Consider the following 55,159-nt stretch of genomic DNA (forward strand, 5'->3'; position numbering starts at 1 on the left):
ATGGGCTCGGCCGGATTCGAACCGGCGATCTCCGCCTTGTAAGGGCGACGTCATAACCCCTAGACCACGAGCCCTGACTGGCATTAGACGATTTGGTTATTAAAGCTTAACGCTACCAAAAGATTAAAACACTGCGAACGAAATTTTATCTAAGCGGGGGTTGCCGAGCCAGGAAAAGGCGCAGGGCTTAAGAGGGCAACTAAGATACCCTGTCCCGAAGGGGTCCGCGGGTTCGAATCCCGCCCCCCGCATGCATAACTGAATTTGGAGCGATAAGAGTAGATAATTTTGCAGCTCGTTGGTTGAAGCAGGATGATACTGATAAAAGCTCGCAGAATCAATAGTTTTATAAATCCTTCATTCAAGCAAGTTCTGCATGGAGTTCAGGGTTGTTATTTCAGATCCAAAGACAGGAAGGGCTTACCAGAAAGTCATTGAGGGTGCAAACGCTAACAGGCTTGTTGGAAAGCAGATAGGAGATATTATCAGTGGAACGATTGTTGAATTGCCACCAGACTACGAGCTAAAGATTACTGGCGGGACAGATAGGGATGGATTTCCAATGAGACCTGATCTACCCGGTTCTGGTAGGAGGAGACTTTTGCTGTCTGGCGGTGTTGGATTCAGACCGAAGGAGAAGGGATTGAGGAGAAGAAAGGGGGTCAGAGGGAAAGTAATATCCAAGGACATTCTGCAGGTGAACACAGTAGTTGTAAAGCACGGTAAAGTTCCTCTTGAAGAGATATTCAAGCAGAAAGAAGAGTGAAATGGGAATTTTAGAGGATAAGAAACGAGCCCGGATTTTTTACAGGTATTTTTCCAAAATTTACGACAGGGTAAATCCGATTTTTTACTCCGACGAGATGAGGAAGAAGGTTGTTGATATGGCTGAACTCGCCGATGGAGATTTTGTCCTTGAAGTTGGTTGTGGCACGGGATTTACGACAACTGAGATTGTTAGAAGGGTGGGAGAGGAGAACGTTGTTGCAGTTGATCTGACACCTGAGCAGATGATGAAGGCTGTTATGAGGTTCGGAAACTCAAACTTCGTGCTCGGCGATGCAGAAAACCTTCCCTTTAAAGACAACTCCTTTGATGCGGCAATCTCAGCAGGTAGCATCGAGTACTGGCCTCACCCTCAGAGGGGCATAGAGGAGATGGCAAGAGTTACTAAGAGTGGTGGTAGAGTTGTTATTCTCGCACCAAGAAAGCCCAGCAACTTACTCGTAAGAAAATTTGCTGAGAGCATAATGCTTTTCCCTTCAACCCAGCAATGCGTCGCTTGGTTCATGAATTCCGGGCTTGAAGATATCCGGTATATTGAAACTGGCCCATACTGGTTCTGGAGCAAGCTGGTTGTAATTATCAGTGGCAGGGTACCGTGAAGATTTTTAACAGTCTTGACCGCTAAGTTACATGGACAGAGTTCTTTACGTTGGACCAGTAATCTTAGACGAGCCAGAGGAATTCTCACTGCAAGAGTTTGCAAGACAGGCCGTGGCAATGGAAGCTGAGAGGCTTTATTACTCGAACGGGAGGGTTTATTTCGTCGAGTATGATACTGTTCATGGTATAATTGACGGCAAGCTTGTCGTCGTCGAACTTATTGGTTACTCGTCCTTCGTGACAGTTGGTGAATATAGAAGCTGGATAGTTTACTTTGGAAATGATGATTTTGCGGATTATACCGACAAGATCAAGGACTTGAGGGGCGATATGACTATAATACCTGTTTTAAGAACGCATGACAGATTCATAAGAAAAATCGAGGAGCAAATAAACGAGGGGAGATTCAGGAGTTTCGTAGAATGAATTCCGTAACAGATTTTGCCAGCACGTCAAACTTCCCAAAGTAAAAGTGATCCGTGTCAATTTTCACCAGTTCTTTTGGATTTGATGCTTCTTCGTATAACTTCAGACTCTCATCAAGGGAAACAAATTGATCCTTTGTTGCGATTATGAAGAGCTTCGGAATATCGGAATCTTCAAAGGTAATTGAGTTTATGGATGGAAGCGGAGAGATGTATACAGCAACATTACAGTAGTCGGATATGTTGGAAGCAACAACGCTTCCGAACGAGTAGCCTACTATGGCAATAAAATCGTGTCTCTCCTTCAGATATCCAAGACACTTTTTCGCATCCTCCACTTCCCCGATCCCACTTCTGAAGGGCTGTTGATAATCAAATCTCATCACGGAGATGTTATTTCTGAGCAACTCTGATGCAATCTTTTCAAGTCTGATATCGAATCTACTCCCTCCCATGAGGGGATGGGGAGGGCAGAGCATCGCGACTTTTTCTCCCCTCACATTGTAGGTTGCATTTATTGAGTCAATAATAATCTCAGCCATTCTTTTTCCTCCTTATGTTCTTGATAGCCTCTTCGGCAGAGTCGCCAATCCTCCCCCCTTCTTCTATCAACTCTTTTAAATTTTTTATGTCCTTCTCACTTCCAATTATGCCGAGCATCATTGCTGCATCCTCTCTAATTCTCTCGTCATCATGGTTAAGCAGTTCGGTTATAACCTTCCTTGCTTCTTCTGCAATTTCCGGCTTCATCTCATGTAAGGCTTCAAGGGCAGCCATTGCACCAAGCCTCACCATGAACTCCCTGTGAGCCATAAGTTTCCCAAGCTCTTCTCCAATATTCCTGTCCTCTGCAACCCTTTTCACTTCCTCAATCTCTCCGTTCATCAGCTTTTCTGCCAGATACTCATAGTAGTCCTCATTTATGGCTGCTTTGATCCACTTTTCTACCTCCTGCACACTCATCGCTCCAGTAAACTTCATACCATCAATAATTGCTGTTGGAACGCTTACTATTCCAAACTTTTCGGCTATTTCGGAGAACAGTTCAGCATCAACCACGTGGTGTTCGATACAGTAACTTTGGGTCATTTTATTGATGGCATTCACCGTTGCTTGGCAATTTGGGCAGAACTGGGAGACGAATGTTACTATCGTTACATCAGCATCCTCCTCATTCTCACATCTCAGACTTTTTTCAGCGACAACTTTCAGGGCGAAGAGGAAAGACTGAAGCTCTGAATGTCGAGGAACGGCGTGAAAGAATATTTTTGACTTATCCAGTTTTATTGCAGGTAGCCTTAGCTTTGGTTCTGGATAATCCAGAAATTCGCATTTAATAAACTCATTAAACTCCGACAGCTTCCTCGCAAATTCATACATCTCTTTGCTTTCGAAAACTGTTAGAATAACCTCCTTTTTAACATTCCTAAGAATTTCCTTTACAAGATTCAAAGGTAACATGTGAACACTTCAAGCACAAGTTTTAAGGATTTTTGCAGGAATCATTTTTGATGGGTGTAAGCAGTCCCGCACTGTGGACGGAATTCTTTGAGAGATACTACAAGGAGGAAATCAACAAGCTCGCCTACAGGATAAAGTCTGGTGGTGACGGTAGATCGGTTTATATTAACTTCGTTAAGGATTTAACGATATTTCAGGAGGGTAAGCTTGGTGAAGAGTTGATCGAGAATCCTGACGAGGTTTTGCAGCATGCTGAAAAGGGGCTGGCAAATGTAACCAACATTTATGGTGTCTCGCTTGAGGGCTGTAAACCCCGTTTTTATGCTCTGCCGACTGCAAGAAAGGTTCTTATCCGGGATTTGAGGGCTCAGCACATCGGAAAGTTCGTTGCCGTTGAGGGAATCATCAGAAAGGTTACAGAAGTCAGACCGAGAATTGTTGAGGCAGCCTTTGCCTGTCTGAACTGCGGAAGCATCAACATGGTTCAGCAGGAAGATTCACAGCTCAGACAACCCTTAGAGTGCAGCAAATGTCACACAAAACGTCTTGTATTTCTCCCGGACAGCAGCATATCTGTTGATAGTCAGAGGCTTAAGGTTCAGGAGTATCCAGAGAATCTGAGGGGTGGAGAGCAACCTCAGACCATTGATGTTATCTTGGAAGGCGATCTTGCTGGTAGCGTGAATCCGGGTGATAGAGTTGTAATCAACGGGATTGTAAGGGCGAAGCCGAGGGGGTTGGGGCAGAGAAAGCTCACCCACATGGATTTGTATCTTGAAGGAAACTCGGTTGAAGTTTTGCATCAGGAGTACGAGGAGTTTGAGATTACGGAGAGGGATAGAGAAAGGATAATGGAACTTGCCACGAGTGATGACATCTACGGTAAGATTGTAAGATCAATAGCCCCTTCGATTTACGGCCACGAGGATGTAAAGCTTGCAATCGCCCTTCAGCTTTTCGGCGGGGTTCCGAAGAAGCTACCAGACGGGACGGAGATCAGAGGGGATATACACATACTGCTTGTAGGTGATCCGGGGGTAGCGAAGTCCCAGTTGCTTAGATATGTCCACAGAATAGCCCCGAGAAGTGTCTACACTACGGGAAAAGGGACGACGACCGCCGGCCTTACTGCAACTGCAGTGAGGGATGAGGTTGATGGTAGGTGGACACTCGAAGCTGGGGCACTGGTTTTGGCTGATAAAGGAGTTGCACTGGTTGATGAAATAGACAAGATGCGGAAAGAAGACAGATCGGCGTTGCATGAGGCACTTGAGCAGCAGACAATCAGCATAGCTAAGGCAGGAATAAACGCCATTCTCAGGGCGAGATGTGCTCTTCTCGGTGCTGCAAATCCAAAGTATGGGAGGTTTGAAAAGTATACTGCGATTGCCGAACAAATCGAGATGTCACCCACTCTGCTATCGAGATTCGATTTGATATTTGTCCTGACAGACGACCCGGATGAGGAGAGAGATAGGAGGCTTGTTGACCACATCCTGCAGTCTCATCAGCTTGGAGAGATGATGGAGAGAATTAGGAACGTCTCGGCAGAATACAGCGAGGAATTTATAAGAGCTAAAGCTGTCAGGATAGAGCCTGAAATAGACCCCGAACTGCTCAGGAAGTATATCGCCTATGCAAGAAAAACTGTCTATCCCGTTCTGACGGATGAGGCAAAGAAGAGGATAGAGGACTTCTACCTATCGCTCAGGTCGAGGGTTAAGGAGAACTCCCCGGTTCCAATTACCGCAAGACAGCTTGAGAGCATAGTCAGGCTTGCAGAGGCATCAGCAAGAGTTAGATTGAGTGACAGGGTAGAGGTAGAGGATGTTGAGAGGGTTATAGAGATAATAGAAAAGAGTCTGATGCAGATTGCGCTTGACCCAGAGACTGGAGAGATAGACATTGATCTTGCCTACAGCGGAACTTCTAAGAGGCAGAGGGACAGGATCATGGTGATAAAGAAAATAATTGAGAATCTTGAACCGAGTTACGAGAAGGGAGTGCCGGAAGAGGAGATTTTGACGGAAGCAGAGAGGGAGGGTATAGAGAGGAGCAGAGCGAAAGAGATACTCTCAAAACTCAAGCAGCATGGCGAAGTTTACACCCCAAGACACGGCCACTACAGGTTAGTTACAAAGGTGTGAGTTAGAGTTATAAATAAAAAGGGTCAAAACTTTGAAGGATGAAAGTTCTAAAGACGGGCATACTACCCCTCGACACACAGCTTGGTGGCGGGATACCTTCGGGTAGCGTTGTGCTCGTCCTCGAAGAACCGGGTGCTGGGGGAGATGTATTATCCTATCACTTTGCTGTTGAAGGTGCTTTGAACGGAGAGAATGTTTTTTATCTGGCAACCGATGATACTGAGGAAGAGGTGAAAGAATATGTAAACCTCTACTTCAACCTTGATGAGGCAGTATGGGAGAACATAACACTTCTCAGCCTCTCATCACCCCTCACAAAGGCAGAAAAGGATGCAAAGGACTTTCTTAAAAAGACTATGTACGATCCGATTGGAGGTCTGAAAACAATTCTTTACCACGAGGATTTCGAGAGAGTTGTTATTAACAACATGACGTATTTCATAACAAACTATCCCATAGAGGATGTGGTCTCCCTTATAGAGGTTTTCTCCAAATACGCTAAAAAGAATCAGTCTGTTTTCATGATGTTGATGACGAAGGGAATGTTCGACTCGAGAACGGAAACTGCAATAAAGCATTACTCGGATGGGGTTATCGAGCTAACGTTGAGGGAAGTCGAAAACGAAGTTCAGAGGAGGCTGAAGGTTATCAAGTTTAAAGGAATCCTCGTTCCCAAGGCGATTTTGAGATATGATCTCACCGATAAAGGCATAAAAATGGAGTCTGTTATGAGGGTGTTATGAGGGTAACCTTCGGAGAACTTGTGGTTAACGATATCTCCAGCTTTAAAGTGGACTATGCGACGTTTATAAGCAGTAAATATGTCGTATCGCTTGATGTTGTCGAATACGCAGCAAAAAAAGCTGTTGAAAACTGGGACAAAGGTAAAAGGATATCAAGGTCACTTCCCATAGAAATTCTGCTTTACTGCGCAGCAACAAGGCAGATAAAGGATGCTCTGAAGCTCGGAATTGCGGAAGGGAGGAATAGGGTTGCTACAGTCATTCTTGACGAAAATAGAATGAGGGAGGTTGAATTTACAGAGACAGAGTTCAGGCCTGAGTATGATCTCAGGGCTGTGATGGACTTTTATGGGATAACGGATGAGGAAATTACAATCACTGGCATTGAAAAACTACCTCTGCTCCTTAGGGAGAGAATAGCGCTCTTCTCAGTTTTTGGAGAAGGGGTCAAATGAAGGGAATTGCCTACGCAGCCGGAACTATTGTGAACGCCCTCGCAACTGGCATAGGTTCGGCCTTCGGCATAGATATGCAGACTGTCGTTAAACTAAAGCCGGGTGAGGGTGATGAGATAAAGGTAGTCGTTAATGGAGTTGAAAGGAAAAGTGTGGTGGCTGAGAGAATTCTGAGGGCTGAGGGGATAAGCGGTGAAGTTGTTGTAGAGAGTGAAATTCCGAGCGGAAGTGGATTGGGGAGCAGCAGTGCCTTTGTCAACGCTTTGCTTGTGGCTGTTAAAAAGCTGAAGGGGGAGATTATTGATGCATACGAAATTTTAAAAACAAATGCAAGGGTATCCTTAGAAGCAGGGATAAGCTATACTGGTGCCTTTGATGACGCGGCAGCATCACTGCTTGGAGGTTTTGTTGTATCGGACAATTACAAGATGAGACTTTACCGCTGGGATAGGATCAGTTCAAGTGCTGCAATACTTATTCCGCACTTCAAACGCGGAAAAGTGAACTGGAAGGAGATAAGGGCAAACTCCACAAAACTTCGTCCAGCACTGGAGGATGCTATAAAGGGGGATTACTGCAGCGCGATGAAGAGGAATACCAGATACTACTGTGAAATGATTGGTTATCCTTTGGAAATTGCGATGGCTGGATGGGATATCGGTGTATGTTGTGGGCTTTCTGGAAATGGTCCCACATTCGTTGCCTTTGGCAGTAAAAGTGAGATGAAGTCACTTGCAGATGTTTGGAAAGAATATGGAGAGGTTTATATAAGGAAAGTCATCGAAAATTCGGTGAGTGATTTCGTAATTCCGAAGAGTTTGTTCATAAAGTTCTAACCATCCTCACCCATTTTCCCCATTCTCCAGCCTCTCTGAATCCGTGGGATTGGTAAAACTTTCTTGCCTTGTAGTTTGTCCTTCCTGCCCAGAGTTCAGCTTTGTTTCGCCCTCTCTCTCGGGAATGCTCAATAGCCCTTTTGAGAAGTGTTGAACCTATTCCCCGTTCACGGAACTCCGGCAGGACAAAAAGCTCGTGAATTTCCCCAACTCTTCTTCTCTCAAAAATGCTGATCCAGTTGGTATCGCATGCAACAAAGCCCACGGCTATGTCATCAATTTCAGCCACAATGAAACCATCTCCATCGCGAGCCATCAGCCACTTAAAATAATTTTTGATTTCCCTTCTTCTCGTGTATGCATACTCCTCAAGACCCTTGTAAGATTTCGTGTAGACTTCAACGAAGCTTTCAAGGTCCTCTTTTGTAACCTTCCTTATTTGCACGAAACAGTTTTTTATATTCGACTTTTAAGACCTACGATTATGCTGATCAAGAGGATCGCTGAAATAGAATCACCAAGCGGGAAGGAGGAAAAACTCAGAGAGTTTGTGAAAACATATCTTGAGGACCTTGGATATGATGTTTTGGAAGGTGATCACTTTATCGCAACCCGATCCAGATCGAGAATGATCGTGGCAACCCATCTCGATACTGTGTCAGTCAAAGCTCCCTTCAGCACCGATGGTGTTTATGCTTACGGCACAGGTGTGTGCGATGCGAAGGCGAGTGTTGCTGCGATACTTGAAGCTGCAGAAAGTGGTTTGGACTTTACACTTGCGTTTTTCTGCGATGAGGAGGAAGGGGGAAAAGGTTCAAAGGAGTTTGCCGAGTTCTGGAGGCAGGGTGAAATGGCTATCGTCATGGAGCCCACCGATCTCAAGATAGCTTCAAAGCACTACGGAAGCTTTGATTTGATTGTAGAGGTTTTAGGAAAAGCGTGCCACGGTTCAATGCCAGAGATGGGTGTAAATGCCATTGAAAGGGCATGCGAGATGATGGTGGATATGAAAAGGAGGTTTAGAGCCACACCACTGAAGATAGAAGGTGGCAGTGAGGAGTATGTGATTCCGTCCAGATGTTACATTAAATTCGACGTTCTCGTTAAACCGGGAACAAAACTTGAGGATTGTATAAAGGAGCTTGAATTTTTGCGAGATTATGGAAATTTTGAGGTGTCTGATGCTCACGAAGGGTTTGAGAGTGGTGGTGTTGTTACAATTCTCGAAAAAGCCATGGAAAAGGTAGGCATGGAGCCAGTACACACCGAGATGCGGTCATGGACCGATGCTCTCAACCTCAAGGACAGGTTCGACGCAGTGGTATGGGGTCCAGGGGAGCTGCACTGCTGCCACACAGAAAGGGAAAAAGTTAAGCTTGAGGATATAAGGAAGGCCAGAGATGTTTTGCTTGCCCTGAATGATTTAATCAAATCTGCTGGAAAATGTCACCATAAATGAGCTGGAGAACCAGTATAATTACGGGATGCTGAATGAGGTAAATCTCCAAGGATTTCTTTCCCAGAATTGCCACCGGGTTCTCGAAGAAACTGTGCTTAGTCCCACGAAACTTGCTGCCAAAGTGCATTCCAAACAGGAAGATTCCAAACCATGGTAACAGGGGGTAGTAATCAAGTGTCCTGAAACCGTAAGGCATCAATCCCATCCAGACAAGGTTGGCAGAACTTACGTTTATTGAGTGAAAGTAAACTCCAAGGAGAAAAGCGGCAATACCTATGGGAAGGTGCAGTTTGGTGTAGTTCAAAAAGATGTAGCCGAGAAGCGTCGAAAGGGCAAAGAAGTGCAGGATTCTGAAGACCACAAACTCATTTGGGACAAAATAGTATGTAACGGCGGTGATTAACAAGGCAAGTGCTGAGAGTTTGAAAGCCTTTCTCAAAACCCTGTTCGGCTTCGGTCTGGCAACAGCCATCGTAAGTCCAGAAATGAAGATGAACATCCCCCCGATAAATCTCGGGAAGTAATACCAGAAGGCTCCTGAAAGCTCTATTTTGCCAAAGTAGTAGGCATCAAAAAAAGAGTGGAAAATGAGCATAAGTATTACAGCTATCCCTCTCGCAAAGTCAATTTCCGGGTATCTCATCTGAAGTATCTCAGGTCCTCATCACTCTTCCACTGCTGCACTGCCATCTCTTGCATCTCCTTTATCTGAGCAATGATTTTCTCCATCTCCTTTGCTCTCTCCTCCAGAGCTTCAACAGATACCTCAAGGTTTAGCATCTTGGAGAGCACATCAAGAACGACCTTCGCACTCTTTGGATCAACCATATAGCCCGAAGTCACACCCATCAAACACGCAGCATCTATACCCTCAAGCTTTGAAACTCCAAGTAGAAGTCCTGAAGCTCCTATTATACCACCACCCGGCTCACCGGGCTCAAACTTTATCCCAAAGCTTTTAAGCTCTTCAACAACATCTTGAGAGTTTGCAGCACCGATAACATATGGCTCCTCAACAAGCTTTCCAATTCCGTATCCACCCAGCGTGTAAATTCTCCTTGCTCCAAATCTCTTTGCGATGTCAATGTAAGCGTTAACGAGTTCAAAGTGACCCTCATTGCTTATGCTCTGAAAATCTCCGACGAGAATAAGTAGATCACTGCTGTCTCCATTCGACTTCCAAGCATAAACTTCATTCACTGGCATCCTGACCGTCCCATCCTCCTGAACCATTACCTGTGGGGGGAAGTAATGAGAGTATATTTCGACCACCTTCTCAGCCCTAAGCTCGTTCACAAGATGATCAGCCACGAGCTTTCCAACATGTCCTATACCCGGGAGTCCTTCAATGAATATCGGATTCTCCAGTCCTACATCCTCCGGGTCTTTTAGGTATCTTACATCAACCTTTTTCAGCATCCAACCACCTCCTGAAACTGAAAAATCCTACCTCCTTTCTCAGCTTCCTTCTGTATTTCCCGTAGGGGTCTTCGATTGAGAATCTGGGTGGGATTGGCATATATGTCTTTGATTTACAAACAGGACAGTATTCTTTAAGCGTGTAGCGTCTACATTTACTGCATTTTCTCATTAAAACTTTCATGCAGCCTCCCTTATGAAATTGCCTTCTCCACCAAGCTTTTTAATCGTCTTCAGCACTCTGTCTGTGGCCTTTTTTAGCACGTTTTCAGCCATCTTGTAATCGTCGGCTTCAACGACAATTCTGTATCTCGGTGCGCCGAGGTATTCTATCTTCATCTCAACCCCATCTGTCACAGCCTTTTTCGCCTCAAGGAGCGCCTTCTTTATCCTCTCAATACCATCTGAGGCTGTGCTTTTTAGTTCAAAGTATCCCCTCACCTTAACTCTTTTCGGTTTGATATTCTCTCTCGCAATCTCTGCCATCTCTTTTGCGAATTCCTCGCCTACAATCGGTGCAAGAACTTCGTAACCCTCATATGCAGCTTCTTCAAAGGCAGAGTAGACGGAATCGTACTCCTTCAAAAGCTTTTTACCAATTTTTTCAAGCTCATCGAATCCAACATTGAGCTTCTCTCCAATAATTTCAAGCCACTTAAAGGATTTCATCTCGTTCTTCCACTGTTGAAGCTTCTCTCTCTTCTGCCTCTCGTTTACGTCTTTTATTGAGAGATCAATATGTCCCCTTTTCGGGTTGATGTCTAGAACCTTGCAGATAACTTTCTGCCCCTTCTTGACATGCTCTCTGATATCTTTAATCCACCCCGATGCGACCTCGCTTATGTGGACCATTCCCTCTCTACCCTCATACTCGTCAAGGGATACGAAGGCTCCAAAGTCGAGAACCCTCTTTACAGTCCCAATAACTATTTCACCCCGTGAAGGATAACCAGTTCTCTTTATTATCAGCCTCTTTTCTTTCATCCTATCCCCCTTTTCTTCTGTGAATTTAAAGATTGCCTATAACTGTTGCAGGAAAAACTGGACCATCCGTGCAAACTCTCATCCCGTTCTCAATAACACACGAACCACAAACACCAATGCCGCACCTCATATACCTTTCAAGTGAGAACTCAGCTTTATGCAAAACACCAGCTTTTTTCAAAACTATGTAAAGAGCTTCCAGCATACCCTCGCCTCCACATGCATAAATTCTTGAGTATTTGCTCAAATCCTCCTTCTTGACAGCCTCAAGGACTGTGCCTTTGATCCCTGCAGTGCCGTCCTCAGTTGTAATTGCCAACTCCTCAAACTCATCGAGCCAAATCAAGTCCTCCTTAGATTTCTCCCCGTAGATCATCCTGACCTCTGCTCCACATTTTTTCAGAAATTCATAGAGGTATTTCATCGGGGCAATTCCAATACCACCAGCGATGATTAATGCTTTGTCGGAGGGGCTGAATGGGTTGCCAAACGCCCCTCTTAAACCGATGCTGAGACCCTCATGAGCCTTTACCAAAGCCTGAGTTGTCTCACCTACAGCTTTAACGGTTACCGAATTTGGTGATGAGAGGCTGAGAGGAATCTCTTCGTAGCCCGGCAGATACAGCATAACAAACTGGCCGGGATACGAAGTTATTCTTAGGTCGAAGTAAAGCGTCGAGACCTTCTTATTGTGTCTCACCACCTTTTTCAATTTCGTGAAGTACACAGTTAAACTCCCACTTAGGTTAATAAGTTTTGTTTGCATTTTTAGAAGAAGCAGAAGAAACAATGGGTTTAAAGGAAGATTTACAGATATTGTCATTCTATTTTTAAAGTTATCTCTTATAATCACAATTATTATCATTATATAATCTCTATAATAGTAGTAAAATTTAAATATCAGATAGTCACGATTATTGATTGAGGTGATGGCGATGGAAGAGAAGAAGGACAGGAAGGAGGTTGAGGAGACCTTTAAGAGGATTAGGCTGTTTGTAGGTTGATAATGTCCTTTAATTTAATTTATCGCTTTTTATCAATTTTAAAAATAGGTGCTACTCCCAGTACATTTGCTTATCCAATACCATTAGCTTCATTTGTTGCATTTTCTCTTTCCGGTTCTGGAGTTGAGAATTTTATAATTTCTTTTGTTTTTTGTTTTTTATTTATTACTTCTATTAACTTGTGGAATCATCTTAATGACCTTGAAGATGACATCAAAGCTGGTAGAAGTTGTGCAGCTTTTATAGCAGACAACAAGAAAGCTGTTTTCAGTGTAGTGGTAATATTTTACACACTTTCGACTTTGTGGATTGTATTATTCACCAAAGATTTAGCTGTTTTATCAGTTTATCTTGTTTGTGCTTTTTTAACATGGATTTATTCGGATAAATTTTTAGTTGGAAAACGGATAAAAAGACTTAAAGAATGGTATGTTACTGAACTGCTGACGTATTTGATAGTTTCTCCCTCTTTCTTTATTGTTTTATGGTCATTTTTTTCCCCTTTGTCAGAGAAAGGTTTTGCGTTTTCTTTAGTGTTATCAATATTTTATTTGTCAGGTATGTTTTTAAAGGATATAAAAGATGCTTCAGCGGATTTAAGTTCTGGTTATAGGACTCTTGCAGTAATCTATGAGCCTGTTTTTCTGCTTAAACTTTCAATTTTTTTAAATATTATTGGAATCTTTCTAATTTTGATATTGTCCCTTTTTGGAACATTTCCTTTAATTTGCGCTTTTTCTTCATCTACCTTGATTATTCTTGTGTATGTCGTGAAAACACTACGTCAAACTAATTGGTCTTTATCAGAAGATATAATAAATGTGCTGAGACTACATCCTCTTACATACATCGTAACTCTCTCATTGCTTGGGGCTCTTGGGGCTATATCCAGTTTATAAATAAAGTGGTCCTTGTAAGGTTTAAGTAAATTTTATTTTCAATTTCGCTCATTAGCTTAATTTTGAGATTGTGAGATGTGTAATTAGGGTAAGACGTAAAAATCGCGTATGATGGTATATAGCTCTTTAGTTGGTGAATTTTTTCTTCATACATTAGGAACATATTATGATCAATAGCATAGAAATTAAAATTTTTATCAACAAAATATTTTTTGAGGATGTTTAGGCCACCTCTTATCGTTTCGGCAAAGAAGATGGCATTATCCATAAAACTATCTAATTCAAACAGAGAGGGATATATCTCTAGTGGATAGCCAAGCAACCCTAACGATGAAGCCCCCATAGTTTCTTTGCTTAGGAAGTATAACGCATATGGACTCGCAGAAAGAAATTTTTTATCTTGAAGGTCATTAGATAAATCTCTTTTAGCTATAGCAATACGTTCAGCCTCTAAGAACTCATTCAGCTTCATTCCATCTATATGTCCTAATGCGATCCCTTTTTTCTCAACTTTAACTTCCTTGCCAATCATAAACTCATGCTTTATAATCTCCTTCGTCTCCTCCAAATTCCTGCCTCTCTCTGGCAAAGTGTCTGTATAGTCGCTCGGTATCCTTTCTCTAAAGCTGAGAACAACGACTCCTCTTCCCACCTTTTTTCCATTTACAGCTATGATCGGATGTCCGTACTTCATACGCAAAGGGAAGATGTTGAATGAGACGGCATCGACACCTGCATCCCTGAAGGGTCGAAGCATCTTGTTTATCGGATAAATCAACTCATTTTGGTAAATTTCGGATGCTCTTTCCAGCACGTATTCTGGATCAGACTTGTATTTTCCATAAAGTCTCCTGAGTCTGATAAGTATTTTTAAAGCCTGCAATCTACTCTTCGGGTAGAGAAGAGGATAGATCAAAATATTGAACCTCCCCTTCTTGGCTCTTCTCATTTTATCAACGACTTCATCTGGAGTCCCTTTGAAAACCTGAAGTTCATATTCTGCATCTGTCAGTAAAACCAAGCAGCCACGAGTCCATATTGATTCGGGAGTTATGTAACCTTCAATGGGCATACAGACTGATTCGCAATCAACCAGACTTGCGAATTTTTCAGAATCATTAATCAGTTCCTCCGTTAAAAAGAATACAGTAAGGGTTGGTTTAAACTCCACCTCCTCCAGCTTAACCTTCAGGTCTTGTATAGCATCTTTGGTCTTTGGATAGGGTGTGTAGAGGAAACTAAACATGCTTCTCGAACTCACTCTTTATTGACTCTATGTCTATTCTGAGCTTGTATATTGAGGCATCCTCTGCAGCCAATATGGCCAGAACAAGTGTTTTAGATATGGGGGATAGAAGCAAGTGCGAGCCAGCCATTCTAAACTCTGCATCTTTAAAATAACCTGACGCTATGTAGTTTATAAGGACCTTAACTTGACTTTCGAGCCAGTCAACGAGAGATAGCACCTGCCTATCCTTGAAGTGGATGTAAATTGGTACACCATCTACCCTGTAAATTCCAACGAAGGGTATGTTCTCGTCTAAGATGATTGGTCTAAGGAGCTCCTCAATTACCTCTTTCATTTAACCCTCCTTCTAATTTTTTCTATATCTTCCTCAGTAATGTATCCCTTATTTGCGAGCCTCCTTAGCTCCTCTTTTGCCTCTTCTGAGATGTTCAGGTTATCGAGATTGGGTTCGAATCCATCACACCTTTTGTCTTCGATAATGATACCTGCTCCCTCCACAATCCTGAAGGGATACACACCATCAGCATGTTTCGACATTCTGTGCTTGACAACTCTGAGTGTTCGGCTGTATGTTTCTCCAGCACCAATGTTCTTTAACTGAATAACTGAATCTGCGAGAAACAGAGACATGTTTGTAAGAGCTGAGGGTTCTCCGATGAAGGGTTCTTCCAATGTTACGACAACAGTTCCACTTTCTTTGAGCATCTTAAAGAAAAAACTGACCTCTGACCGAGACTGGTAATCTGCACTTGCGACAAGAGGGGAGAATGCATCAATTGCTATTCGGAGATCATTGCCTTTGATAAACTTGGTCAAATCGCTGTCGAGAAAGGAGGTATCTTTTATCTGAAATTGGCCTACTTTTAGCTGTCTTGATTTGATATATTCCTCCAAATCCCATCCCATTGATGAGGATATCCTGAGAAACTCATTTTCATCAAGGTCGCTTGAGATGTATATACAATTTTCTTCATTTTCAAGACCCTCAGTCAAATACTGGATGCAAAATATTGTTTTTCCACAACCTGTTGTGCCTACTACTGCATTCACAGTATTTTTGACGAATCCACCGTACATAAGCTCATCCAAGCCAAAGATACCTGTGCGCAGTCTGCCCATGATAATCATATGCTCTCTCACCATTATTATAGTTTTTGATATTCCTAAATAAGTGTTATGTCGCGAATAACGTTGCATCCCGATAACAGGTTACTAATATGGAAAATCTAACGAATAGAGCAAGTACTGAAGATATTAAGAAGGAAAATAGCATTACCTGGCAATCCCGCTCGCTCAAGAACCTCATCATCTTTACCCTTTTAAAAATTTCTTTTAGATGTTTTTAGAGGTGATAGGATTGAAGAGATGTGTAAAAATTATTTTTTAGTATATATCAATACTTTTCATTAAGTGTTTTTACACCTAAGTGATGTACCACAAATTGCCAATTATTTTACTATCTAATTCTAATTTTTTCCCACTTAATAACCCCTCAGCTGTAATCGAGCGGAAAGTTTTTAAACTGTTTGCCTTATTTTGGCACGATGATATCTGAGCTTCCAGAAAATCTGAGAAAAACAGCATTGATACTGATAAAACTGGGTGAGGCTACGGCAGATGAAGTTGCCAAGGTATCCGGTAGAAAAAGGTCCACTGAGAGCTACTACTTGAATTTACTAACGAGTCTGAAGTTGGCTAAGAAAAAAAAGGTCGGTCGAAAAATCTACTTCATGTTTAATGGGTCTGACGTCGGTAGATAAAACTGAAAAGCTAAGGAATTCCTTCTTATTTTGATTACACTATCTGATCCTGTCAGTGTCATCACCCTGTAAAGCTCATGTCTGAGTATATCGAAAAGCTCCTTTATACCATTTTCAATTGCAAGAGCGTAAACGACAGGCCTTCCCACGAGCACAAAGTCCGCTCCCAACGCTAATGCTTTGAATACGTCAACTCCGTATCTGAAACCAGAGTCAACACCTGTTGTAATGATCTTTTCTATGTTGTTTAGGATTTCAAGAGGAGAGATGGCAGAATCCAGAACTCTTCCTCCGTGATTTGAAATTACAATCACATCGCAGACATCTGATAAGGTGTAGTAGTCCACTTCACTCAAAACACCCTTTGCCACAAAGGGGAGTTTAGTGGTCGAGGCAAGATCAACAATTTCTTTTTTGGAAAGGGACCTCGTCCCTCCGTAGCTTAAAATTGATCCTCCGACTTTAACACCAGCTGCCGAGTCTATGTCAATTCCAATACCGATGGCTTTTGACCTCTCAGCCTTTTCGAATTCTGATTCAATCTTTTTCCGGTCTTCAAGGGGCTTAATAATCCAGACAAACTCTTTTTCAAAACTCACTATTTCATCCTGTATCGGGTATCCTATCCATGGAATCACGCCAGAAGCCCAGGACTCTTCGATTATTCTGTTAAAACAGTTGCTGTCAACTGATTTTACCAAACCCGAAAGGGGAGCAGGCATGACGGGCATACTTATCCTTCGCCCTAAGAAGTCGGTTTCAAGAGATGGTTCAACCCCGTGAATGGCGCGTATTCTCAACCCGATGGAGTCAAGAATCCTTCTATTTCTAATAATACTCAGACCTCTCTCAGTCCCGCCCTCAAGAATTCTCAGGTTGATACCTCTCTCTACAAGCTTTGATTTCGCCTCTTCAATAAACTCATCTACTGTTTTTACCATAAAAATCCAGAGGGCTGGAAATATTTATGGTTTTAGGGAACCTCGATAACTAACTTTTTTGGCAGATTCCCAAAAAGTTTAGCAGCGCGTATAAAACTTCATGTCGTAGAGATGGCGTTAAAATCACATCTCAAAGGGAAGAACTTGAACTCACTTTTTATGCCTGAAACCCTATCCCCCCACAAAATCTCCTCCTGGTAAAGTATGCCACGGTATGTCAATCTATTATTATTCAAAATTCAATAAAAAATTAATTTTTAAAATCAAAAGATAATGTTTAAAATTTTTTTTGAAATTATTTTTTATCTTAGAATATCTAACTTAGGCTATTTAATTGAGTATACTTTAATATATCTCTGCAAAGAAATTATTACAAAATTAATGTAACAGACTTTTTTAGGAGTCCCTAAAATTGCCAATTTGGGTATATCGGTTGTTACAAAATTTATGTGAATATTGTGGTTTTGGTGCGTTTAAGGGGGGGTAAGTGCAAAAATAGGTGGGGTTGTTGACGCAACCCTATTTTCGGTAGGAGTTTGTTACAAGTTTATTGTAATGAATATTTTAGAATGTTTAGATAAACAATATTTAAAACAATTAGTTTAATGCTAAAGTTAAAAATTTATAGTTTTTTAATATCTTCTCAATAAGTTTACTAATCTTAACAAAAATTCAATTCTTTAATTTAAAAGACTTAAATAATAATATTAATCAAAAATATTAAGTTAAAATCATGACTATAATAATAAAATCAAAGTACTTATTAACTGAATTGTAGTAGTATAAATGTGTCAGAGGAATTGAAAGAAAAGAGCGGTTTTAAGTACTCAGCTAAGGATATCGAAGTTCTTGATGATCTTGAAGCGGTGAGGAAGAGACCGGGAATGTATATCGGAGGCACAGGGGTTAGAGGACTCCATCATCTGTTGTGGGAGGTTGTGGATAACAGCATTGATGAGGCTCTCGCAGGTTACTGTGATACGATAAAAGTGAGTCTCCACCAAGATGGCTCGGCTAGTGTTGAGGATAACGGACGAGGTATCCCAACAGAAATGCATGAATTGGGTAAGTCGGCACTTGAAATTGTTATGACCAAGCTTCATGCTGGTGGAAAGTTCTCAAGAAAGGTTTACAGGGTTTCAGGTGGGTTACACGGTGTTGGTGTTTCAGTCGTAAACGCTCTGTCAGAGTGGCTTGAAGTGAAGGTGTTGAGAGACGGCAAAATTTACTTTCAGAGATATGAGAGAGGTAGACCGGTTACTGATCTGAGAGTTATTGGAGAAACTGATTTTCACGGGACGATAGTTAGGTTTAAACCCGATGAAGAAATTTTTGAGACGACCGAATTCAAATACGAAATTGTGTCACAGAGGTTAAAAGAACTCGCCTATCTGAATAGAGGTCTAAAAATTATTCTTGAAGATGAGAGGATCAGAAAAGTTAGGATTTTTCATTTTGAGGATGGTATCGTTGGTTTGGTTAAATCGCTGAATAAGAATAGGAATGTACTACATGAACCGATACATATCGAAAATACGAGAAATGGGATAAATCTTGAAGTTGCTATTCAGTTTACAGATTCTGAATTTGAAAATGTTCTGGCTTTTGCGAACAACATTAACACCGCAGAGGGCGGATCGCATGTCATTGGATTCAGGGCAGGTCTAACAAGGGCTGTAAATGAGTATGGGAAGAAAAATATTAGAAGGTTTGAGCCCGTTTCCGGTTCAGATGTCAGAGAGGGCTTGACGGCAGTAATTAGCGTTAAAGTTCCGGAACCGCAGTTCGAGGGGCAGACAAAGACAAAACTCACGAACACTGAAGTCAGAACGGTTGTTGAGTCCGCAGTTTATACTGGGATACTTAGGTGGCTTGAGGAAAATCCTGTTCAAGCTGAAAAGCTGATAAATAAGTTTCTAATAACTAAAAGGGCAAGAGAAGCTGCAAGAAAGGCGAGAGAACTTGTAAAAAGAAGAAATGATCTGACAGCAACCCTCCCCGGAAAACTGGCGGACTGTTCATCAAAAAATCCAGAGGAGAGGGAGCTTTTCATTGTTGAGGGTGAATCTGCTGGTGGATCAGCAAAGCAGGCAAGAGACAGAAGATTTCAGGCAATACTTCCCATCAGGGGTAAAATAATAAATGTAGAGAAAGCCGGAATGTCGAGGATTCTGAAAAACGAGGAGATAAAGGCGATTATATCTGCTATCGGAGCAGGTATGGGCAGGGAGTTTGACATTACAAAGGCAAGATACAGGAGAGTTATAATAATGACAGATGCAGACGTTGACGGTGCCCACATAAGAACACTCTTGCTAACCTTCTTTTACCGCTACATGAGGCCGTTAATCGAGAGTGGATATCTGCATATTGCCCAGCCCCCGCTTTATCTGATAAAGAAGGGTAAAAAAACCTACTATGCATACTCAGATGATGAACTCAAAAGGGTTCTTGAGAGGATTGGCGGAGGTGAAGTTCAGAGGTATAAGGGTCTCGGAGAGATGAACCCACAGCAGTTGTGGGAGACTACAATGAACCCTGAGAACAGGATACTAATTCAGGTTACTCTTGAAGATGCAAAAAGGGCTGATGAGCTTTTCAGGGTTCTTATGGGTGAAGATGTAGAGAGCAGGAGAAACTTTATAATGGCTCATTCAAAGGAGGTTAGGAATCTTGACATTTGAAAGATACAAAAGGCAGATAGAGGTTTTTGGTATTCTCGGGCAGGAGAAACTGATGAAAGCCAAGGTTCTTGTCGTTGGGGCCGGTGGTCTTGGCAGTCCAGTGATTGCCTACTTGGCCGCTGCAGGGGTTGGCAGGATAGGGATTGTAGATGGGGACTACGTTGAAGAGTCAAATCTGCAAAGGCAAGTCATACATGCCGGTAATTTGAAGGAGAATAAGGCTGAATCCGCAGCAAAATTTGTGGAAAAGCTGAATCCGCATGTTGTGGTTGATATCTATCCCTATTCAATCAATCCTAAGAACGCAATTGATCTGATAAAACCCTACGATGTTGTGGTTGGCTGTCCTGATAATTTCAAAACCCGTTACATTGTCAACGATGCCTGCATGCTTCTCGGTAAGCCCTTTGTTCATGCCGCGGTTTATGGGTGGGAGGGAGAGTTATCAGTTTTCACAGGTAAACCATGTTATCGTTGTTATTTGCCAAAAGCTCCGACAGAAATTGGAAGGGCTATAGTTGGCTCGACGGCAGGAGTTTTTGGATCCATTCAGTCTGCAGAGGTCATCAAACTCATAACGGGAAGTGGAGAGGTCATGAGGGGCAGAATAATGAGGGGCGATTTAGCCTCGATGGACTTCTTCAGCTTCGAGATTTCTGGAAATCCTGAATGCCCTGTTTGCAGTGGGAGGCTCAGAGGAATATTTGAAGAAAATTATAGTGGTAGATGTGAGATCAGAAGATATGAGTAAATTATTTCAATTTAAAATGGATTTTATGGGCGAAACTTATATATTCCAAGGTAAGGTAATAAAAAGGTATGACTACAATTAAATTCCTCGGAGGATGCAGAGAAGTGGGAAGATCTGCCGTTATGGTAGATGGTATCGTGCTTGATTACGGTGTAAAGCCGTCTGACCCACCGGAATTTCCTTTAGATGGTTTATCGCCAAAGGCTGTTGTAATATCTCATGGTCACCTCGATCATGTTGGTGTCGCTCCCAATCTGATGTACTACGATCCTGAAGTACTTCTCACTCCCCCCTCTCACGATCTCTCCATGGTTCTCTTAAAGGACTCAATGAACATCATGCAGCCGCCTCCATTCACAAAAAGAGAGTTAAGGCAATTTGAGAGCAATGTGAGGGAGGTGGAGTATGAGGATGGATTGGAGATTGCGGACTATGAAATAGAGTTCTTCAATGCCGGACATATCCCCGGCAGCGCGAGCATTCACATGAGGGGAGACGTGAACATCCTGTACTCCGGAGACGTAAAGCTCGAAGAGACAAGGCTGCTTGAGGGTGCGGACACGGACTACCCTCACACCGACATTCTGATAGTTGAGAGCACGTACTTCGGCACTGAACATCCGGAGAGGAAGGAGCTTGAAAGAGCCTTTGCAGAGAGTGTTGTTGATACTCTCGATATGGGTGGGCATGCGATAATTCCAGCCTTTGCCGTTGGAAGGACTCAAGAAGTTCTGATGATTCTCGAAAACTACGGCATCTCCCCGTATGTTGATGGACTTGGTAAAGAAGTGGCCAAAATTATCTCAAGATATCCCGACTTCATAAAGAGTCCAAAGGCTTTGAAGAGGGCAATCAGGAATGCTACACCCGTGGAGTGGAAGAAAAGGGAGAGGGTGCTTGAAGAACCTTCGGCGGTGGTTACCACTGCAGGAATGCTGAATGGAGGGCCAGCTTTGTTTTACATATCTAAGCTTTACAATGATGAGAAGTCCAAGATAATTCTGACGGGTTATCAGGTTGAAGGTACAAACGGAGATATGGCTCTGAAGCATGGAATGCTCAATCTGGGAACAAGGACTGTGAAGCTGAAGATGGGCGTCGAGCAGTATGACTTCTCAGCTCACGCAGATGACAGGCAGCTAAAGGAATATGTGAAGAGGGTTGTGAAGAAGGGGGCGGATGTTGTCTTCACAATACACGGAGAAGAGACCGAGGCTTTTGCGGAGTGGATAAGAGAGAATCTGGGTGTTGAAGCTTACGCTCCTAAGAATGGAGATATTTTCGTGATATGAGGTTGCTCCTCCTCTCTGATATCCACTCAAGCTTTGAAAATCTCAAAGAAATTCTAACCAGGGAGGATTTTGATGCGATTGTTGTTGCGGGGGACATCACGCACTTTCGCCCGGCAGATGTGTTTAAGGCTGACAGTATCTTAGCCCAGCACACTGATGAATGTTTTGCTGTTCACGGCAACTGCGATCACGAGAAGGTGCTTGAACACCAATACGATGCTATTAGATTCATCCACCGCAGAAGTTTGAGACTGGATGATTTTACAATTCATGGCATTGGTGGCTCAGGAATTACGCCCTTCAACACACCATCGGAGTATACCGATGGAGAAATCAGGGAAATGATTGCCGAGCTGAAGCTCGAAGATGAGGGGAAAAACATACTGCTCACACACTGTCCACCGAAGGGAATACTGGATAAAACATACTCAGGCGCTCATGCGGGTTGTAACGCAATTCGGGAACATGTAAAATCCTTCGATGCAATGCTTTGCGGCCATATCCATGAGGCCCACGGCGTGGATGATAAAATCACACTCACAGTTAATCCGGGACCGGTTATGTGGGGAAGATACGCTCTTTTTGATACTGAAAAGATGGAAGTTGAGCTGCGGAAGATTTAAGCTTTGCATCACCTGAAATATCTAACCTTGCCATCATCGCCAATCTCCTTTTGAAGAGCGCCCTGCTTCAGGAGGTATTCGAGGTGGGCAACTGTCTCTCCGACTGCAAACCATTTCTGGACAACGTGGACATCCTCCCATCTTTCGTATTTAAGGTCCCACGTTATGCTCGGTGCAACCTCCCATGCCGTCTTAGGCCTGTCTAAAGCATTAAAAGCTTCTTTTAACCTTACATCATGGTGTCTTTTTATTTCATCAACTCTTGCTCTCAAATCTTTCCAAAGCCTCCTGTGACCGGGTAGAACCAGATTTACTTCAAGATCGCGAACCTTGTCGAGGCTTTCGAGGTAACTTTTGAGGGAGTTTTCAAGAAAAGGCCACCATGTAATATTTGGAGTAATGTCAAGCAGCACGTGATCTCCAGAGAAGAAGAGCTTTTTATCTTCATCATAGAGACACATGTGAGCTGGAGAATGACCGGGGGTTTCAATGCATCTGAGTCTGAAATCTCCTATTTCTATCTCATCACCATCCTTCATTTCAGTGAACTCTATTCTATCCATTGTGGTGTATCTTATCCCCGGATGGAGCTTCAGCATTTTCCTTGCCTCTTCTTCTGGGAACCCATTGGCCATGTATTTTTCAACTATCGCCCTCCAGTATTCCGAAGGGTCGTCAAACATCTTGAGAACGATCTCAGACTCTTTTTTACTGAAACAGATTTCACTGGCACCAAGCTCACCCACAAGGCCTATATGATCGGCATGGAGATGTGTAACAAAGATAATTGGGTTTGAGACTTCCAGCCTCTTCAATGCAGAACTTAGAGCTTTGTAACATTCTTCCCTGTTCATACCTGTATCCACAATCAGCGATTCCTTGTCTCCTCTAACAAGATAGGAGTTTGTGTATTTCAGAGGGTTTCGAGGGAGGGGCACCTCCACTCTGTAAATCCCATCAGTTATCTTTTCAATCATTGACCAATGTTGTTAAAGGGGAGTTATAAGGGTAATGGCTCCAATGGAAATGACGGAAAGCGCGAGCAGAACAAAGAATTTATATACTATCTGCATGGATAATTGAAAAAGTAATGGGGGATGTTCATGAAATCTATTGTGGAGGAAGCTCTTGCAAGAGCTGAGAGAGAGAAGAGGGAAAGAATAGAGGGGCGAGGAGTTGAAGATGTTGAAGATGAAATTCTGCAAACACTGCATGAGCTGAGGACTGTTATCAAAGTAATCGGTGTTGGTGGTGGTGGCTGCAACACGATATCGAGGATGTTTGAGGAGGGAATAGAGGGTGCCGAGCTCATTGCGATAAACACTGATGTTCAACACCTATACTACACCAAAGCAAACAAGAGGATATTGATTGGAAAGAGGAGAACGAGAGGATTGGGGGCAGGCAGCCTTCCTCAGGTAGGTGAGGAAGCTGCAAGGGAGAGTGAGGAAGAGATCAAGAAGCTTGTTGAAGGCTCGGACATGGTTTTCGTAACTTGTGGACTTGGAGGAGGAACGGGAACGGGGGCTGCTCCTGTAATCGCCGAAGCTGCTCAGGAGGCTGGTGCACTGACAATATCTGTAGTAACCTTCCCCTTCTCGGCAGAAGGTGCTGTTAGAAGGTCTAACGCTGAAGCTGGCCTTGAGAGGTTGAGAGAAGTAGCAGACACTGTAATCGTAATCCCGAATGACAGGTTACTTGAGGTTGTGCCGAACTATCCGATGCAGCTTGCCTTCAAGGTTGCGGATGAGATTCTGATGAGGGCAGTTAAGGGTATAACCGAGCTCATAACAAAGCCAGCCCTTATAAATCTGGACTTCGCCGATGTCAGAACGGTTATGGAGAAGGGTGGAGTCGCAATGATTGGTCTCGGAGAGGCAAGTGGTGAGGATAAGGCATCTGAATCAGTCAGAAAAGCTTTGAAGAGCCCGTTACTGGATGTGGACGTTTCTGGGGCTAAGGCAGCGCTAGTTAATGTTACAGGCGGACCTGACATGACAATTGAGGAAGCTGAGAGCGTAATCGAAGAAATTTACAGCAAAGTTGACCCAGATGCGAGGATAATCTGGGGTGCGATGATTGATCCGGAGCTTGAGAACACTATGAGAACTCTGATAATCGTAACGGGTGTGAAAAGTCCGCAGATTCTGGGTAGGAAGGGGTATCCCGTAACAAGAAAGTATGGTATAGACTTCGTGCGGTAAAGCTTAATAAACCAGCCGAAGATAAAAGTTGCATGCAGATCAGCGATATTCAGAATAAGCTCAAGGAATACTTCAACGTTCTGAAAATGGCGAGAAAGCCAGACTGGGAAGAGTTCTCAATGACTGCGAAGGTAGCTCTGGCTGTAATGTTTGTCGTCGGGTTTATAGGTTTTGCAATCTACATATTGATGGAGATTCTGCCGGGTGCTCTGAAATGAGCAAGTATTTTGCTATCAAAACAACAGCTAATCAGGAGAGAGTTGTCGCCAATCTTATGGAAATGGCGGCTAAAAAGCACAAACTTGGTGTTTATTCAATTTTAGCCCCAAAGGAGCTGAGAGGTTATGTTATTGTGGAGGCTGAAACCCCTGATGATGTCCTCAAGACAATCAGGGGGTTGCCTCACGTGAGGGGTGTTGTTAAAGGAGAGATAAACTTCACGGAAATTGAACATTTTCTAACGCCGAAGAAAGCTGCAGAGCAGATCAGGGAAGGAGACACAATTGAAGTTATCTCAGGTCCGTTTAAAGGTGAACTTGCCATTGTGAAGCGTGTTGATGAGGCAAAGAATGAAATAACGGTCGAACTTCTTGAGGCTGTCGTTCCGATCCCTGTAACTGTCAAGGCAGATCATGTTAGAGTGATTGACAAAAAGGAGGAGGTGTAGATAAAATGCAAGTAGTTGAAGTTTTGGTTCCCGGTGGTCAGGCTTCTCCGGGTCCACCTCTTGGTCCAGCGATCGGTCCACTCGGACTGAATGTCAAGGAGGTAGTGGATAGAATAAATGAGGCGACGAAGGACTACGAGGGACTGAACGTTCCGGTGAAGATAATAGTCCACGACGACAGGTCATTTGACATAGAGGTAGGAATACCGCCTGTCTCAGCACTGATCAAAAGAGAACTTGGAATTGAGAAGGGTGCAACAAGTCCGGGAAGAGAGTTTGTTGGCAATCTTACAATGGAGCAGCTTTTGAGTATTGCGAGAATCAAGAAGCAGCAGTCCCTCTCGTATACTTTGAAGGAGGTTGTCAAAGAGGTTCTTGGAACGTGCAACTCCATGGGGATCACGGTGGAGGGGAAACATCCAAAAGAGCTAACAAAGGAAATTGATGAAGGCAAAGTGGACATCCCTGAAGAGTAGTTAGCTTATATCCCCACAGGCACAGAAGAGCTCATTAATTGCAGAAAAGAGCTCTTCATAACCCGTTTTTTTAATATTCGACACTTTGATTGCTCTGTAGGGTATTGTGGTGTACTCGATGAACTCCACTATTTTCTCAAGCAGCTCCGCGAGAACACCCTCCTTTTTAAATATCTCATCCACCATCGCGTTAATGTCGGGATCGGCCACATCTACCTTGGTGAAGGCAGTGAGAGTTGGTAAGGAAAGTCTTAAAGAGACAATAACATCCTGCAAAACAGCAGAAAGAAAGCTCTCAGCATCCCGGACGAGTGTTAAATCCATAAGGAAGATGGCAGCGGTAAAAGACCCAGAAAGTTTTTCGACAAATTTTCTACCCTCTTCAGAGAATATGAACACCTCCATCTGACCTGGCGTGTCATACAGAACGTAGTCTGCCTCTTTCTTCAACTTTTCGGCAAATTTAAGCCCAAGTTCCACAGATTTCAGCAATGCTCCATTGACTCCGAGACCATAGTTTACCATAACGTCCTCTACTCTTACGTAGTCCCTTATGTTAGCCTCAGCATCAAAAATAGGATCGCTCGCCGGATCGAGGTTCACACAGCTAACCTTGTAACCCTTCTCCCATAGAAACTCTGAGAAATTTTTGACAAATGTGCTCTTACCACTGCCGGCGCTTCCGATCACAAAAATTTCCATGGTCACCTCCTGAGTATTGCAAACAGCGATCCTACTAAGAACGCAAGGGTCGTGAAGAACAGAGTGCGGAATATTTCAGAGTAAGAGCTTGCTGCTGTTAAACTTTGATTGAGTGAACTAATCCGCGCCTTAAGCTGCACGTTCTCACTTTCAAGAACAGTTATTGTTTCATTTTTACTTTTTAATAGTCCTTTGAGGTTCTCCACGACCTTAGAGCAGTTTTCTGCCATAAGACTGAGTTTACTTACCTGACTCTTAAGGTCTCTGTTCTTCTCAACATACTCCTTTATCCTGTCGTAAAGCTCCACATTGATACTGTTAAGCGTCTCTACGAGATTTTGCAAGTAGCTGTTCCTATTCTCAAGCTGTAAAATCTCCTTTTTCAGGTTGAGAATTTGGTTATCCAACTCCACAAGAGAGTTTTCGGGCTCATTATCCTTTTCTACTTTCACCTGAATCGTCTCCAAGCCTTTGGCACTCTTAATCTCTATGAAATAGGAACCATAGCACGAATGGGTTACCTTTATCGCATACTCTCCTGCCGAGAGGTTTGCGGTGCTCGTCAAAGTGTTCTCAAAATACATACACTCGTCAAGAACAACTTGGGCAGGTTCGGTTAGTGTTAGGTTAATCACGTCCCCCTGAACAGCAGTAGTTGCTGAAAGCAGTGCGATAAGGAAAAGAATCAAGTTCTCACCCCCCTCAACGCGTTCTGCACTATCGTCCAGACTTGAGAGAAGTCTTCAAGCGAAATGAATTTACCGTGCAAGTATATAAACACGTTTCCCCTTTTGACTGCATACTTATAGTCGCTATTGGAGATGCGCAGGATTTCATCGCTCCGTGAAACTTCAAGTGCTGTCCTCATTTCGTCAATTTCAAAGTCATCAACACCAATCGCAATTTTGTTTTCTTCGCTTACAATGGCTACATTCACCAGATACTTCTCTCTCAAAAATTCAGCCAGATTGTCAATACTCACGTTGGATGCTTTGCCCTTGACACCGTAACCCCTTTTTTCGAGAATTCTGTCTGTAACAACAAACCCTACAATCACACCTATTACTGCGAGAACGATCTGCCAGCTAATGGTGACCACCTATCATATTGTTAGCAGAACCATATTTTTAGTTTTTGGACTTTTTTGAACAAACTACAATTGGTTGACACAGGGAGAGGAAAACTAAAGAATCATACTCAGAAACTTCCTCGTCCTCTCATGCTCAGGATCGGAGAAAACCTTTTCTGGAGCCCCCTCTTCAACTATAACTCCGCCATCCATAAAGATGACTCTATCCCCCACTTCTCGCGCAAAACCCATTTCATGCGTTACCACAAGCATCGTCATACCATCTCTGGCGAGGTTTTTCATGACGTCAAGAACCTCCTTAACAAGTTCGGGGTCAAGAGCGGAAGTAACTTCATCGAAGAGCATTACCTCAGGATTCATGGCTAAAGCCCTCGCGATTGCGACTCTCTGCTGCTGACCACCACTTAGCTGGGCTGGATAGTAATCTGCCTTGTCAGCAAGCCCGACCTTTTCAAGCAACTTCATCGCCAGTTCCTCAGCATCTCTTTTATTCATCTTCTTTATTTTGATTGGGGCGAGTGTTATATTCTGCAGAGCCGTTAAATGTGGAAAGAGGTTGAATTGCTGAAAGACGATTCCGATCCGCTGCCTTATCTTGTTGATGTCAACCTTACTGTCGGTAATTTCAATTCCATCCAGAATTATTTTTCCGGAGGTTGGCTCCTCAAGTCTGTTTATACACCTTAGAAGCGTGGATTTGCCACTTCCTGAAGGGCCAATGATCACAACCACTTCTCCCTTTTTAACACTCATATTGATCCCGCGCAGTACGTGAAGGTCGTTGAACCTCTTGTGCAGGTCTATGATTTCAAGCAGTGGCATTGGATTGAGTTTAATATTGAGTTTATTAAAATGTTTGTTCTCTGCTGATTGCGAGCATGTACTAAGGAATACAAAGTTATTTTTAGATGCCGAAAAAGGTAAGTAGTAAATCTAAAAAAGGATTGTAGCAATCATACTTTCGGTTCAGGTGATAACGTGAGAGTGCAGCACGACATTGTCATTGTTGGTGCAGGACTTGCCGGAATGAGGGCCGCAATTGCAGCAGCGGAGAAGAATAGCAGACTATCAATTGCAATTATCGCAAAAACCTATCCGATCAGGTGCCACAGCGTGTGTGCGGAGGGTGGAACAGCTGCTGTACTTAGGGATGGGGATAGCTTCGATTTACATGCCTGGGATACAGTCAAGGGCAGTGATTTTCTCGCAGATCAAGATGCTGTCGAATTCTTCGTCAGAGAATGTCCAAAGGAGATACTGAGACTCGACAACTGGGGTTGTCCTTGGAGCAGAAATGAAGACGGAACAATAGCCCAGAGACCTTTTGGTGGGCATAGCTTTAACAGAGCAACCTTTGCGAAGGACAGGACAGGGTTTCATGAGGTACATACGCTCTACGAAAGGATGCTTAAATACGACAACATCGAAATATATCCGGAATACCTCATCACCAACCTTATAATTGAAGAAAACACAGTTCAGGGAGTCTCAGCAGTTGAACTGAAAACAGGAAACCTTGTATTTTTCGAAGCCAAATCTGTAGTATTCGCAACTGGTGGAGCTGGGAGGCTGTATGGGTTTACCACATACAGCCATCAGGTCACGGGGGATGGCATGGCCATCGCCTACCGCAATGGAATTCCGCTCAAAGACATGGAATTCGTTCAGTTTCATCCTACTGGATTAATTCCTTCCGGAATTCTGATGACCGAGGGGTGCAGGGGTGAGGGGGGATATCTTCTGAACAAAGATGGTGAGAGGTTCATGAAAAAGTATGCCCCTGAGAAGATGGAACTCGGTCCGAGAGATATAGTGTCAAGGGCTATGTGGACAGAAATATTGGAGGGAAGAGGGCTTGAAGGGGATTATGGGCCCTACATAGCTCTTGACCTGAGACACCTTGGCGAGGAGAAGATAGAGGAGAGACTTCCACTAATAAGGGACGCGGCAATAAAGTTTGCTGGAGTTGATCCCGTCGAGGAGCCGATACCGGTCAAGCCGGTCGCTCACTACACGATGGGTGGGATACATACCAACGTCAGATGTGAAACTCCCGTTAAAGGATTCTTTGCCGCTGGGGAATGTGCATGTGTTAGCATTCACGGAGCTAACAGACTTGGAACAAACTCGACTGCTGAATGTCTCGTTTTCGGGAGGGTTGCAGGAGAAAGTGCAGCAGAGTATGCGATGAATGCAAGAGGAGGGAAAATTACTGAAGAGGTTATGATGAAGGAAGAGAGCAGGATTTACGATGAACTACTCGGCAAGAGCGGAGACGAGAGCCCGTATCAAATAAAAAGAGAGCTCAACGAAACTATGGATAAGGATATGTGGATATTCAGGGAAGAGAATGGGCTGAAGGAGGCGGTAAGGAAGATAAAGGAGCTTAAAGAGCGCTACAGGAACGTGGAGATAAACGACAGGTCAAGAGGGTTTAACACAGACCTCATGATGACCATTGAAATTGGATACTTGCTTGACCTCGCGGAGGTTGTAGCAGTTGGCGCTTTAAAAAGGCAGGAAAGCAGAGGAGCACACTACAGGCTCGACTATCCAAAAAGAGATGATGAAAACTGGCTCAAACACACGATGGCTTACTACACACCTGAGGGTCCAAGATTCGAATACATTCCGGTGACTGTGACCAAATGGGAACCTGTTGAGAGGAAATATTGAGGTGGTTTGATGGCTGAGTTCAGAGTTAGGAGGTATGACGGGTTCAGGTCATACTGGCAGAGCTTTGAGGTTCCGGCGAAGAGGGGAATGACAGTCCTTGAAGGTCTGTATTACATAAAGGAAAATCTGGACTCAAGCCTCGCTTTCAGAGCATCTTGCAGAATGGGGATATGCGGAAGTTGTGCCATGAAGATAAATGGAAAACCAAGGCTGGCATGTGAGACCCAGATTTTGTTCCTTGGCAATAAAATTATTGTTGAACCTCTTGAGAATTACAGGGTGATAAAAGACCTTGTGACGGACTTTGAAGGATTCTTTGCGAAGCATAAAGCTGTAAAGCCCTATCTCATCAGGCAGGATGAGAACTACGAGGAACCAAAGGAGCTTTTGCAGACTCCCGAGCAGCTTAATGAATACTACGTCTTTACGCTCTGTATTAAATGTGGTGCGTGCTACTCCGTTTGTCCTGCAGCCTCAACCCTTGACAGCTATCTTGGCCCTGCAGCGATGGCCGCTGCCTACAGATTCTGTGCAGACAGCAGGGATGAGGGACGGAGGGATAGATACGAGGTAGCAAGTTCATCACATGGAGTTTGGAGATGTCATCTCGCGATGGAGTGCAGCGAAGTATGTCCGAAGAACGTGGAACCTGCAAAGGCTGTTCAAATGCTGAGAAGAAGCACAGCCTTCAGCATTCTGAGAAGTATTCTGGGGTGGTAGAATGGGAATTTCAGGATGGTTTAAGCTTGGAGGAAGAAGCATTTTCAGCTGGGCATTCACTTTTCAGCGACTGACGGGTATAGTTCTGCTTATCTACCTCTGCATGCACCTCACCTACCTCACAACCCTACTCGACAAAACTGGAGAAACGTACGAAAGCATGATCGCGCTGACGGTATCCAAGGAGTTTTTGATTTTCGACATACTCCTTGTGCTGTGCGGTGTGTTTCATGGTGTTAACGGGTTCAGGATAATCCTGCATGAATTTGGACTGGCCTACGAGTATCACAAAGCTCTTCTTGCCCTTGCTGTTGTCATTGCCTTGGCCGCATGGCTGTATGCAAGCTATATCATGTACTCTCTGACAGGTGGTTGAGATGAACTCCGCAAAAAGTGTTATAGAGCCGATTGCGTGGATCTTCCAGATGCTGACCGGACTTGCGATGATAGTGCTGGTAACAGTGCATTTCTATGTCACCCACATGATCTCGCATGAAGCTCTTGAGTATGCGGGAGTTATTCAGAGACTCAGCCTGCCGGAGTACAGGGTGATGTATGCAGTTCTGCTTCTGGTTGTATCTTTCCATGCATTCAACGGCCTCAGGGCGATAGCTCTCGATACCAATGCTGGAATGAGAAGTAGAGGTACTATTAACCTTCTGACAACGCTTATGTTCCTCGTTGCCTTCTTCTACGGTCTTTACCTGCTTGTTTCCATTTAAATTTTTGATTGAGGAATTTAATTTAATTTTATATGTTATATACCACAAAGTTGCCAAAAAAAGAAATTGGGATAAACTGTGTTATATGTTGCGGTATCTGCTGATAGCATGTGTAATGGTGGTGTGTGTTAGTGTTGTATCCGCACGCCATGTCAGCAAAAAATATATGTGAAAAACTATTTAGACGTGCTGATTGAGATAGAGGCATATAGAGACAACTCATACTTGAAATCTCTGCACCTAAATTCGAAAGAAAGTAAATTGATTGACACAATTGCACTTGAAAGTGGCAATGGGGTGCAGTACTACGTATTGGAAAGATCCTGATGGAATCAAACACAAAACAGGGCGTTATGTAAGAGGATGCATTTATGATGAGCAGGTTATAAGTATCACAAAGATTGAAACCCATCTAAAAGCCTATGCCGTTAAAGGTAGAGTTGGGGAAGAAACCGAATTAAAATATAGGTTGCAGGGAGAAGAGGGATCAGAGCGTGTAAATTTGAAAAATAAAACGTGTAAAGTTATATCTCAAAGATGGATCAAACTATGTATTTCCCGGTGAGTCATTTACTGACGAAGACGGGTATGCCAAAATCATTAAAACTTTCGAAAATGTAGGCCGATACTATTACTACTGCCTGTTTGATGGATATGGAACTATACAAAAGTCTTAAAACCATCTAGGAAATAAAAGAGTTGGCTGAGGCGATGGTTGGGATATATACAAAGGGACGAAGTATGCAAGAGAGTGGGCTAAAGTCGTAGCAGATGCAGATAAAGCTTTGGAGTCGAATATGGTTCCGGAGAGGTTAAGGAAACTACTAAATACGTATCGTACGTCGATACAGGACTTAAAATTGGTGAGATTGCAGTTAAAATGAAAAGTGAACATACAACTGACAGATTATAAGCCTACGGAAAACTTCAAAAATTGATGCTGATAGATGTAGGGGAGAAAACCTTGAACGCAATTGGTCTTTCATCCCTTGGAGCTTCTTTAATGATGATGCCAGCCAAAATTAATAGTGAAGTAAATTATCGAGACAGGAATTTATATTGCAAAGAGGGTGATGACCATTCAGGGCAAAATAGATGCAGAGATGTGCGAGGGCTATAAAAACACTTACGACCTATATAAGACAATGGAAATATATCCTAAATGTAAACACTTGCTTACCAGTAAAGGTAAACACTTACATCACGAGGGTTATTGGCCATATTTCTGACCTTTTGGAAGTAAAAAATCTTTAGAATGGGTAATCACGAGAGAAAATACAGCCTTCAGATTTAGATAATTTTTATTTTTCTATTTTAACTATAGAAAAGTTTTAGCTCCACTCTTAATAAAACTCACTATGTTCTGAAATACCAACGACACTGAGACTTAAAAAATAAAAAAATTATATAACCTTTTTTCGCCATCTGATGAGTGCCGCTGCTATTACGATCCCAACTACTGCAATTTCAAATCCAAAACTCGGAGTTTCTACACTTATACTCCTTTCTGTTGTAATCTCGGTGATTTTTTCTTGCGTTTTGTTTATATTGGATTTCGTACAATCAACGTCCTCGTTGTTCAAACAGTCTGGGTCGCATATCCCATCCTTGATGGCATCACAATATCCATCCTCATCTCCAGAGTGGCAGTCCTGAGGACATGTGGAGTAGTTCTCAGGAATGCCACAAACCCCATCGCCGCATACGGTTTCTTCAAAGCTCAGACCCATTAGCTCTGTAACTTCTACTTCTCTACCGTCAGGTAAGACACAAACTAAGCAACTCTTACAGTCTTCTCTTTCCACATGCTTGGCCTCGTATCCTTTTATTGCACAGTAGCTGTATTCAAGAGCAACTTCTCCTCTAAAAAAATCCCATCCATTAACTGCTTCACCATTTGGCAGAATGCACTTGCCCACGTCACCTAATGGGGTCGAGTCACTTCTATAGTGGTAACCGAGGGCTTCGCAGTAAACTGCTGCTGGATTTCTAAGTGCTGAAGCACTGCCTGTGAGAACTATAAATAATATCAAGACACACAAAATCCTTCTAATCATGTCCACCACCTGTCTCCATTGATAATATGGATTGAATTTCCCTTATCTCCATGGATTATCTCGTCTTTTCCATCCCCATCAACATCGGCAATGGCAAATCCATCACCCTTCTCAAAATTGATTTTCATGCGTTTTATCAAATTCCCCGAGACATCGTACACTTCTAACCAGTCATCTCTTTCACCTATCACGATCTCATCCACCCCATCACCGTCGAGATCTCCACACCCCAGACCGTTTCGACCTTCATAATCGCTGTAGTGAATAGATTTTAGTGGGTTAGCTATCAATAATTCTTGAACGCCAAGAGTTATGTCAATAATGTGTATTTCGTCTGCCGAATGGTCACCATGAACAAGTTCATCATTCCCGTCACCATCTACATCTCCTGCACAGATCTTGTCTTCATCCTCAAAATTTGAAAGATAAACGTACTGTTTGTCAATGAAAAATTTATCATTCGTGTATCCCATCTTGTAGATCCTTATTTCATGGCTGCTCCTGTCAGCGTAGATTATCTCATCCTTTCCATCCCCATCAAAGTCACCAGTCTCCAAGTCGTCTCCCGGTTTAAACCCAACTTCAAATTCGTAGTTTTTAATGATTGCAGGTTCTATAACTGGAAAACTTGTTTTGATGTAAATTTCAATTTTGCCAGAATTTTTATTTCCGTGGATCAACTCACCATACCCATCTCCATTCAGATCTCCAACAGCCAACTCATCCCATTTTGAGAATTCAAAATCTTGCATATCGGGATAGTATACTATGTGGGGATCTGCGTGACCATAGCCGCCGTAGGTATTGATACCGTAGAAAATGCGAATGACGTCTGCTCTATCCCCGTGAATTATCTCGCCTTTTCCATCTCCATCAAGGTCACCTGCAGCAAGTCCATCACCCTCTTCGAAATCCAGATGTATTGTGTAGTCTGCTGGAAGAGCGTAATAGACTCTATTCTTCAGGTCACTATATTTGAAATCAGAGTAGGGGATATATGCGTAACCATCCACAGCCCAGACACATTCACCTTTCTTCGGACACTGCCATCCTGTATCAACTCCCCAGCTGTTTCTAATTATCCAACATCCCGGCGTGCCGTATTTGTTCATGCAGATCTGACTGTTGTCGTCATATCCGACTATCACAACAGCATGTTCCCAATTATCTGACCCGGCTGAGAGGGGGCCATGGCAAATCAGTGCTCTCTTTATTTCGTCGATATCGTTACTCACCTTTCCTCTATAGATAATTCCGCCAACCCTGTATTCCCAGTCAGTGCATTTATCATTGCAGTTTCCATTGGCTTCTTTGTAGGGGAGACAGGATTCGTCAGGAACACCGTTGTTTATGATATACGACAAAGCTTTATGCGCCCATCCACCATCACAATCTCCACTGGTTGACCAGCACCATATCAAATCGAACTCACAGTCCTGCTCACAGTTTATTAGGAATTGTTCTGAGAGATTAATTGTTGATTTCGCACCCGCATAGAGTATCAAACCAGCTTCAACCGTACCAACAGCAGAGTGTGCCCAACAGGAGCCGCAATTACTACCTTGATCTCTTATTGGTGGCAGAGTTATGTAATCCCTCCAGTCAAATTTGGTTGGTAGCGTATCTAAATCACAGCGGTTGCAGGGAGGACAGATTCCTCCACAGTCAATGCCATCCTCATTTGCACCTTTTACGGAGTCGGCACAGTCACATGCATCTCCGTAGCCATCACCGTCACTATCGAGTTGATCGGGGTTCGGTAAGTTAGGACAGTTATCACATTCATCTCCAACTCCGTCACCATCTGTATCTATATTGGATTTTGACTTATCACAAATATCGCACTCAGCACCTATGCCATCCCCATCTGCATCAATCTGACTGGGGTTGTAGATGTTGGGACAGTTGTCACATGCATCTCCCCAGCCATCATTGTCGGAGTCTGTTTGATCATTGGTAACGAAAGGACAGTTATCACACGCATCTCCCCATTTGTCGCCATCAGAATTTTCTTGTCCAGGATTTTTGGTATAGGGGCAATTGTCTACATCTCCACAAACACCATCTCCATCTTTATCGTTATCTTTATCAAAAGGACATTTATCACACGCATCTCCCCAGCCATCATTGTCGGAGTCCATTTGGTCGTAGTTCGGTTCCAACACGCAATTATCAAAACAGTCAAGAACACCATCCCCGTCAGAATCTTCCTCCCCGGGAGGGCATGCACCATTTATACATTTCCCACACAAGCAATGGTGCTCAGTGTAGGCAACTGTTCCGGAGTTGGCATATGGGCTAAGAACGCAATAATAGCTGGCGAGCTCATCTGTGTCAGCAGGAACAGGATTTCCAGTAGTGTTATCCATGATAAAGTAGTCTGACATCCAGCCTAAGCTCTGACACCTCCACTCTTCTTCAATTTGGCAGTAGTACTCAACCAACGTGGACTCATCCTTGCAGTAGTCCTCGAAGGATAGTAGTTTGTAGTGCAGTGGAGTTACGGATTCGGGTCCGCTTGGACCCAGCTGAGGACTTACAAATACCTTTCCGATATAGGACCAGTATCCCAATCTGCCTTTAACATAAAAGTTCTTTCCGTCGGTATCTATGGAACACTCTGGCTGAAATTCTTCTATTTTCTGTGTTGGTGTGATCACGGGTGTTGTTGTAGTTCGTATAGGTATTGGTGTTGTTGTGGTTGTCACAGTGGTCGTCGTCCGGATTGCAGTGGTAGTGGTTACGGAACATACTTCAAGCTTAATCAAAGAATTGTCACACGAACTGTACCACCCCTCCTCTCTCGTCCCTACTTTATCACAGATTGCAACACATCTATTACACGAATCGTATTTGATTACCTCACCGGTACATGAGTCGTACCACCCCTCAATTCTTGTTCCTACTTTGTCGCAGGTAGGTTGACATTGAGCACTGGTGAGATGTAGTGACAGCAAGACTATTATAAACAGTGTTATCAACCTTACTGCTGCCATAGTATGTTACAAATTTTAAAAATATTTAGTTTTTTCATTATGAAGTTAAATTACTCAATTGTAATTCCATTTTACAATAAGCGATTGTTGGATTCGTTAACATTGTGTATAGTGTTCTCAAACTTGCAATTCAATCTCCATTCTCGCATCTCCACATTCAAAGAACTGACAGCTAATCAGGAAAGTAGGATTAACTCGTTTATCGGTAAGAGGGGATGAAAAATGAGATCTTCTATCAGAAATCATTGATAAGATGGAGAGGAGGGAGACGAAAAAAGCTCTGGCAATGAATGGAATAACACCGGTAAACAAGGCGATAGAAATTCTGAAGATCATAAAGAGATATCTTACGCTGTTAGCGAGGTGAATAAACGATTAGAACTGAGAAAGTTTTTGAGAATACAGGAGGAGGTTAAATTAAGATCGGTCTGAGTGGTGAGATGAAGAAAACCATAAATTTTTAGCCTTTAGCCACACCCAATGGCCTTAACCTCGCCACAAGCCTCGAAATACCAGCCCTGTGAACGACATCCACGACATCATCGCTCAGCTTGTAGGCCTCAGGAGCCTCCTCAGCCAGCAGAGCACCGTGTGTGGCTCTAACGTATATGCCCTTCCTTTCAAGGTTCTGCTTAACCACGTTGCCCCTCAGTCTTCTCTTCGCTGCTGCCCTACTCATTACTCTCCCGCTGCCGTGACAGGTCGAGCCGAAAGTCTCCTCCATCGCTTTTTCAGTTCCCACAAGAACGTAACTCGGAGTGCCCATGCTTCCCGGGATCAGCACGGGCTGACCAAAATTCACGTAGTCGTCGGGAATCTCTCCAGTTCCCGGACCGAAAGCCCTCGTAGCCCCCTTCCTGTGGACACACAACTTTACCTTTTTGCCATTAACCCGGTGCTCCTCGAATTTCGCTATGTTGTGTGCAACATCATATATCAGGCCCATCTCCAGATCCTCCTCATTCATCCCAAAAACCTTCTGGAAGGTTTCGCGAGTCCAGTGGGCGATGATCTGCCTGTTGCACCATGCGTAGTTTGCTGAAGCAGCCATTCCAGCAAAGTAGTCCTGCCCTTCCCTGCTGTTTATCGGCGCACATGCGAGCTGTCTGTCCGGTAGCTTGATTCCATACTTCTTAACAGCCCTGTCAAGCACTTCCAGAAAGTCCGTGCATACCTGATGCCCCAAGCCTCTGCTTCCGCAGTGTATCATTACTGTTACCATTCCTTCTTCCAGTCCGAAAGCCTTTGCTACCTCCTCGTCGAATATCTTGTCCACATACTGCACCTCAAGGAAGTGATTACCGCTACCGAGCGTTCCAAGCTGAGGTCTACCTCTATCTCTCGCCCTCTTGCTCACAACCTCAGGCCTCGCACCATCTAATGCTCCATTCTCCTCACAGTGCTTCAGGTCCTCCTCACTGCCGTATCCGTTCTCCACAGCCCACTTAGCTCCGGCAACGAAAATCTCATCCAGTTCTCTGTCACTAACTCTCAGCCTTCCCTCGCTACCAACTCCTGAGGGTACGGCAACAAACAACTCGTCTATAAGCTGCTTGATCTTCGGTTTTATGTCCTCAACTCTCAGATTAGACCGAAGCAGCCTCACCCCGCAGTTTATGTCAAATCCAACTCCACCGGGTGAGACTACGCCATCGTTAACGTCAAAGCCGGCCACACCCCCAATTGGAAATCCATAACCGACATGCACATCGGGCATCACAAGCGATGCCATGTGTATCCCCGGCATAGTTGCTACGTTTGCAGCCTGCTCTACAGCATCCCGTTCAAGAATCTGCATCAGCTTCCTGCTTATGTAGAAGTAAGCGGGAACCCTCATTCCGGGCTTGTATCCTTTCGGTAATTCCCATTTGTAGTTGGTAACCTTTTTCAAAACGTTCTCCATGCCTTTAAATTATGAGGACGATTTAAAGCATTTTACTTTTCCTTTTATAAAGTTCAACCCACCATGCAGTTGTTATTGGGGCAACAGTAAGCCAACCTACTATTGCCGAGAGAGCGTATCCCACCACGATCCCTGAGATTCCGAAATAGTGGAGGGGTTGAAAGGGTATTCCTACAACCATTCCAGCCAGAATGACGAGGAGCCAGAAAACAATGGTTTCAGCAATTGATATTCTCAGCACCTGAAGTCCCTTTTTTATCCCCGACAAAACGCTCTCTCCATCCAGCACAATCGCATAGGGGATGAAGGTAAAAAGAAAAAACACAACGCTTATCAAGCACAGAAATACAACACCCCACAGGAAAAACGCAATCGCAGATTGTACAAGGCTGTTTATATCCCCAATCTTTATTGCCTTTACGATAAAATAAACCGGAACGAGCCCCGCCAGCACTATAATATCTACCGTGAGGCGGTATATCAGAAAAGGGAAATAGCGTGATTTTGCGTATTTGAATCCTTCTAAAAGTCCTACTTTGCATTCCAAAGCGTCAAAGCAGACTTTAATCCCCCAAGCCCTGAAGAGTGTGTCAAATATGATGAAAAGGAATGATCCTACAAGCAGGAGATAAAATATCAGGTCGAGGTTTTCAAGGTATCTCTCAAAAAGTCGGGTAAAATATTCTCTGTTGACTTCAGCCATATCACCCGAAAGAACCAGTTCAGGAGAGATTTTGAACACAAGGAAGAGGGCAAATGACAAAAAGATTGCAGTGCTAACCAAGCCGGAGATAAGGAATGGAATTCCTGTAACTTTGTGTCTCCTCCACGCCTCCCATCCTGCTCTGATGGTCTCCCATATCATACTCCAAAGAACTCCTTGACATGGGGACGGGTGAGGTAGTAGATAACTATACCGTTTATGACTATGCCGATAATCCCTTGAGGGAGTGAGAACAGAGATGAGACAATCCCAATTGCAAGAAGAATAATGTATATCCACCACGCCCAGCCTGCTCCTTTCCAGAGCCCGTATGAGATCACTATACCCACCACTCCAAGGATAACGAACACAATGCTACCAACTGCCAGCAGCAAAGTAAAGAATGGTGCAGCAGGCTCAAGTTCGCTTACAGGGACAATCTGTCCAAGTATCGCAAAAAGGGCTGCAAGAGCAAAGCACCCTATGGACCCTATGAAGCCCAGTATGGCAAGTATTGTAACTCCCAATGGTCTCATAGACACCTGTTATCAAATCTACTATTTAACTTTTCTGTATGGTTAACCTGTAAGCGTGCTGATAAACTCGTCCATAGCCCTGTTGACTTCATCCGGTCTCTCAAGCATAACGCAATGTCCTGCATTCTTTACAACCACGAGCTTTGAATTCTTTATCAGACTGTTAAGTTCCTTCGATCGGCTTAAAGGAAGCAAAGCATCCTCCTCTCCGGCAATAACAAGGGTAGGTTTGTCTATCCTTTCTGCCACCTTCCTGAGGTCAATAGTCCTTAGAGTTTTGTAGGTGTTCATAGCAGAGTAGGGTGGTGTGTATTTCATTGCCTGCTCCCAGACCCATTTTCTCACTTCTACAGCATTTTTCCCGACAGCAAGTTTAGCTACGTATTTTGCCGATGTCGTATAGGCGATAGAAGCGAAAAACTTTGCAAAGGGGTAACCGAGCTTGTGAAAGGTTCTAATCCTCGTTCCACCACCGATGAGGATGAGGGCGAGAACTTTTTCGGGATGCTCAACGCAGTATTTCATTGATATCATAGTGCCGAAGGAATGACCTACAAGAACGAACTTCTCCAAGCCAATCTCTTCGGCAATTAGATCAAGATCGGAGACAAAGTTCTCGAATCTGTAGTGCTCATATTCAAGCGGTTTTTCCGAGTTTCCGTGCCCTCTATTGTCAATAAATACCATTTTGTATCTTCCTGAGAAGTAGTTCCTCTGATCTTTCCACCAGTTCATATTTGCAGTCCATCCGTGAAGGAAGACGAGGGATGGCTCATCACCCTCCTCTACTTCATAGTAAACATTCACTCCATCATTCCTAACATATGGCATAATTATAGGTGAATTTATTAATTTAAAAAATTTTCGTAGACTAAAGTTTTATATTCATGGCGATGTTCAACAATTTCTTCCATTTCTGATACTTGGCTCTCATATCCTCTTTCCTCTCAAAAACATCATTGAAGGGCATACAGAAGTCTCTGTTCCATTTTCCAATTGCTTTTCCAGCAACAAGATTGGCACCGAATGATGTCCCGGAAAGTATTGCTCCCCTCTCCACAGGAATTCCAGTCACATCTGCTATTCTCTGTAGGAAAAAGTCGTTAGATGACATCTCTCCGTCACATCTTATCCTTCTTAACTCCACTGGAAACTCCTTTTTCATTATATCAACGATCTCCGCAATTCTGAAGGCAAGTGCTTCAAGCAGCGCTTTAACTATGTCTTCTCTCCTCATTGCATTCGACATCCCGTAAAGCAGTCCGGGAGCGGAGATGTAATGCGGGGTGCCCAAGCCCGTGAATGCGGGGATCAGCAACATATCCTCATTTTTTGATTTGAACGCCATTTCGGATGTTTCCCTTACATCATCGTAAATTCCGATCTCCTTCAACAGCTCAACCGCAGAACCGCTGAAGAGTAGCAAACCCTCAAGCATGTATCGCATTTCTCCCTTCAACCTCCAGGCGATTAGGGGTAGAAGACCTCTTGAAGATGCCCACGGCTCCTCCCCAACATTCAGGTCAACAAAAGTTCCCGTTCCGTTCGTGACCTTCAAGTCCCCCTTTTCCCAGCATCCTAAGGCATAAAGCGAAGCGGACTGGTCTGCAATGACCCCAGTGACAGGTACATTCCTGTATTCTCCAAAAATCTCATCGCTCTCCTTTGGTGTCGGTAACATTTCAGTATCAGCACCGACTATCTCAAGAATCGGCTTGCTCCACCTGAGATAAAATGAATCATACAAGCCCGTGGCTGCAGCATTCGAGTAGTCCGTTGCATGCTCACCGGTGAGATTATATATCAGCCAGCTATCTATGGTTCCAGCTTTCAAATCGTAATTGCCTGCCTTCTCACCAAGCTCGTTCAGCATCCAGCAGAGCTTCACACTGGTGTGGTTTGCTCTGAGAGAGAGCCTTGAGAGCGTTATGAACCACTTGGCTCTTCTACTGTTTTTGATTGTCGGGATAATCTCTGAAATGCCCGCAACAATCTTCCCCACAGCCCTTGCAATCTTTATCGTTCTGTCCCTGTTGAGCTGCTCGGCAAGCTTGTCAGCCCTCATATCCTGCCATCCTAAAGCGGGAAAAACAGTTTTGCCAGTTTTGGCATCCCAAAGAACGGCTGTTGCCCTCTGATTGGTTATTGCTATTGCTTCGATGCCGTATTTTTCAATCGCATAGTCTGCTAATTTCAAACATTTCCTCGCCATGTCTTCCGCATCAATCTCAACCCAACCGGGTTGTGGGTTATGCTTTACTATGGGCTCCCTTATGAGGTCTACCAGCTTTGATTCCTCATAAACGGCAAGCTTTATCGTTGTCGTTCCAGCATCAATCACCCCAATCATAATCTCTCCCCGATCAATTCGACAAAATCTATTGCTTTAAGGGCAGTTTTACATGAAGGGCATGCAGTCACGATTTCATACTCGAAATGATCTCTTCTATTCTTTGCCACAACCTCTGCATAATCGGGTGCTATGAACTTGTAAACCCCACCATATCCGCAGCAGTGGGTATCTTTTCCGCTGAATGCCGGCTCATGAATAGCGCATCCCATCTCTTCAAGCAGCTTTCTCGGTTCTTGAGTAACATCAAGTTTCCTCGCCATGATGCAGGGGTCGTGATAGGAAAGGTCACCTCCAACCTTCACGGGCTGAAGAATGCTGATTATGTGTGCAGCTCTGATACCGCTTTCCCTCATTATCGCAACGCAGTGCGGGCAGTTGCTCACAACTCCCTCATATTTAGACACCAGTCTTTTCACCTCATTAATGGCGGATTTGAACTTCTCAAACAGACCGAGTTCGTAGTAGGGCATTCCACAGCAAAGAAGATCATCAACGGCAAAATCAATTTTCAGTTTTTCCAGAACCTCAACAGTCTTAGTAAACAGCCCATTTTCAAGGGTTCTGCATCCGGGGAAGTAAAGAATCTTCCCTTCCCGTTTCTCTGTTTCGGTCTTCCTGAGATTTTTGAACAAGTCCCTCTCAATTCTTTCGGCAGCCTTTCTTGCAATCTCAGTATCGAAACCCGCCCTGATATTTCGGAGATTGTCATTTACGCTTATTTCCATTGGGCATGCACTCTTGCACGCGTCACATGGCAGACAGTGATACACGGCTTCGTAAGTGTAGTCTTGGGAGAAGTAGCCGAGTCTCGCCTTGACGGATGGGGAGACTGTAAGTCTGCGCTCAGCATCGAAAACAGGACAGACGTGAAGGCACATGTTTGGGCAGAGCATGCATCTTGTAATCTCGTCTGCCTTTCCAAGCTTCGGTATGACCTTGGCAAGTCTGAGCTTTGTTTTTATATCTGTATTGGCAATAATTCTTGATATAACCTTCGGATTTATCAATCGAACATCACCCCCCTGTTCAGAATGTTTCTCCTGTCGAGCACACTCTTCAGATCGCGAAGGATCGTGATATACCCCCCAATCTCAGAAGAAAGCCAACCCTTCCTCAATCTGCCAATGCCGTGGTGGTGGGTGATATTCCCCCCATTCTTCAAAGAAGTTTCTATGGCTCGTCTCCATACTTCCCTGTAATACTCCTCAATGTTGACTGGAAAGCCAGCAAAAGTAAAGTAGAAGCAAAGTCCACTCTCGTAAAAATGGGATGCATGGGCTGATGCTGTAATTGTTCCCTCTACACTTCTGATTGCCTTTATCACCTCATGGTAGAGCTTTTCAGCATCACTCCAGAAGCAGGCAACTTCTATCGTGTCGAATATGAATCCTAAGGGGACTATTCGAGATATGTCTGATACATTGAACCTCTTATCCAACCATTTCTCGGCGTAGCCCTCCGTAATGTTTCCCCTTACGATTTTCTTCGCCATATCTGCTTTTGTTCCTGCCCCTTTTCCTTCAAACACCGCTATCAAGCTGAATTTTTCCGTGTCGAAGTATCTTAAGCTCTCTTCGTCGTCAAAAATCCTCATCAGTGCGGGTTTAAGACTCATCAGCGCCTTGGCATCTTTAACAGCTTCTCCCATGGTATTGTATTCGACAGAGAGGGTCAGAGACTCCTCAGGAAGCTCGAATATCTTCATAATAACCTCTGTAACTACGCCGAGCAAGCCTTCACTCCCGACGAACAGTTTTTTTAAATCAGGCCCCGCCCTCCTTGGAGTCACCCTCTCTGTAACAATTTCCCCGTCCGGCAAAACAGCAGTTAAGGACACGATAAGGTCCTCGATGTTACCGTAACCGGTAGAGAACTGCCCGCTTGCAGCGGTTGCGACCCAGCCACCAACGGTTGAGCAGTAAAGACTCTGCGGAGAATGTCGGAGAGTAAAGCCACGATGGTTCAGAATCTTTTCCAATCTTCCTCCCACAACTCCTGCTCCGGCCTTGACCATCATGTTTTCAGCATTTATCTCGATATCCTTCAGGAGAAGGGTTGAGAGAGCGATCCCACCCTCATAGGGTGTTGCGGCATCAATAACCCCACTTGCCCCTCCAAATATGTATACGGGTATACCATACGCATTTGCAGTTCTTAGAACTATTGACACCTCTTCGGTACTCTTTGGAAACGCTACAGCATCCGGAAGCGCTGGAGTTTCCCTTTTCAGCAGTTTGTGCAAATGCAGAGGGTTAAAATCCTTGCAGTAGGCAATCTTGTCTTCTTCGGCAGTTGAAATTTTTATCCCGACGGTTATCAACTCTTCAACTGCCTTTTCTATCATCTCTCCTCCACCGCCCTTAATTTTACAGCAGTTCCGTAAGCGAGCAACTCCGCCGCTCCGGCCATCGTCTGCGATGTCGTGAACCTGACATTCACGACAGCATCAGCACCGAGCCTCTTCGCTTCATTCACCATTCTGTTCAGAGCCTCCATTCTGGCATCTCTGAGCATCTCGGTGTATTCCTCAATTTCACCGCCAACGATATTTTTCAAACCGGCAAGGATGTCCTTTCCGAGATGCTTTGCCCTCACGGTGTTTCCGAACACAACTCCGAGAACCTCTTCAACTTCATAACCCGGAACAAATTCCGTAGTCGTAACAATCATTCTTTCACCTCTTCTACCTTCTTATCCCTCCCACCAAAAAGGATAAGGGCAATTCCGAGAAGTATGAGGACAGTGTCCAGAATGAAGAGGAAAGGTAGGGTGATCTCCAGCACAATTCCGGTGACAACAAAACCCAGTCCCCATTTCACGTGGCTTTCCATACTTTGCATGAGTTGGGAAGGATATAAAGCTATCCTACAATCAACTCCTCAAGCACAGCCGGAATGGTTTTGCCCTCATACAGAACTTGATAGATGTTCTTCAGCAGCGGGAACTGTCCCTCATTGGCTCTGCCCTCCGACTCCAGTTTTCTTAGAAGCTTGTAAGCCATAATAGTCGTTCTGTATCCCTCTATAACGCCTACACCTCTCCTCTTCAGCTCATCAAGTGCCTGCTCGGCTGTGTAACCCTTGCCGAGTAGTTCTCCAAGCATTCCGTTTCTTCCACCTCTGAACGTTGCTATCAGATCGCCGAATCCTGAAAGACCGAAAGCTGTCATCTTGTCACCACCGAGAAGATGAATGAATGATGCTATCTCGTTAATAGCCTTTGTCGCTATAACCCCTTTTGCATTACTCATCTCAACGTTATGAACACTCTCGTATCCCCTTATCCATGCAATCGCTATCGAATAAACATTTTTCAGAGCCGAAGTGATCTCCGTTCCTCTGATGTCCTTCGACACTTCAACGCCGTAGTGTTTCGTCTCAAAGATTCTTTTCATTTCATTAGCCGCTTCAATGCTCACGCTGCTGAAGACAACCTTTGTGGGCATTCTCTTCGCAACCTCTCTTGCAATCGCAGGCCCTGTTATTGCAACAGTCCTGTCCTTCAAATCCTCTCTGATTCTCCATATCGTTTCAGGAATCGTGAGGATATCTCCATCCACTTCGAGCAATCCCTTTGATATTAGAATGAGATACTGCTCTTCCAACATATCCGAAATTCGCTCAAAGACCGGCAAAACACCTTCGGTGCTAACACCGAGCAGTATTACATCAGCATCCTTCAAGGCATCCTCCAGTTCTTCGGGATGGTATATCTCCACCTTCTCCAGCCTTACACCGATTCGCGGATGTTCCTCTCCAGCTTCAATCTTCTTGAGTATTTCAGTATCGAATTCAGTCCCCCAAATCCTTACCTTGTTCCCGTTATCTATCAGCGGAATGGAGAGGGCTGAACCCATCGCTCCCGCTCCAAGAATTGAAATAATCATGTGCTTCCATTCTCACGAAAATTGAAAAGTTTTTCCCCAATCTTTTTATAATCTACAAACAAGGAAACCCTATGCCGGGTATAATCCCACACAGACACTGTGTTGTATGTGGTAAGGCAATCGAACCAGATCAGCAGGTGTGCAGTGAGGAGTGTGAAAAAGTTCTGAACAAGGAGAGAAAGAGGCAGAGAAACTTCATGGTGTTCATGTTCGTCATACTGCTGCTGTTACTGCTATTCATGTGGCTGCCCTACATTTCAAAGTGAGTCGTAAATCTCTCCCGGAACTGGGACTGGATATCGTTCTGTGAGACAGGCAAGACAGTAATCTTCTCCGCCACCAGCTTTTCTGATAGCTTTTAGAAGTCCTTCAAGGCTGAGATATGCCAGGCTGTCCGCACCGAGAAGTTTTCCTATTTCCTCAACGCTGTAATTCGCAGCTATTAGTTCCTCTCTTGTTTTCATATCAATGCCAAAGTAGCATGGAGCGATAATCGGGGGGCTGCCAATTCTCATGTGCACTTCTTTTGCTCCTGCCTTTTTTATCATCTCGATTATCCTTTTTGACGTTGTGCCCCTCACTATGCTGTCGTCAATGAGAACTATCCTTTTATCTCTGACGTTCCCTCTAACGACGTTAACCTTCAGCCTGACTGAAGCTTCTCTGAGGGTTTGAACGGGCATTATGAACGTCCTACCAACGTATCTGTTCTTTATCAGGCTCTCCATGTAGGGTAACTTGGACTCGCTGGCATATCCAATTGCAGCGGTAATTCCGCTATCAGGTACTGCAGAAACGTAATCTGCTTCTACAGGCGACTCTCTGGCAAGAACTTTGCCCATCTCTGTTCTCGCATCATAGACACTAACACCATCTATTATAGAGTCTGGACGGGCGAAGTAAATGTACTCAAAAATGCATGCAGCCATCCTCTTTGGTTCAACTATCTGAACAAATTCAACCTTTCCCTTCTTGATTATAACAGCTTCTCCCGGCTTTATGTCTCTAAGGAACTTACCACCAATAGCATCAACTGCGCAGCTTTCACTGCAGATCACGAATCCATCATCAACTTCGCCAATGCAGAGGGGTTTGAAGCCCACGGGGTCGCGGTAGCCTATAACTACATCGTCAATCATCATCGTCAAGGTATAACTTCCGATCAGGATGTTGTTGAGCATTACGAGCGCATCCACGACATCTTCCGTCTTCAGCAGAAACTTGGACAAAAGTTGAGCTATAACTTCCGTGTCCGAGTCGGTTGTGAAAACCCTCCCCTCATTCTCCAGTTCGTTTCTCAGCTGCGCGTAGTTTACAAGATTGCCATTGTGTGCAACAGCAATCGAACCTGCCTTTGACTGAACGACAAAGGGTTGAGCGTTTTCAACCCTTGACAAACCTGTTGTGGAGTATCTCACATGTCCGATTACCGAATTCCCCGCAAGAGCATCGAAGTCTTCATCACTGAAAACCTCCGTAACCAGCCCCATTCCCTTTTTGTGTTTGAGTCCACTATCAAATGCTGCTATCCCCGCAGATTCCTGTCCTCGATGCTGAAGGGAGAAAAGGGCGTAATAGGCAAGTCTTGGGGATATTTGCGGGTCTACATGATAAACTCCGACAACTCCACACATCTACGTTCGATTCTTTTTCTTATTTACCCAATTGTAGCTTCTCAATCTCTTGCTTTTTCCGAATCCACAAGCAGCACAATAGCCCTTTCTCCTGTGGAAGGAGTGTCTCCCACACCTTCTACATCTAATATGAACCCTTTTCCTTCCCCTTTTACCCATCGCAGCAGTTCCGTCTGACATCAGTCACCACCCGGTGCAGGTGATACAAAAACGACAGTATCTCCTCTTATAACCACACTGCCTACTTTCCTAACAACTTCGCCATTCTGTATCTCCTCAGCATCAAGCAGGACGAGGTTCATATGTATATCGTATCCATCAAGCGTTCCCCTAAACTCTCTCCCTCCTTTCAGCCTTACTATCACAGGAGATTTCAGGGATTTGTTCAGAACATCCAGTGGTCTTGGTGGCATGTTCCTACCTCCAGAAATCTTAAAGTGTGTCTAAAAGACCAGTTATTTAAAAATATCGCTCTTTCGAAAATGTTTTTAATCCAGTCATTGAGAAAAGCTCAGCGCGGGTAGTCTAGCGGTAGGACAACGCCCTTCCGAGGCGTTAGCCCGGGTTCAAATCCCGGCCCGCGCATTTTGACTTGGATGTGGATTATGGTAAGAGACTCAAAATAAAAAATGGACAGTTCGATCATTTTCCACCCGACTCTCTTTTTCTCAGAACCTTGAAGGCTGTATTTGGAATTACAACGTTCTTACCATCCACCTCGAATGTCAGCAGACTCTTCCTTACTCTCCAGTGTTCACTCTCAATTACTTCCTTAAGAGGTGTCAGCTTGACGATTATTGGTGTTCCGAGAAATCTGCCGAGGTATCTTCTCCTAACCTTCCTTGCCTTACTTATCAACTCGTTGACTGTGTGTTTCCTCAACTCCTTGTTCAGCTCTTCATCCAGCACTTTTATTCTTTCCAGATCATCTGAGATTCTGTCGAGCATGAACTTCCAGTCGGGCTCAAGGTCCCACCTTCCGATTATTTTAAGCAAAGCCCTGAAATCTGCATCTGTAGGAGTGGCTAAGGCAACATAGCCATCCTTAACCCTATAGTAGCCGAAGGGGTAGGCTATGTAGTCAACCGTCCCGTATCTTGTCCTTGATTTGCCAAACAGATAGGCCACAACGTAGGGGAAGATGTTAACAATCGCAAGGGCGTCGTTAGTTGCGATATCCACGAACTGTCCTTTACCACTCTTCGATCGCTCAATCAAAGCCAGCAAAGCGCCTATAGCAGCATTCACCCCGGCCATAGTCCATGCCGCCCACATTCCCGCCCTGAGCGGGTATGAGAATTTGTCTGTTAGGTAGGGGTTGCCTATCAGTGAGGGATAACCATTGTAAGCCTGTGCTGTCAAATCTGAATCAGGAATGTTTGCATTTTCCTTTGCTTTTTCGGTGAAGTGTCCGAATGGTGAAACAGCAACGTAAATTATGGCAGGATTTCTAACTGAAAGGTGTCGGTAACCAGCACCGGCAGAATCAAGAAAGCCCGGTTGGAGAGCATCAATCACTACATCGCTTTCTGCCATTGTATCTCTGACCTCATCGTTTATTTCCTCAACTTTCAGTATTTCCTTGTACCTGTTTTCAATGAGATACGGGATTCCCACACCATCTACTTTCACACCATAGGGCGTGATTTCCTTTGCTGAATCATCAAGCTCAATCCTCACGACTTCAGCGCCGAGTTCTGATAGCATCGCTCCTGCAATTGCACCAGCAAAGTTATCTCCACTTAATTCAACCACTTTGACATCACTCAATGCTTCGAGTCTGTCATTGGAAGAGAACAGTTTCAGTATGTCACTCTTCATCCCTTTCACCTCTGAAAACAGGATCATCTTCGCTCCATGTTGGTGGTGGAGATGTCCCCGGCATTTCATCCCAGTATCCTATAACGTCCTCTTCCTCAAGCTTAGCTATTTCTTCATTGCTCAAACCCAGCCATTTCTTTAGAATAAGCCTGTTGTGATACCCCACAGGTCTGCCAAGCCACTTCGTCTCTCCCGGAGTTGAACTCATAGCTATCACGGCTCCGGGGATGTCCAGTTCACCATAGAGTCTATCCTTTATCCTGACAACGCTTCCTCTCTCCCGCCTCCACTTGTCTTGGTAGATGTCCATATCTTCAAGCACGGGAGATGCTGGAAAGCCAAGCTCTCTTGCGTAACCCATAATTTCGTCGAGTGTGTGTGACGAGACCCATCTCTCCACGATCTCATTCAACTCCTTTATCCTCTCTTTTTTCAGCCTGTTGCCATCTTTCAACCCATCTACAACCTTCGCAAGGGCTGAAAACTGCTTTTCGTTCATCACAGCGATGGCCACGAACTTTCCATCAGAGGTTTTGAATATTCCTGAAGGACTTGCGGTGGGATCAATGTTGCCAGTTTTCCCGATTTCTTCACCTGTAATGCTGTAGTAGGTGATATCATAAAGAAACCTCAAAAGGGCTTCTGCCTGTGAGATATCTATGTAGACTCCTTTCCCAGTTCTATCTCTCTCGTGAAGGGCTGCGAGAATTGAGGCAACTGCTATCATTGAAGGCAGGTAATCTCCGAAATAGTCGGGAAGCTTGTAGAACTCGTCAATCTCCTCCCAACCAGTCTTCGTTGCAATGGAGGAAACTCCTTGAGCAGCGATATCGAAGCTTGGAGCTTTGCTTAAAGGTCCATACTGTCCGTATCCAGAGCAGCTAACGTATATTATCCCCGGATTGACCTTACTAACTGTTGAGTAGCCAATCCCCATTGCTTCTGCAAGTCCAGCTCTGAGGTTCTCCACAAAAACATCAGCCCTCTTAACGAGTTCAAAAATCAGTTCTCTCGCCCTCTTGTTTCTGGCATCTGCGGCGATTATATACTTGTTTGCGTTTATTATTCCATAGACAAGGTTGAGCTTTTTGTAGAACCTTCCCCACACAGCAGCAAATCTGAACCTGTCTCCTTCACCGGGAGTCTCAACCTTAACGACTTCAGCTCCGAATTGGGCGAGAATTCTTCCGACATTGGGGCCAAATATGAAGTGGGTCACTTCAACAACCCTTAAGCCCTTCAGAGGAGCCTCCCTTTTCTCACCCTCAAACAGTGACCTGACATAATCAAAGTAGTCCGTCATATGCCAAGATACACCTCCTTAACTCTTTCATCTTCAGCAAGCCTCTCACTCTCGCCCTCCATAACTATCCTGCCGTTCTCAATAATGTAAGCCCTATCGCTTATTTCCAAAACCCTCGTTGCGTTCTGGTCGGAGAGCAGTATGGTTATCCCACTATCATCTCTTAGCGATTTCAGAAGATTGTATAACTCCATAACGACCTTTGGAGCCAAACCTAAACTTGGCTCGTCCACGAGTAGAAGTTTTGGTGACGACATCAGCGCCCTCGCAATGGTAAGCATCTGCTGCTCCCCACCGCTCAGGGTTCTGCCAAGTTGCATCCTTCTCTCGCTCAGTCTCGGAAAGATTGAATAAACAAAGTCAAGAGTCTCTTTTCGCTTTCTCCATGCCTCCTTACTTATCGCGCCCATTAGAAGGTTCTCCTCAACTGTCAGATACGGGAATAATCTTCTTCCCTCTGGTGCTATGGATATTCCTCTCTTTATCACTTCATACGTTGGCAAATCCTCCAGTGAATCGCCATTCATCAGAATTTTGCCTTTTTTTGGCTTAACAACTCCGATGATAGAGTTCAATATTGTGCTTTTTCCAGCCCCATTAGGTCCGATAAGCCCCACTATCTCCCCTTCTTCGACGGTTATGGAGATATCACTTACAGCCAGAATCTTGCCATACCACACTTCCAGTCCTTCAATCCTGAGCATTCACACGACCTCCTCACCTATGTAGGCTTCAACAACTTCAGGCATTCTCACAACTTTCTCAGGGGTATCATCAGCAATCAGTTTTCCGTAATGCATCACCAAAATCCTCTCGACAGACCTCATTATGATTTTAAGCACGTGCTCGATCCAGATGATGGTGAGATCGAATTCTTCTCTTATTCTATTTATCAGCTTTGAAACTCTCTCAGCTTCAGCCGGGTTCAAACCGGCCATAGCTTCATCTATCAGCAGTATTTTTGGTTTGAGAGCGAGAGCTCTTGCCAGTTCCAGCAACCTCAACTCGTAGATTGGCAAGTCTGCAACAAGCACATCTCTCTTTTTCAGCATGTCAAAAATATCGAGGTAGTATGCAGCCTCTCCGTAAGCTTCTACAAGCGAAAGCTTACTCCCTCTCTCACTCCCAAGTACAGCATACATCACATTCATGATCGCTGTCATGTTGGATATCAGCCTTGGATTCTGGAAGGTTCTTGCAATCCCCATCTTAGCCCTTTCGTGCATCTTCTTTTTTGTGATGTCCTCTCCGAGAAATCGTATCTTCCCGCTGTCTGGCAGGTAGAATCCGGAGATAAGATTTACAAGTGTGCTTTTTCCTGCCCCATTGGGCCCAATAAGCCCTATTATTTCCCCCTTCTCAACTTCAAAGCTTACCTCGTTGACAGCAATCACACCACCGAACCTTTTTGTAAGATTTGACACCTCAAGCATGCTAAGCCCTCCTTATTCTGATGCTTGGCACGTATTCCCTGTATCTCCTTTTCCTGTAAAGCCCCCAGAATCCTTCTGGGAGAATGTAGAGGAGGATCAGTAGTATTATGAACAGGACAACAACAGACATCTCCCCGAACTGTGTTCTTGTAACTTCACGCAGTGTGGCTATGAAGTATGCGCTTGCTATCACACCATACACTGCACCCTTACCACCAAGGGTAGTAGTGAGGAGTATCAGGATAAGGAAAGAAGGTTGAAGCCAGACCGGGCCTGTGAACGATCCCTGATAGTGGGCTAAAAACCACCCTGCAACAGCTATCGCTCCACTGGTGAGGGTGAAGGTTATGACTTTTATTTTCGCTACGTCAATACCGTAAGAGAGGGCAACTTCCTCATCTTCGTTGATAACACCCATCATGAACCCGTATCTTGATCTCATTACTCTATCGGTGAAGAAAAGCAGGATCAGAACCATTGCTATTGATACGTAGTAGTAAATCATGATGTCGAGAACAACGTCTCCGGTAAAGATTAGCAGTGGAACACCGGGAATTCCAGTCTCTGCTCCGAAAACATCTGACCTCCAGTAGGTAAGCTCCCACAGTATGAAGGGCAGCAGTAATGTGATCAGGACGAAGTAGATGCCCCTCGATATGATAGTTATCGGACTAAGACCGAGTCCTATAAGCGCACCCATGAAGAAAGATGCCGGAAGTGTGAGAGCTGGGCTGAAGCCGTAGTTTTTGCTGAGAAGGGCTGCGGTGTATCCTCCAACCGCTACGAAAAAGTGCGGGCCGAAGCTAACTCTACCGGTACCGATAATCTGCAAAACCAGAGGTGTGCCTATCATCGCCAGAATGTTGGCGAATATCAGCGCTGAAAGCAGAGCTACTGGTCTTATGCCAAATACCCCGGTTGCAAAGAAGTACATTAGAAGTGGAAGGGCAAGTAGCGTTATTACACCTATAATCGGGTTTCTCCAGTATCTCGGCTCGATTATCCAGTCATACTTTCTGCCAAAGGCGTGTATAATCATTCTCCCTCTTCTTGGCTCAAGTTTAAGGATGGACATAACATCACCATATTGTCTCAGCTCTCGCAAGACCTTCTGGGCGGAAAACGAGAACGGCAACAACGACAACTAATGAAGCAAGCAACATCAGTCTTGGATCCAGTGAGAATCCCACAGCAGCGTGTATAAACCCGATAATGTATGAAGCCATTATTGTCCCTCTGAGATTTCCAAGTCCACCAAGAACGGACACCACGATCGCGTATGTGAAGAGTGGCCAGCCTATGAATGGGTTCAACGCCCAGATTGGTGCGATTAAAAGCATAATAATGGCCGGAGGCAGTGAGGCAAGAATCATGGCAACTATAAACATCCTGTCAAAATTAACACCGACAAGTTGCGAAGCAAAAATGTCTTGGCTTATTGCCCTCATAATCAACCCTGTTTTCGTTTTAGTGAAGATGAGTAGGTAGCAGATTACCATGAGTATCGCAATAACAGATGTTGCTGCAAGCTGTCCCGGAATACTTGCAGGACCAATGCTAATGCTACCTTCAATGATGGTTGTTGGAAGATACACTCCCACAATTTCTGGATAAGCATAATTTACGAGTTCCTCGATGATTATGAATACTGCAATAAGAGCCGCAAGCAGATAATCCTCCATCTCCCAGAACTTCTTTATCACCACCTGATATATCAGAAAGGAAAACAAGGCGACGAGAGCGAAGGAAAGGACTATTGACTCTATAAAGCCAAACCCCACGTCTTTCCAGAACATCCAGGTTCCGTATGCAGCTATAAGGAAAATGGCACCATAGCCGAGATGGAAGATTCTAAGGACACCTGTTATTATTGTAAATCCCAAGGCGATTCCGAGGTAGAGCGAGCCAAAAATAAAAGTGTAGGAAAAAATAAGTGCAGCAACGTCTAACACTCAGACACCTCAGCACATCTCTCTCAATTCTGCAGGAGACTTGTATGCATCCGGATTAACTTGGCTGATAGCCTCCTCCGGGAAGCCTGCCTCCTCAAGAAGTTCTGGTGGAGTTATGTAAACGAGCTTACCGTCACACTGGAACTGTGCAAGCAGCACCGGTCCACCACTGTATGAGTGGAAGAGGGCGGACTTGTAACCGAAGTAATTATACTCGGGGGTTAGCGCAGTGTGGTCTTTAAACTCCATTTCCTCCATAGCCTTTATTATCGCATCAATGTCAAGACTTCCGACTCTCTCAATTGCCTCCTTTACCCTGTACATTTCAGAGTAGTAGTAGTGCACGGACATGTCAACAGACAACTTCTTCTCATGGAGCTTCTTCACGACCTCTCTTGTTTTGGTGGTTACAGGTGGAACATCTTCGGTGTCATACATTATTGTGAATGTGCCAAGCGCTGCCCCTCCGGTAAGGTCCCAGAATACCGCCCACTGGTTGGGTCCTCCGAAATATGATATCGGGATATCCTTTGCTCCTGAAGACGCCCACTGCTTTGATAAGGTTATCGTGTCTGTGTACCAGCTCGATAGGACAAAGATATACTCAGCACCATTTCTTGCAGCCTCCTCCAGCATGGGCAGGAAGTTCTTTTCTCCAACCGCTATGTTGGCCTCGTAGACGACTTCCATCCCGTATTCCTCCTTTACCCACTCTCTCATTGGCTTACTCTCGAACTTTCCGAATTTGGACTCGTAGACACATCCCTTTCTTGCACACTCAGTCCATGCAGCATCTTCAAGAAGCAA

Annotated in this window: 63 protein-coding genes, 3 tRNA genes and 1 pseudogene (1 of these 67 cut by a window edge); 27 read left to right on the plus strand and 40 right to left on the minus strand. The window is 44.2% G+C overall.

Translation table 11 applies throughout. The annotated features are described in order from the left end of the window. Position 1: 1 nt before the first annotated feature. Positions 2-74: transfer RNA gene (locus tag BP688_RS10320), tRNA-Val, on the minus strand. Between the two features lie 79 nt (positions 75-153). Between BP688_RS10320 and BP688_RS10325 the strand changes: the two genes are divergently transcribed. From BP688_RS10325 to BP688_RS10340, 4 genes are all read left to right on the plus strand, one after another. Continuing rightward, positions 154-251: transfer RNA gene (locus tag BP688_RS10325), tRNA-Leu, on the plus strand. A 125-nt stretch (positions 252-376) separates the two neighbouring features. Continuing rightward, complete coding sequence (locus BP688_RS10330) at positions 377-766, plus strand: 30S ribosomal protein S6e (RefSeq protein ID WP_290597511.1); 390 nt, start codon at positions 377-379, stop codon at positions 764-766. A gap of 1 nt (position 767) precedes the next feature. After that, on the plus strand, positions 768-1,385 hold the full coding sequence (locus BP688_RS10335) for a methyltransferase domain-containing protein (protein ID WP_290597512.1): 618 nt from the start codon (positions 768-770) through the stop codon (positions 1,383-1,385). A gap of 31 nt (positions 1,386-1,416) precedes the next feature. After that, positions 1,417-1,812 carry a hypothetical protein gene (locus tag BP688_RS10340; RefSeq protein WP_290597513.1) on the plus strand — a complete coding sequence of 132 codons (396 nt, stop codon included), beginning with the start codon at positions 1,417-1,419 and terminating at the stop codon, positions 1,810-1,812. Here BP688_RS10340 and BP688_RS10345 read toward each other — a convergent pair. Together BP688_RS10345 and BP688_RS10350 are read right to left on the minus strand one after the other, a co-directional pair. Beyond that, positions 1,793-2,353 carry an alpha/beta hydrolase gene (locus BP688_RS10345; protein WP_290597514.1) on the minus strand — a complete coding sequence of 187 codons (561 nt, stop codon included), beginning with the start codon at positions 2,351-2,353 and terminating at the stop codon, positions 1,793-1,795. The genes BP688_RS10340 and BP688_RS10345 overlap by 20 nt on opposite strands. After that, on the minus strand, positions 2,346-3,272 hold the full coding sequence (locus BP688_RS10350; RefSeq protein WP_290597515.1) for a thioredoxin family protein: 927 nt from the start codon (positions 3,270-3,272) through the stop codon (positions 2,346-2,348). The genes BP688_RS10345 and BP688_RS10350 overlap by 8 nt, the downstream gene beginning before the upstream one ends. A gap of 50 nt (positions 3,273-3,322) precedes the next feature. Here BP688_RS10350 and BP688_RS10355 point away from each other — a divergent pair, with 50 nt between their 5' ends. Genes BP688_RS10355 through BP688_RS10370 form a run of 4 tightly spaced genes read left to right on the plus strand, consistent with a single transcriptional unit; the run spans position 3,323 to position 7,453 of the window. Then, complete coding sequence (locus tag BP688_RS10355) at positions 3,323-5,419, plus strand: minichromosome maintenance protein MCM (RefSeq protein WP_290597516.1); 2,097 nt, start codon at positions 3,323-3,325, stop codon at positions 5,417-5,419. A 38-nt stretch (positions 5,420-5,457) separates the two neighbouring features. Continuing rightward, a complete protein-coding gene (locus BP688_RS10360) occupies positions 5,458-6,162 on the plus strand; it encodes an RAD55 family ATPase (protein ID WP_290597517.1) in 705 nt (234 codons plus the stop codon). Beyond that, positions 6,159-6,617 (plus strand): KEOPS complex subunit Cgi121, encoded by a 459-nt coding sequence (gene cgi121, locus BP688_RS10365; RefSeq protein WP_290597518.1) that lies wholly within the window; start codon positions 6,159-6,161, stop codon positions 6,615-6,617. The genes BP688_RS10360 and cgi121 overlap by 4 nt, the downstream gene beginning before the upstream one ends. Beyond that, entirely contained in the window at positions 6,614-7,453 is an 840-nt protein-coding gene (locus BP688_RS10370; protein WP_290597519.1) for a shikimate kinase, read from the plus strand. The genes cgi121 and BP688_RS10370 overlap by 4 nt, the downstream gene beginning before the upstream one ends. Here BP688_RS10370 and BP688_RS10375 read toward each other — a convergent pair. Next, the gene (locus tag BP688_RS10375) at positions 7,440-7,898 is read right to left on the minus strand and encodes a GNAT family N-acetyltransferase (protein WP_290597520.1); all 459 of its coding nucleotides are present in this window, start codon (positions 7,896-7,898) and stop codon (positions 7,440-7,442) included. The genes BP688_RS10370 and BP688_RS10375 overlap by 14 nt on opposite strands. A gap of 39 nt (positions 7,899-7,937) precedes the next feature. Between BP688_RS10375 and BP688_RS10380 the strand changes: the two genes are divergently transcribed. Then, positions 7,938-8,912, plus strand: coding sequence for a M20/M25/M40 family metallo-hydrolase (locus tag BP688_RS10380; RefSeq protein ID WP_290597521.1), 975 nt, complete (start codon positions 7,938-7,940; stop codon positions 8,910-8,912). Here BP688_RS10380 and BP688_RS10385 read toward each other — a convergent pair. From BP688_RS10385 to BP688_RS10405, 5 genes are read right to left on the minus strand one after another with little or no spacing between them, the layout of a single operon-like run. Continuing rightward, positions 8,881-9,555, minus strand: coding sequence for a heparan-alpha-glucosaminide N-acetyltransferase (locus BP688_RS10385; RefSeq protein WP_290597522.1), 675 nt, complete (start codon positions 9,553-9,555; stop codon positions 8,881-8,883). The genes BP688_RS10380 and BP688_RS10385 overlap by 32 nt on opposite strands. After that, on the minus strand, positions 9,552-10,331 hold the full coding sequence (locus BP688_RS10390; protein WP_290597523.1) for a proteasome assembly chaperone family protein: 780 nt from the start codon (positions 10,329-10,331) through the stop codon (positions 9,552-9,554). The genes BP688_RS10385 and BP688_RS10390 overlap by 4 nt, the downstream gene beginning before the upstream one ends. Then, the gene (locus BP688_RS10395) at positions 10,315-10,515 is read right to left on the minus strand and encodes an RNA-protein complex protein Nop10 (RefSeq protein ID WP_290623399.1); all 201 of its coding nucleotides are present in this window, start codon (positions 10,513-10,515) and stop codon (positions 10,315-10,317) included. Before BP688_RS10395 ends, BP688_RS10390 begins: the two co-directional genes overlap by 17 nt. Then, positions 10,512-11,315: a translation initiation factor IF-2 subunit alpha gene (locus BP688_RS10400; protein ID WP_290623401.1), complete on the minus strand. Its 804-nt coding sequence runs from the start codon at positions 11,313-11,315 to the stop codon at positions 10,512-10,514. The genes BP688_RS10395 and BP688_RS10400 overlap by 4 nt, the downstream gene beginning before the upstream one ends. 25 nt (positions 11,316-11,340) lie before the next feature. Beyond that, on the minus strand, positions 11,341-12,042 hold the full coding sequence (locus tag BP688_RS10405; RefSeq protein WP_290597526.1) for a dihydroorotate dehydrogenase electron transfer subunit: 702 nt from the start codon (positions 12,040-12,042) through the stop codon (positions 11,341-11,343). A gap of 279 nt (positions 12,043-12,321) precedes the next feature. On the opposite strand from BP688_RS10405, the gene BP688_RS10410 reads away from it, so the two are divergent. Next, a complete protein-coding gene (locus BP688_RS10410) occupies positions 12,322-13,218 on the plus strand; it encodes a UbiA family prenyltransferase (RefSeq protein WP_290597527.1) in 897 nt (298 codons plus the stop codon). Here BP688_RS10410 and BP688_RS10415 read toward each other — a convergent pair. Genes BP688_RS10415 through BP688_RS10425 form a run of 3 tightly spaced genes read right to left on the minus strand, consistent with a single transcriptional unit; the run spans position 13,202 to position 15,610 of the window. Further along, positions 13,202-14,464, minus strand: coding sequence for a hypothetical protein (locus BP688_RS10415; protein ID WP_290597528.1), 1,263 nt, complete (start codon positions 14,462-14,464; stop codon positions 13,202-13,204). The two genes, BP688_RS10410 and BP688_RS10415, sit on opposite strands and share 17 nt — an antisense overlap. Beyond that, a complete protein-coding gene (locus BP688_RS10420; protein ID WP_290597529.1) occupies positions 14,457-14,801 on the minus strand; it encodes a hypothetical protein in 345 nt (114 codons plus the stop codon). Before BP688_RS10420 ends, BP688_RS10415 begins: the two co-directional genes overlap by 8 nt. Beyond that, positions 14,798-15,610 (minus strand): RAD55 family ATPase, encoded by an 813-nt coding sequence (locus BP688_RS10425; protein WP_290624638.1) that lies wholly within the window; start codon positions 15,608-15,610, stop codon positions 14,798-14,800. Before BP688_RS10425 ends, BP688_RS10420 begins: the two co-directional genes overlap by 4 nt. 401 nt (positions 15,611-16,011) lie before the next feature. On the opposite strand from BP688_RS10425, the gene BP688_RS10430 reads away from it, so the two are divergent. Continuing rightward, positions 16,012-16,227 (plus strand): helix-turn-helix domain-containing protein, encoded by a 216-nt coding sequence (locus BP688_RS10430; RefSeq protein ID WP_290597531.1) that lies wholly within the window; start codon positions 16,012-16,014, stop codon positions 16,225-16,227. Here the strand turns inward: BP688_RS10430 and BP688_RS10435 are convergent. Then, a complete protein-coding gene (locus tag BP688_RS10435) occupies positions 16,191-17,168 on the minus strand; it encodes an alpha-hydroxy acid oxidase (protein ID WP_290597532.1) in 978 nt (325 codons plus the stop codon). The genes BP688_RS10430 and BP688_RS10435 overlap by 37 nt on opposite strands. 788 nt (positions 17,169-17,956) lie before the next feature. Here BP688_RS10435 and gyrB point away from each other — a divergent pair. The 4 genes from gyrB (at position 17,957) to BP688_RS10455 (ending at position 22,518) form a co-directional block, all read left to right on the plus strand. Continuing rightward, positions 17,957-19,852 carry a DNA topoisomerase (ATP-hydrolyzing) subunit B gene (gyrB, locus tag BP688_RS10440; protein WP_290623403.1) on the plus strand — a complete coding sequence of 632 codons (1,896 nt, stop codon included), beginning with the start codon at positions 17,957-17,959 and terminating at the stop codon, positions 19,850-19,852. Next, on the plus strand, positions 19,842-20,603 hold the full coding sequence (locus BP688_RS10445) for a HesA/MoeB/ThiF family protein (protein WP_290597534.1): 762 nt from the start codon (positions 19,842-19,844) through the stop codon (positions 20,601-20,603). The genes gyrB and BP688_RS10445 overlap by 11 nt, the downstream gene beginning before the upstream one ends. A 68-nt stretch (positions 20,604-20,671) precedes the next feature. Further along, the gene (locus BP688_RS10450) at positions 20,672-21,895 is read left to right on the plus strand and encodes an MBL fold metallo-hydrolase (RefSeq protein ID WP_290597535.1); all 1,224 of its coding nucleotides are present in this window, start codon (positions 20,672-20,674) and stop codon (positions 21,893-21,895) included. Next, positions 21,892-22,518, plus strand: a complete 627-nt coding sequence (locus BP688_RS10455; RefSeq protein WP_290597536.1) for a metallophosphoesterase — start codon at positions 21,892-21,894, stop codon at positions 22,516-22,518. Before BP688_RS10450 ends, BP688_RS10455 begins: the two co-directional genes overlap by 4 nt. Positions 22,519-22,526: 8 nt before the next feature. On the opposite strand, the gene BP688_RS10460 is transcribed toward BP688_RS10455, so the two are convergent. After that, positions 22,527-23,495, minus strand: a complete 969-nt coding sequence (locus BP688_RS10460; protein WP_290597537.1) for an MBL fold metallo-hydrolase — start codon at positions 23,493-23,495, stop codon at positions 22,527-22,529. A gap of 126 nt (positions 23,496-23,621) precedes the next feature. Here BP688_RS10460 and ftsZ point away from each other — a divergent pair, with 126 nt between their 5' ends. From ftsZ to BP688_RS10480, 4 genes are read left to right on the plus strand one after another with little or no spacing between them, the layout of a single operon-like run. After that, positions 23,622-24,722: a cell division protein FtsZ gene (gene ftsZ / locus BP688_RS10465; RefSeq protein WP_290623405.1), complete on the plus strand. Its 1,101-nt coding sequence runs from the start codon at positions 23,622-23,624 to the stop codon at positions 24,720-24,722. A gap of 32 nt (positions 24,723-24,754) precedes the next feature. Further along, on the plus strand, positions 24,755-24,940 hold the full coding sequence (locus BP688_RS10470; protein ID WP_290597539.1) for a protein translocase SEC61 complex subunit gamma: 186 nt from the start codon (positions 24,755-24,757) through the stop codon (positions 24,938-24,940). Beyond that, positions 24,937-25,389, plus strand: coding sequence for a transcription elongation factor Spt5 (locus tag BP688_RS10475; RefSeq protein ID WP_290597540.1), 453 nt, complete (start codon positions 24,937-24,939; stop codon positions 25,387-25,389). The genes BP688_RS10470 and BP688_RS10475 overlap by 4 nt, the downstream gene beginning before the upstream one ends. A gap of 5 nt (positions 25,390-25,394) precedes the next feature. Next, complete coding sequence (locus tag BP688_RS10480) at positions 25,395-25,865, plus strand: 50S ribosomal protein L11 (protein ID WP_290597541.1); 471 nt, start codon at positions 25,395-25,397, stop codon at positions 25,863-25,865. Here the strand turns inward: BP688_RS10480 and BP688_RS10485 are convergent, their stop codons facing one another. From BP688_RS10485 to BP688_RS10500, 4 genes are all read right to left on the minus strand, one after another. Next, positions 25,866-26,567: an ATP/GTP-binding protein gene (locus tag BP688_RS10485; protein ID WP_290597542.1), complete on the minus strand. Its 702-nt coding sequence runs from the start codon at positions 26,565-26,567 to the stop codon at positions 25,866-25,868. A gap of 2 nt (positions 26,568-26,569) precedes the next feature. After that, positions 26,570-27,256 carry a hypothetical protein gene (locus tag BP688_RS10490; RefSeq protein ID WP_290623407.1) on the minus strand — a complete coding sequence of 229 codons (687 nt, stop codon included), beginning with the start codon at positions 27,254-27,256 and terminating at the stop codon, positions 26,570-26,572. Then, positions 27,253-27,666 (minus strand): hypothetical protein, encoded by a 414-nt coding sequence (locus tag BP688_RS10495; protein WP_290597543.1) that lies wholly within the window; start codon positions 27,664-27,666, stop codon positions 27,253-27,255. Before BP688_RS10495 ends, BP688_RS10490 begins: the two co-directional genes overlap by 4 nt. Before the next feature lie 84 nt (positions 27,667-27,750). Then, a complete protein-coding gene (locus tag BP688_RS10500; RefSeq protein ID WP_290597544.1) occupies positions 27,751-28,479 on the minus strand; it encodes an amino acid ABC transporter ATP-binding protein in 729 nt (242 codons plus the stop codon). 156 nt (positions 28,480-28,635) lie between these two features. Between BP688_RS10500 and BP688_RS10505 the strand changes: the two genes are divergently transcribed. From BP688_RS10505 to BP688_RS10525, 5 genes are all read left to right on the plus strand, one after another. Next, positions 28,636-30,333 carry a succinate dehydrogenase/fumarate reductase flavoprotein subunit gene (locus BP688_RS10505; protein ID WP_290623409.1) on the plus strand — a complete coding sequence of 566 codons (1,698 nt, stop codon included), beginning with the start codon at positions 28,636-28,638 and terminating at the stop codon, positions 30,331-30,333. Positions 30,334-30,342: 9 nt separating this feature from the next. Then, positions 30,343-31,053 (plus strand): succinate dehydrogenase iron-sulfur subunit, encoded by a 711-nt coding sequence (sdhB, locus tag BP688_RS10510; protein WP_290597546.1) that lies wholly within the window; start codon positions 30,343-30,345, stop codon positions 31,051-31,053. A gap of 1 nt (position 31,054) precedes the next feature. Continuing rightward, positions 31,055-31,429 carry a succinate dehydrogenase/fumarate reductase transmembrane subunit gene (locus tag BP688_RS10515; RefSeq protein WP_290597547.1) on the plus strand — a complete coding sequence of 125 codons (375 nt, stop codon included), beginning with the start codon at positions 31,055-31,057 and terminating at the stop codon, positions 31,427-31,429. Position 31,430: 1 nt separating this feature from the next. Continuing rightward, positions 31,431-31,775, plus strand: coding sequence for a succinate dehydrogenase/fumarate reductase transmembrane subunit (locus BP688_RS10520; RefSeq protein ID WP_290597548.1), 345 nt, complete (start codon positions 31,431-31,433; stop codon positions 31,773-31,775). 280 nt (positions 31,776-32,055) lie between these two features. After that, positions 32,056-32,340 carry a hypothetical protein gene (locus BP688_RS10525; RefSeq protein WP_290597549.1) on the plus strand — a complete coding sequence of 95 codons (285 nt, stop codon included), beginning with the start codon at positions 32,056-32,058 and terminating at the stop codon, positions 32,338-32,340. Between the two features lie 838 nt (positions 32,341-33,178). Here the strand turns inward: BP688_RS10525 and BP688_RS10530 are convergent. Together BP688_RS10530 and BP688_RS10535 are read right to left on the minus strand one after the other, a co-directional pair. Beyond that, positions 33,179-33,832, minus strand: a complete 654-nt coding sequence (locus tag BP688_RS10530; RefSeq protein ID WP_290597550.1) for a DUF333 domain-containing protein — start codon at positions 33,830-33,832, stop codon at positions 33,179-33,181. Next, positions 33,829-36,828, minus strand: coding sequence for a C1 family peptidase (locus BP688_RS10535; RefSeq protein ID WP_290623411.1), 3,000 nt, complete (start codon positions 36,826-36,828; stop codon positions 33,829-33,831). Before BP688_RS10535 ends, BP688_RS10530 begins: the two co-directional genes overlap by 4 nt. Positions 36,829-37,003: 175 nt before the next feature. Between BP688_RS10535 and BP688_RS10540 the strand changes: the two are divergent. Further along, positions 37,004-37,257: pseudogene (locus BP688_RS10540) on the plus strand (IS5/IS1182 family transposase); the annotation flags it as partial. A 31-nt stretch (positions 37,258-37,288) separates the two neighbouring features. Here BP688_RS10540 and BP688_RS10545 read toward each other — a convergent pair. The 10 genes from BP688_RS10545 to BP688_RS10590 are packed head-to-tail and all read right to left on the minus strand — an operon-like array spanning position 37,289 to position 46,209. After that, positions 37,289-38,731: an RtcB family protein gene (locus tag BP688_RS10545; protein ID WP_290623413.1), complete on the minus strand. Its 1,443-nt coding sequence runs from the start codon at positions 38,729-38,731 to the stop codon at positions 37,289-37,291. 22 nt (positions 38,732-38,753) lie between these two features. Next, the gene (locus BP688_RS10550) at positions 38,754-39,596 is read right to left on the minus strand and encodes a DUF7847 domain-containing protein (RefSeq protein WP_290597553.1); all 843 of its coding nucleotides are present in this window, start codon (positions 39,594-39,596) and stop codon (positions 38,754-38,756) included. Further along, a complete protein-coding gene (locus tag BP688_RS10555) occupies positions 39,593-39,970 on the minus strand; it encodes a hypothetical protein (RefSeq protein ID WP_290597554.1) in 378 nt (125 codons plus the stop codon). The genes BP688_RS10550 and BP688_RS10555 overlap by 4 nt, the downstream gene beginning before the upstream one ends. A 42-nt stretch (positions 39,971-40,012) precedes the next feature. Continuing rightward, positions 40,013-40,801, minus strand: a complete 789-nt coding sequence (locus BP688_RS10560; protein ID WP_290597555.1) for an alpha/beta fold hydrolase — start codon at positions 40,799-40,801, stop codon at positions 40,013-40,015. A gap of 40 nt (positions 40,802-40,841) precedes the next feature. Then, a complete protein-coding gene (locus BP688_RS10565; protein ID WP_290597556.1) occupies positions 40,842-42,320 on the minus strand; it encodes an FGGY family carbohydrate kinase in 1,479 nt (492 codons plus the stop codon). Next, positions 42,317-43,330: a (Fe-S)-binding protein gene (locus BP688_RS10570; RefSeq protein WP_290597557.1), complete on the minus strand. Its 1,014-nt coding sequence runs from the start codon at positions 43,328-43,330 to the stop codon at positions 42,317-42,319. Before BP688_RS10570 ends, BP688_RS10565 begins: the two co-directional genes overlap by 4 nt. Continuing rightward, complete coding sequence (locus BP688_RS10575; RefSeq protein WP_290623415.1) at positions 43,327-44,667, minus strand: FAD-binding oxidoreductase; 1,341 nt, start codon at positions 44,665-44,667, stop codon at positions 43,327-43,329. Before BP688_RS10575 ends, BP688_RS10570 begins: the two co-directional genes overlap by 4 nt. Beyond that, a complete protein-coding gene (locus BP688_RS10580; RefSeq protein WP_290623417.1) occupies positions 44,664-44,993 on the minus strand; it encodes a YbjQ family protein in 330 nt (109 codons plus the stop codon). The genes BP688_RS10575 and BP688_RS10580 overlap by 4 nt, the downstream gene beginning before the upstream one ends. Next, positions 44,990-45,154: a hypothetical protein gene (locus BP688_RS10585; protein WP_290623418.1), complete on the minus strand. Its 165-nt coding sequence runs from the start codon at positions 45,152-45,154 to the stop codon at positions 44,990-44,992. The genes BP688_RS10580 and BP688_RS10585 overlap by 4 nt, the downstream gene beginning before the upstream one ends. Positions 45,155-45,183: 29 nt before the next feature. Then, a complete protein-coding gene (locus tag BP688_RS10590) occupies positions 45,184-46,209 on the minus strand; it encodes an NAD(P)H-dependent glycerol-3-phosphate dehydrogenase (protein WP_290597560.1) in 1,026 nt (341 codons plus the stop codon). A gap of 71 nt (positions 46,210-46,280) precedes the next feature. Here BP688_RS10590 and BP688_RS10595 point away from each other — a divergent pair, with 71 nt between their 5' ends. Then, complete coding sequence (locus BP688_RS10595; protein ID WP_290597561.1) at positions 46,281-46,475, plus strand: DUF2116 family Zn-ribbon domain-containing protein; 195 nt, start codon at positions 46,281-46,283, stop codon at positions 46,473-46,475. Here BP688_RS10595 and purF read toward each other — a convergent pair. Genes purF through BP688_RS10610 form a run of 3 tightly spaced genes read right to left on the minus strand, consistent with a single transcriptional unit; the run spans position 46,467 to position 48,256 of the window. Then, entirely contained in the window at positions 46,467-47,843 is a 1,377-nt protein-coding gene (gene purF / locus BP688_RS10600) for an amidophosphoribosyltransferase (RefSeq protein WP_290597562.1), read from the minus strand. The genes BP688_RS10595 and purF overlap by 9 nt on opposite strands. Continuing rightward, entirely contained in the window at positions 47,844-48,023 is a 180-nt protein-coding gene (locus BP688_RS10605; RefSeq protein ID WP_290597563.1) for a 50S ribosomal protein L37e, read from the minus strand. Next, entirely contained in the window at positions 48,023-48,256 is a 234-nt protein-coding gene (locus BP688_RS10610) for an LSm family protein (RefSeq protein ID WP_290597564.1), read from the minus strand. Before BP688_RS10610 ends, BP688_RS10605 begins: the two co-directional genes overlap by 1 nt. A 101-nt stretch (positions 48,257-48,357) precedes the next feature. Here BP688_RS10610 and BP688_RS10615 point away from each other — a divergent pair. Continuing rightward, positions 48,358-48,428, plus strand: a tRNA-Gly gene (locus BP688_RS10615). Positions 48,429-48,485: 57 nt separating this feature from the next. Here BP688_RS10615 and BP688_RS10620 read toward each other — a convergent pair. The 7 genes in view from BP688_RS10620 to BP688_RS10650 are tightly spaced (at most 9 nt apart) and all read right to left on the minus strand, a layout consistent with a single transcriptional unit that may run on beyond the window. Further along, positions 48,486-49,664 (minus strand): CaiB/BaiF CoA-transferase family protein, encoded by a 1,179-nt coding sequence (locus BP688_RS10620; RefSeq protein WP_290623421.1) that lies wholly within the window; start codon positions 49,662-49,664, stop codon positions 48,486-48,488. After that, positions 49,654-50,967 carry a CaiB/BaiF CoA transferase family protein gene (locus tag BP688_RS10625; protein ID WP_290623422.1) on the minus strand — a complete coding sequence of 438 codons (1,314 nt, stop codon included), beginning with the start codon at positions 50,965-50,967 and terminating at the stop codon, positions 49,654-49,656. The genes BP688_RS10620 and BP688_RS10625 overlap by 11 nt, the downstream gene beginning before the upstream one ends. Next, positions 50,964-51,671, minus strand: a complete 708-nt coding sequence (locus tag BP688_RS10630) for an ABC transporter ATP-binding protein (RefSeq protein ID WP_290597567.1) — start codon at positions 51,669-51,671, stop codon at positions 50,964-50,966. Before BP688_RS10630 ends, BP688_RS10625 begins: the two co-directional genes overlap by 4 nt. Beyond that, the gene (locus BP688_RS10635; RefSeq protein WP_290597568.1) at positions 51,672-52,400 is read right to left on the minus strand and encodes an ABC transporter ATP-binding protein; all 729 of its coding nucleotides are present in this window, start codon (positions 52,398-52,400) and stop codon (positions 51,672-51,674) included. 1 nt (position 52,401) lies between these two features. After that, the gene (locus BP688_RS10640) at positions 52,402-53,475 is read right to left on the minus strand and encodes a branched-chain amino acid ABC transporter permease (RefSeq protein ID WP_290597569.1); all 1,074 of its coding nucleotides are present in this window, start codon (positions 53,473-53,475) and stop codon (positions 52,402-52,404) included. Positions 53,476-53,479: 4 nt separating this feature from the next. Beyond that, a complete protein-coding gene (locus BP688_RS10645) occupies positions 53,480-54,352 on the minus strand; it encodes a branched-chain amino acid ABC transporter permease (protein ID WP_290597570.1) in 873 nt (290 codons plus the stop codon). Between the two features lie 9 nt (positions 54,353-54,361). Next, positions 54,362-55,159, minus strand: partial view of an ABC transporter substrate-binding protein gene (locus BP688_RS10650; RefSeq protein ID WP_290597571.1) — the 3' portion only. The gene runs 573 nt beyond the window's last position; only the last 798 of its 1,371 coding nucleotides appear in the window; its start codon lies beyond the right edge, outside the window; the stop codon is at positions 54,362-54,364.

This window comes from Archaeoglobus sp. UBA230 (assembly GCA_002507545.1).
GTDB lineage: Archaea > Halobacteriota > Archaeoglobi > Archaeoglobales > Archaeoglobaceae > Archaeoglobus.

Coding starts and splice junctions, on each gene's coding strand:
- BP688_RS10330 (WP_290597511.1), top strand. CDS start 377: ATGGAGTTCAGGGTTGTTATTTCAGATCCAAAGACAGGAAGGGCTTAC.
- BP688_RS10335 (WP_290597512.1), top strand. CDS start 768: ATGGGAATTTTAGAGGATAAGAAACGAGCCCGGATTTTTTACAGGTAT.
- BP688_RS10340 (WP_290597513.1), top strand. CDS start 1,417: ATGGACAGAGTTCTTTACGTTGGACCAGTAATCTTAGACGAGCCAGAG.
- BP688_RS10345 (WP_290597514.1), bottom strand. CDS start 2,353: ATGGCTGAGATTATTATTGACTCAATAAATGCAACCTACAATGTGAGG.
- BP688_RS10350 (WP_290597515.1), bottom strand. CDS start 3,272: ATGTTACCTTTGAATCTTGTAAAGGAAATTCTTAGGAATGTTAAAAAG.
- BP688_RS10355 (WP_290597516.1), top strand. CDS start 3,323: ATGGGTGTAAGCAGTCCCGCACTGTGGACGGAATTCTTTGAGAGATAC.
- BP688_RS10360 (WP_290597517.1), top strand. CDS start 5,458: ATGAAAGTTCTAAAGACGGGCATACTACCCCTCGACACACAGCTTGGT.
- cgi121 (WP_290597518.1), top strand. CDS start 6,159: ATGAGGGTAACCTTCGGAGAACTTGTGGTTAACGATATCTCCAGCTTT.
- BP688_RS10370 (WP_290597519.1), top strand. CDS start 6,614: ATGAAGGGAATTGCCTACGCAGCCGGAACTATTGTGAACGCCCTCGCA.
- BP688_RS10380 (WP_290597521.1), top strand. CDS start 7,938: ATGCTGATCAAGAGGATCGCTGAAATAGAATCACCAAGCGGGAAGGAG.
- BP688_RS10385 (WP_290597522.1), bottom strand. CDS start 9,555: ATGAGATACCCGGAAATTGACTTTGCGAGAGGGATAGCTGTAATACTT.
- BP688_RS10390 (WP_290597523.1), bottom strand. CDS start 10,331: ATGCTGAAAAAGGTTGATGTAAGATACCTAAAAGACCCGGAGGATGTA.
- BP688_RS10395 (WP_290623399.1), bottom strand. CDS start 10,515: ATGAAAGTTTTAATGAGAAAATGCAGTAAATGTAGACGCTACACGCTT.
- BP688_RS10400 (WP_290623401.1), bottom strand. CDS start 11,315: ATGAAAGAAAAGAGGCTGATAATAAAGAGAACTGGTTATCCTTCACGG.
- BP688_RS10410 (WP_290597527.1), top strand. CDS start 12,322: ATGTCCTTTAATTTAATTTATCGCTTTTTATCAATTTTAAAAATAGGT.
- BP688_RS10415 (WP_290597528.1), bottom strand. CDS start 14,464: ATGTTTAGTTTCCTCTACACACCCTATCCAAAGACCAAAGATGCTATA.
- BP688_RS10420 (WP_290597529.1), bottom strand. CDS start 14,801: ATGAAAGAGGTAATTGAGGAGCTCCTTAGACCAATCATCTTAGACGAG.
- BP688_RS10425 (WP_290624638.1), bottom strand. CDS start 15,610: ATGGTGAGAGAGCATATGATTATCATGGGCAGACTGCGCACAGGTATC.
- BP688_RS10430 (WP_290597531.1), top strand. CDS start 16,012: ATGATATCTGAGCTTCCAGAAAATCTGAGAAAAACAGCATTGATACTG.
- BP688_RS10435 (WP_290597532.1), bottom strand. CDS start 17,168: ATGGTAAAAACAGTAGATGAGTTTATTGAAGAGGCGAAATCAAAGCTT.
- BP688_RS10450 (WP_290597535.1), top strand. CDS start 20,672: ATGACTACAATTAAATTCCTCGGAGGATGCAGAGAAGTGGGAAGATCT.
- BP688_RS10455 (WP_290597536.1), top strand. CDS start 21,892: ATGAGGTTGCTCCTCCTCTCTGATATCCACTCAAGCTTTGAAAATCTC.
- BP688_RS10460 (WP_290597537.1), bottom strand. CDS start 23,495: ATGATTGAAAAGATAACTGATGGGATTTACAGAGTGGAGGTGCCCCTC.
- ftsZ (WP_290623405.1), top strand. CDS start 23,622: ATGAAATCTATTGTGGAGGAAGCTCTTGCAAGAGCTGAGAGAGAGAAG.
- BP688_RS10470 (WP_290597539.1), top strand. CDS start 24,755: ATGCAGATCAGCGATATTCAGAATAAGCTCAAGGAATACTTCAACGTT.
- BP688_RS10475 (WP_290597540.1), top strand. CDS start 24,937: ATGAGCAAGTATTTTGCTATCAAAACAACAGCTAATCAGGAGAGAGTT.
- BP688_RS10480 (WP_290597541.1), top strand. CDS start 25,395: ATGCAAGTAGTTGAAGTTTTGGTTCCCGGTGGTCAGGCTTCTCCGGGT.
- BP688_RS10485 (WP_290597542.1), bottom strand. CDS start 26,567: ATGGAAATTTTTGTGATCGGAAGCGCCGGCAGTGGTAAGAGCACATTT.
- BP688_RS10500 (WP_290597544.1), bottom strand. CDS start 28,479: ATGCCACTGCTTGAAATCATAGACCTGCACAAGAGGTTCAACGACCTT.
- sdhB (WP_290597546.1), top strand. CDS start 30,343: ATGGCTGAGTTCAGAGTTAGGAGGTATGACGGGTTCAGGTCATACTGG.
- BP688_RS10515 (WP_290597547.1), top strand. CDS start 31,055: ATGGGAATTTCAGGATGGTTTAAGCTTGGAGGAAGAAGCATTTTCAGC.
- BP688_RS10520 (WP_290597548.1), top strand. CDS start 31,431: ATGAACTCCGCAAAAAGTGTTATAGAGCCGATTGCGTGGATCTTCCAG.
- BP688_RS10530 (WP_290597550.1), bottom strand. CDS start 33,832: ATGATTAGAAGGATTTTGTGTGTCTTGATATTATTTATAGTTCTCACA.
- BP688_RS10535 (WP_290623411.1), bottom strand. CDS start 36,828: ATGGCAGCAGTAAGGTTGATAACACTGTTTATAATAGTCTTGCTGTCA.
- BP688_RS10545 (WP_290623413.1), bottom strand. CDS start 38,731: ATGGAGAACGTTTTGAAAAAGGTTACCAACTACAAATGGGAATTACCG.
- BP688_RS10550 (WP_290597553.1), bottom strand. CDS start 39,596: ATGATATGGGAGACCATCAGAGCAGGATGGGAGGCGTGGAGGAGACAC.
- BP688_RS10555 (WP_290597554.1), bottom strand. CDS start 39,970: ATGAGACCATTGGGAGTTACAATACTTGCCATACTGGGCTTCATAGGG.
- BP688_RS10560 (WP_290597555.1), bottom strand. CDS start 40,801: ATGCCATATGTTAGGAATGATGGAGTGAATGTTTACTATGAAGTAGAG.
- BP688_RS10565 (WP_290597556.1), bottom strand. CDS start 42,320: ATGATTGGGGTGATTGATGCTGGAACGACAACGATAAAGCTTGCCGTT.
- BP688_RS10575 (WP_290623415.1), bottom strand. CDS start 44,667: ATGATAGAAAAGGCAGTTGAAGAGTTGATAACCGTCGGGATAAAAATT.
- BP688_RS10580 (WP_290623417.1), bottom strand. CDS start 44,993: ATGATTGTTACGACTACGGAATTTGTTCCGGGTTATGAAGTTGAAGAG.
- BP688_RS10585 (WP_290623418.1), bottom strand. CDS start 45,154: ATGGAAAGCCACGTGAAATGGGGACTGGGTTTTGTTGTCACCGGAATT.
- BP688_RS10590 (WP_290597560.1), bottom strand. CDS start 46,209: ATGATTATTTCAATTCTTGGAGCGGGAGCGATGGGTTCAGCCCTCTCC.
- BP688_RS10595 (WP_290597561.1), top strand. CDS start 46,281: ATGCCGGGTATAATCCCACACAGACACTGTGTTGTATGTGGTAAGGCA.
- purF (WP_290597562.1), bottom strand. CDS start 47,843: ATGTGTGGAGTTGTCGGAGTTTATCATGTAGACCCGCAAATATCCCCA.
- BP688_RS10605 (WP_290597563.1), bottom strand. CDS start 48,023: ATGTCAGACGGAACTGCTGCGATGGGTAAAAGGGGAAGGAAAAGGGTT.
- BP688_RS10610 (WP_290597564.1), bottom strand. CDS start 48,256: ATGCCACCAAGACCACTGGATGTTCTGAACAAATCCCTGAAATCTCCT.
- BP688_RS10620 (WP_290623421.1), bottom strand. CDS start 49,664: ATGAAGAGTGACATACTGAAACTGTTCTCTTCCAATGACAGACTCGAA.
- BP688_RS10625 (WP_290623422.1), bottom strand. CDS start 50,967: ATGACGGACTACTTTGATTATGTCAGGTCACTGTTTGAGGGTGAGAAA.
- BP688_RS10630 (WP_290597567.1), bottom strand. CDS start 51,671: ATGCTCAGGATTGAAGGACTGGAAGTGTGGTATGGCAAGATTCTGGCT.
- BP688_RS10635 (WP_290597568.1), bottom strand. CDS start 52,400: ATGCTTGAGGTGTCAAATCTTACAAAAAGGTTCGGTGGTGTGATTGCT.
- BP688_RS10640 (WP_290597569.1), bottom strand. CDS start 53,475: ATGTCCATCCTTAAACTTGAGCCAAGAAGAGGGAGAATGATTATACAC.